Source organism: Blautia sp. NSJ-175 (assembly GCF_022867815.1).
Taxonomy (GTDB): domain Bacteria; phylum Bacillota; class Clostridia; order Lachnospirales; family Lachnospiraceae; genus Blautia; species Blautia celeris.
In genome coordinates, this window is record NZ_JALIFQ010000010.1 from 1 (window position 1) to 57,671 (window position 57,671).

Consider the following 57,671-nt stretch of genomic DNA (forward strand, 5'->3'; position numbering starts at 1 on the left):
ATATTTCTCCGGAAGGCAGGGCGGCTCCTGGCTCCGTTCCCCTCAGCTAACTTGCTCCCAGTTGCTAAATTCGTCAGCAATGGCTTCCTCATTAATCAACTGGGGCAAGTGGATCTTCGGCTCTCTCCACAAAACACTCGCCTCCCTGCCTTCCCCCCGCCCGCCCTCCCCGCCTGCTGTCTGATTATAGGAGTGCTGCGGTTGGCTTTCGGCTTGCCTGTAGATATGAGCACTGCGGTTGTCGGTCTCCTTATCCGCTCTTTTAATAGCTGCGGATGGAAATAGTTCACCCATAAGCTCACCCATAACAAAAAAAACGTTGACACTACGATTATTACTCGCAGTATCAACGGTTTTTTACTTTTCCCCTATACGAATTGTTTCTATAACAATATACAGCTCCAAAAAATCACTTCCGCTATCCCAACGCATCTCCCGATTCCAACACCTTCCCTCACCTAAAAACTCCTCACGGTGAGGACTTTTCCCTCACAACTATCCGGTCTTCACTGTCAGCCCGAACAGCCGGTGTGGTGTGAGGGCAGGGGAGGCGGGGATACAGGCTGGCGAGTGTCTAGCGGAGAGAGCCGAAGATCCACTTGCCCCAGTTACTTAATGAAGAGGCCCTTGCCGATGAATTTAGTAAATGGGAGCAAGTTAGCTGAGGGGAACGGAGCCAGGAGCCAGGCTGTATCCCCGCCTCCCCTGCTCTCACGCCGCACCGGCTGTTCGGGCGTCCGCAAAAGCCACTCCCTTGCTTATCCTCTCCCCAACTCCCTCTCAACAATCCCCATCAGCCTCCCCTTCTCATTAATCTCCGGCTCCTCCAGCACCTCTTCCAGCAGCCTATTAAGCATCCCCCCAATTTCCGGCCCCGGCTTCATCCCCGCCTCTATCAGATCCCTTCCATTGACAGCCAGCGTCTTCACCGAAACACATTCCTTTCTCTCCAGCACTCCCCGGTAAATCTCCTCCACCTTCCGTATCCGCTCCAGCTTTTCCTCCCTGCGGTACTCACTCTGCGCCATAGTATCCGCATACTGCACCTTCAGCAGCAGAGGAAACAGATCCTCCCCTACCTTATTCAGTGCCCTGCGGACAGCTTTTGCATTGGGTTCCGGACGGTAATCATGCCAGTAAACCAACTTTGTCACCTTTTGAATGGTATCATTGTCCAGCTTCAGCCTTCTCAGAACATTCCTTGCAGTCTTCTCACTTCCCGTACTATGCCCTTTAAAATGGTCCCTGCCGTTATCATCCGTAGTCCTGGAAGCCGGTTTTCCGGTGTCGTGAAGGAGCATGGTGAAACGCAGGATCTTATCCGCATCCACATATTCCAGGCTTTTCAGCGTGTGTTCCCCCACACTCAGACAGTGATGCGGCGTATTCTGCGGTGTTTCCATCATGGCATCAAACTCCGGAAGGACCACCTTTGTGATACCTGCTTCCCAGGCTGTTTTCAGCAGATGTGGATTTTTCGATACGAGAAGCTTTGTCAGCTCCGTGGCAATGCGCTCCGCACTGATCTTTGCCAGTGTGGGGGCAAGCTCCTGTGCGGCCTTTTTTGTACGCTCCTCTATGGAGAATCCAAGCTGCGCCGCAAATCGGACGGCACGCAGAATGCGCAGGGCATCCTCTGTAAAACGCTCATATGGGTCGCCTACACAGCGGATGATCCCCTGTTTCAGGTCCCGGATACCCCCGAAGGCATCCACAAGCCCCTCCCTGTCATTATAGGCCATGGCGTTGATGGTAAAATCCCGGCGGCGGAGGTCTTCCCGCAGTTCACCTGTGAAGACCACCTCTTTTGGATGGCGGCTGTCTTCATATTCCCCGTCAATACGGTATGTGGTCACTTCAAAGCCTTCCCTGCCAAGCATCACGGTCACAGTGCCGTGCACAAGCCCTGTGTCCACAGTGCGGCGAAACAGCGATTTAACCTCCATGGGTTTTGCTGATGTGGTAATGTCCCAATCCGCCGGAGATGAATGGAGGAGGCTGTCACGAACACAGCCTCCTACCGCATAAGCATCATATCCATGTTCCTGCAAGGTTTCTATTATCTCTTTTACTCTCTTAGGAACTTCTATTTTCATTCTAGTACGCACGCCCCCAGTAGACCATCTTCTTAGCCGGTTTGCCGCAGCAGACACATTTGTCTGATAAGTTTTCCTGCTCAAAAGGTATGCAGCGGGATGTTGCCTGGACGTCCTCTTTGATCTTGTCCTCACATTCCTGGCAGCCGCACCACATGGCCTTGATAAATCCCGGTTTCTCGTTGACAGTCTGTTTGAACTCTTCATAATCAGTTGCCACATATGTGTGTGCATCACGGTGTGTTCTGGCACGCTCCAGCATATCACTCTGCATGATTTCCAGAATTTCCGCTGTCTTCTCTGCCAGAGCATCAAGGGATACCACTGTCTTCTCTCTGGTGTCTCTGCGGACAATGACTGCCTGGTTGGCCTCAATGTCTTTTGGACCGCACTCGATGCGGACCGGAATGCCGCGCATCTCCTGCTCTGCGAATTTAAATCCCGGGCTCTTGTCTGTCTCATCCACTTTCACACGGATTCCGGCAGCCTTCAGTGCGTCGGAAAGCTCACGTGCCTTTTCCAGAACACCCTCTTTTCTCTGCTGGATGGGGATCACCACTGCCTGAACCGGAGCGATCCTCGGGGGAAGCACAAGGCCGCTGTTGTCGCCGTGCACCATAATGATGGCGCCGATCATACGAGTGGTCATGCCCCAGGATGTCTGGTGTACATATTTTAATGTGTTGTCCTTGTCTGTATACTGAATGTCAAATGCCCTGGCAAATCCGTCGCCAAAGTTGTGGCTGGTGCCTGACTGCAGTGCTTTTCCGTCGTGCATGAGGGACTCAATGGTATAAGTAGCCTCCGCGCCTGCGAATTTTTCCTTGTCTGTCTTGCGGCCTTTGATCACCGGGATCGCCAGCACCTGCTCACAGAAATCCGCATACAGGTTCAGCATCTGAACGGTTCTCTCCTCTGCTTCCTCTGCAGTGGCATGTGCGGTGTGGCCCTCCTGCCATAAGAACTCCCTGGAACGGAGGAAGGGACGTGTTGTCTTCTCCCAGCGTACCACGGAACACCACTGGTTGTATACTTTCGGCAGATCCCTGTGGGACTGGATGTCTCTTGCGTACAGGTCACAGAAAAGTGTCTCAGAGGTTGGGCGGACGCAGAGTCTCTCCTGGAGCGGTTCCAGACCGCCGTGTGTCACCCAGGCAACCTCCGGCGCGAATCCTTCCACATGGTCCTTTTCTTTCTGGAGCAGGCTTTCCGGGATGAACATGGGAAGATATACATTCTCCACACCTGTCTCTTTAAAACGTCTGTCCAGCTCGTGCTGGATATTCTCCCAGATCGCATAACCTGCCGGTTTGATCACCATACATCCTTTTACACTGGTATAGTCAACCAGCTCTGCTTTTTTTACTACATCGGTATACCACTGCGCAAAATCTTCCTCCATGGAAGTAATGGCCTCTACCATTTTCTTGTCTTTTGCCATAGTAATGTTTTGTCTCCTTCTACTGTTTATTTTTGTACAGACAGCTACACGTCAAAGCTGATGTTTCTGCCTGTGTGGTTATATTTATAATAACGGACTCCCGCTGCGTCAAGCATTCGTTTTGAAGCCTGGACAGACGGAGTATCCGCGTATTTATCACTGTCATAGACAATGGTCTTGATTCCTGCCTGGATAATGGCCTTGGCACATTCATTGCAGGGAAACAGAGATACATAGAGCTTTGCTCCCTCCAGTGAACCGCCCCTGTAGTTTAGGATGGCGTTCAGCTCACTGTGGGTCACATAGAGATATTTTGTGTCCAGCTCCTCCCCTTCCCTTGCCCAGGGAAACACATCGTCTGAGCATCCTTTCGGGAAGCCATTATAGCCCATAGACAGAATCTTGTTGTCCGGGCTTACTATACAGGCTCCCACCTGGGAACTCGGGTCCTTGGAACGCATTCCCGAAAGCTTTGCAACCCCCATAAAATACTCATCCCAGGAAATATAGTCATTTCTCTTACCTGTCATTTTCAAAACCTCCCGAAAAACACCTGTTATTTTGTCCCGAAAATACGGTCTCCGGCGTCACCAAGGCCCGGCACAATATAACCGTGGTCATTCAAATGTTCATCCAGGGCACCGATATAGATGTCCACATCCGGGTGTGCTTCGCTTAAAGCCTTCACACCTTCCGGCGCTGCGATCACACACATGAAGTGGATATTTTTCACGCCTTTTTCCTTCAACATAGTGATGGCTGCCTCAGCGGAGCCGCCGGTGGCAAGCATGGGATCTGTGACGAAAACTTCACGCTCTTCACAGTCAGCCGGCAGTTTGCAGTAGTATTCCACCGGTTTCAGGGTCTCCGGATCACGGTACAGACCAATATGGCCCACCTTAGCAGCGGGGATCATGGTGAGCATACCTTCCACCATGCCCAGTCCAGCGCGGAGAATGGGAACTACTGCCAGTTTCTTGCCTGCCAGTTCTTTGACTGTTGTCTTTGTGATCGGTGTATCTATCTCAATATCTCTTAACTTCAGGCCTCTGGTGGCTTCGTATGCCATGAACATGGCGATCTCACTTACCAGCTCCCGAAATTCCTTTGAACTTGTCTCTGTACGGCGGATGATGCCGATTTTGTGCTGAATGAGCGGATGCTCCATTACCTGTATTTTACCCATTTGTTTTCTCCTTTGTCTTCTATTCTTCGATCAGGTCGATTCTTCTCTGATGTCTCTCCTCACCGGAAAACTCTGTATTCAAAAAGGTATCCACAATCTTTACAGCCAGCCCCGGTCCTACCACGCGGCCGCCAAGAGCCAGTACATTGGCATTGTTGTGCTGTCTGGTGGCCTCAGCGCAGAAGCAGTCTGTGCACAGCGCCGCACGGATTCCTTTCATCTTATTTGCCGCTATGGAAATGCCGATGCCTGTGCCGCAGATCAAGATCCCCTTGTCACACTCTCCGCTCTGAATGGCCTTCCCGACTTTTCTCGCGTAGACGGGATAGTCCACTGACTTGTTGCTGTCACATCCGAAGTCCTTGTATGGAATCTTGTGTTCCTCCAGATATCCGATGATCTCCTGTTTCAGCTCAAATCCGCCATGGTCACAGCCTAATGCTAACATTTAAATTTCCTCCTGTATTTTCATTTTTTATCGCTCTGCAGTTTATGTGCCTGCACACGGAAACGGCTTGTCCGGCATATGTCTGCCCGCCGCCCGCAGGCCTGTTAAACATGTATCATATGATGCCCTGCCGCCTTGAGAAGCCGGTTCATAATGGCCTGTCCCATTCTGGGCGTATCAAAGGACTCTGAAAAAATATGATCTACCTGCTCCTCATCAAACTCTCTCAAAAGCCCGAACAGATGTCTCGCAATGGTCTCCTCATCCTGCCGTGTTCCGATACTCTTTATGACCTGGGCCTCATAGGCGCCCACAGTCTCATCCGTGCCGATGACGCCCACACGTTTTCCCTGAGCCTGCAGTTCACGGCTTTTTTCATTGATGGTTTTAATAACCTGCTCCGTGCTGCCTTCCACAATGGTCAGGCCGGCATTGGGGGCGTAGTGACGGTACTTCATTCCCGGGGCCTTTGGCTTTACCTTTTCATCCGTGATCAAAAGACCCTTGTCCATCCGCACCGGGCCGATCACCTCCTCAGCCATCTTCTGGCTGATATATCCGGGGCGCAGGATTACGGGGATCTCCTCTGTAAAGTCCACAATTGTGGACTCCAGCCCGATTCCCACATCTCCGCCGTCCAGGATCATATCCACTTTTCCGGTCAGATCTTCAGCCACATGGGCCGCCCTGGTGGGGCTTGGACGCCCGGATGTGTTAGCACTGGGTGCCGCAATATATCCTCCGCCGAGACGAATCAGCGACAGCGCTACCGGGTGGGAGGGCATCCGCACCGCTACGCTGTCAAGGCCGCCTGTAGTCTCATAAGGCACCGCATCGCTTTTTTTGAAAATCATGGTCAGAGGGCCGGGCCAGAACTTTTCAGCCATCTTTCTGGCTTTTTCCGGAATCTCACTGACAATCCGGTCCAGGCTCTCCATATCCGCAATATGGATGATCAGCGGATTGTCTGAGGGCCTGCCTTTTGCCGCATATATTTTCTCAGAAGATTCTGCATTCAGCCCGTCTCCGCCCAGCCCGTACACGGTCTCTGTGGGAAACGCAACCAGGCCGCCGTTTTTCAGGATTTCTCCCGCCTGCCTGATCACAGATTCATCGGGGTGTTCCCTGTCTACTGCCAATATTATGGTCTTCACGTTTTCTCTCTTCTTCCTGTCTGTTCTTTACATACATAACCATAATACCATTGTCTCTATGGTTTTTCCACAATTTTTTTACAGCCGGTGAGAAATTCAGGACTCCGCGTCTCCCAGATATGTAAGAATACCGTCCCGGACCGCTTCTGCCACCTTATCCTGGTATTCATCTGTCTCCAGAAGGCCCGCCTCTTTTGTATTGCTTAAAAATCCGCATTCCACAATATTTAAGATCCCCTCGCTGCGTTTCAGCAGATAATAGGTGGAATTGGCCTTCTCCACTCTCGGTCTGCTCACATCAAGCTGGCTGTTCATAGCATCCTGAATGCATTTTGCCAGTTTCCCGCCCTCTGCTGAGTGAGTGAAATAAAAAACCTGGGGGCCGCAGACCGCCTCGTCAGGATAACTGTTCTGATGGATGCTCACAGTGAGCAGGGGCTTCTTTTCCCTGATAAGCTCGCACCGCTTCTGCATATCCTGTACCTTCTTGTTTCTGCTGTCCGCGTCGTAAAGGCCGCCGTCCTCAGATCTGGTCATGATCACCTGATACCCTTCTTTTTCCAGAAGCTTCTGGAGCTTTTTCGATATTTTCAGGTTGATCTCCTTTTCCTCCAGTTTCTTTATGCCCACCACTCCGGGATCCATACCCCCGTGTCCGGCATCCACAACGATGACGCCTTTCTTTCCTTCCGCTTCCTTGCTCACCAGCCGCGCCCCTTCCCTGGAGAGCAGAAATGCAGAGGCAAGCAGAAGAACAGCCATTCCCAGTTCCACAACACGTCTTTTCTTCATCACAAAAAAATCCCTCAAAGCCTATTCGTTAAAGTATATGCTTTGAGGGACTTTCCTAATCTTTTAATTTCTGCCCGGCTGCAGTTTTTCAAAAAACTGTTCTGCCGGAACCGGCCGTCCGAAATAGAAGCCCTGTATGAGCCGCAGGCCCATGCTGCTCACTCTTCCGTATTCCTCTTCTGTCTCCACACCCTCCAGGCAGACCTGTTTCCCCACATCATTGCACAGTTCTGTGATGGAACGGATAAATGTGGCGTTGAACAGATCCGTGGTGATTCCCTTGACAAATCCTCTGTCTATCTTCACAATATCTGCAGGTATATACTTTAGCATAAAGAGGGAAGAATACCCCACGCCAAAGTCATCCATTGCCACCCGGACACCCATTTCCCGAAAGCTCTCCAGTGTCTCCCTGACTATGGCATCCTCCTTGACAAAATAGGACTCTGTCAGCTCCAGTGTAAGATTTGCGGGACTGAGTTTTATTTCGTCCAGGGTGTCCCTCACAAAGGACGTCAGATCCCCTTCCAGGAACTGCTGATAGGACAGATTCACACTCATGTTGAAATCAGGTTTCTGTTCACACCACTGTCTGCACTGGGCGGCGGCCTTGCGCAGGATCCACATGCCCATAGGAACGATCAAACCGTTCTGCTCCAAAAGAGGTATGAACTCACCGGGTGACACATCCCCGTATTTGCTGCAGTGCCAGCGGGCCAGCGCCTCGGCTCCGTAAAGCCTGCCTGTCTTTGCATCCACCTGAGGCTGGTAGCAGACAGAAAATCCGGCAAAGCCCCGCTCTATACTCTCTCTGAGCATCTGCACCATTTCCAGTTTTTTCTCCTTCTCCAGGGGAATCTCCGGAGAATAGATCGTCATCCGGTTCTTGCCCCTGACCTTGGAGCGCTCCAGTGCATAGTTCGCGCACTTTAAGAGGTCCAGGTAATTGTCCGCATTCTCAGGGCAGACCGCGTAGCCCCCTGATATGGTACAGTAATATTTCTTTCCGCTGTACTCCTGCTGGCGTGTATACTTATTCTGGATCTTTGAAAAGATCTCCTGCGCGTCCTCTTCGGTACCGTTGGTAAGGATAATTCCGAACTCATCCCCGTCAAGGCGGTAAAGCCTGGCATTATCAGGGAGCATAGCACTTATATTTCCTGCCGTTATCCGCAGGATCTCATCCCCGAACATCCGGTCATACAGGTCATTTACATTCTTAAAGGCATCCATATCCAGGATCATGATCCCGATTCGGGTGATCTGGCTGCCGTCCATAAGGTATTTCTTGATACTGCCCTCAAATTCAAACCGGTTATACAGGCCTGTCATATGGTCAATCTGCTTTTCTTTGCCCAGATTCGTGATCATGCCGGCAAACATATCCGGTTTCCCGTACTGGTCGCGGATCAGCTTGCCTCTGCACCTCAGCCAGATCCATTCTCCCTCCGTATTCTTAGCTCTGTATTCAATGTTGTGTTCCTCTATACGTCCGTCCGCGATCTCCTGATTACTCTCAAGGAAATGTGCCTCATCATGGGGGTGAATCAGGCCGATCCAGCAGGCTGCCGCGTTCTCCACCACCTCACCCGGCAGGCCAAATTCCTGCACCATGGCCGGAGGATAACGAAACACGCCGGTCTTCATATTGCCTATAAATATGTAGTCATCTGTACTCTCTGTCAGCGCGTCATACAGACGAGCCTGGTTATATTGAAATTCATCCTTTGATTCCGCTTCCGAATCGTTGTATTTTAATCTGTTCTTTGCCCGCATAATATGATAATTACGCTTCTGCATATACATCAATTCATCCGTTTTGGCTATGATATCGGAAACTGTAAAGCAGTCCTCAGGATAGACTTCCACTGCTCCATAAGAAAAAGACGGCTGGCACTCCAGTCCGTAATCTTCCCGCTCTCTCTCCAGTATTTCCAAAATCTTCTGTATGCGCTTATCCGCGCAGATCAGCTCTTCCCCGTAAAATGCCACGATGAACTCATCACTGCTCAGACGGAAAATCACATCCTCCGGACACAGACAACGTCTGGAAGCAGATGTGACAAACTGAAGCACCCTGTCACCTTCCCCGTCTCCATAACGATTGTTGATCCAGTTCAGACTGTCAATATCAAACATTGCCACTGTCAGCATTTTTTTCTCTTTTTTGGCTCTCTTGACGATCAGTTCCAGCCTGTCCTTGCCTTCCCTTCGGCTGGATACCCCTGTCAAAGAATCCATTGCTGCCAGCTGCCACAATTCCCTGTGCTCCATAACGCCCTCTCCTACACGAAACCCTTTATCCCTCTGCTATCTTATCATTGTAAATGGCAGCAGGGAGAGATACAAGTGTATTTTACCACATATTTGAAATAAATTCAAAAAACCCCGGGACTTTATCCTCCCGGGGCAATGAATCTCATTTTTCGTTTTCCAGTTCTTCCTCAAGAAGGGCTTCGTCTTCCTCACTCAGCAGCCTGGATATCTGCATGGCAAGTTTGGAGTCTTCGTCTTCCTCCTCCTCAAACTCTTCCAGCTCCGCAATATCATCCAGAGCATCTAAAAGGTCCAGCTCCTGGGTGTCTCCCAGGTGCAGCTCCTCCGCATCCTCCACCGGCTGGGGAAGTTCCACTTCCGGTTCTTCCTCAATGTCATTGAGTGAAGTGGGCATTGTGCTGATGATCTGGTGCACCTCTTTATAGGAAGCCATGAAACGCTTCTGCGCCTGGTTGATGAGCTGAACGATCTCATTCATCTCATCCTGGACAGCTATGTATTTTTTCTTGCCTTCCCGAAGCTTGTCATCGATCTCAGACTGTACAGCCTCCACCCGCTGTTTTGCCTCTGCCTCCGCCTCGGAGATCATGGTGTTGCATTTCTCCTCAGCATCTTTGATCATAGCATCTGACTTTAACTGAGCGTCAAAGACCAGTTTTCCGATGCTTTCATAATTGTCAATATACTTCTGGTATTTCTCGTGGATTTCCATCTCCAGTCGCTCCTGGTGCGCGTCCTTTAACTCAATGCGCTTCATAAGCTCTGCGATCTTGGCATCCTTTTCTGAGATGAGCTTTTTCAGTCTCAACTGTTCAGCAGCAGCTTCATCCTTCATTCGCTGCACCTGTTCTAATACGTCCTCCTTATCAAATCCCCCCATGATCGTGGTTTTAAATATTTCATGTTCTCCCATTACTCCACCTGTTCCTTTCTGCATCACATCCTGCTGTTTTTACTGCAGGTACTGGCTGATGGTATTCCACACGTCAGCCCTCTCAAATCCCAGTTTCCATTCTGCCACGCCTCCCAGCTCATACTTCTGTACAAGCTGCATCTTGGCATCCAGTGACTGCTCATCCTCCAGCCACATCTGATATAAACCATTGTCTGTTGACAGCTCCGCATAGTTCTGGGAAACATCCTTGTTCCAGTACATTTCCATGCCCATCTCTGTCACAATTTTACTTGCCTGGTCCATACCCATGATCTCACTCGTTACAGTGCCGGCATTGTCAGTAAACCAAAGCCTTGTATAGAAGGGAACTCCGTTGATCACCTTATTCTTCGGAACTTCCTTTAAGGTCTGCTGGATTCCCTCCTCCACAAAAGGCAGGGAGGCGACAGAACCTGCTTCCTCTGTTCCGTCTGTGTGTTCATCATATCCCATGATAATGACATAATCCGCCACGATTCCCTGTTCCTTCCTATTATAAAAGGAGGTAAACTGCGGAACCGGATTGTCTACAGACAACACCAGGTTATTTTTCCGGCAGGATATGGACAGTTCGCGTATAAACTGGATAAAATGGGGCGCCTCCTCCTGCGTCAGTGCCTCAAAATCCACATTAATGCCGTCCAGCCCTACCCTTACTGCCTCTTCTATGAGTTTCTGAATGAGATGTTCCCTGGATGTGCGGTTAGACAGCGTGTCCAGAGTGCTCACATCTTTATTGAAATTGTCGATCAGTCCCCAGACCTCCAGCCCCTTTTCATGGGCCAGGTTCACGTAATCCGCACTGGCAAGGGAGGAGATGGTTCCCTCTGCCCCGGTAACGGAAAACCAGGTAGGTGAGATCACATTGATTCCCGTAATGTTCTCCAGTGTCTGGGCAAGTCCTGCATTGGCATCCTCTGATGTAACCTGGTGCCATGCCAGATTGATCTTGTGGTCTCTTGTCAGGCTGGTAAACTCCTCTTTATAGCTGCCGTCATATTCTGCCTTCTTCTCCTCAGGGGCTGTGAGGTCCTCCTTGGACACATAGCCGTTGAAGCCGTCAGAAGTTGCTACCTGGGACCAGTTATCCAGCTCTTCTATAAGCGTCAGTTCCGTTCCCTTTGCCACATCCGTCAGAATATCACTCTTGATGCCCCCGCGGTAACGGATCACGGTATCGTTCTTTGCTTTTACGATCTTTTCACTGCCCCACTGATAGCGGATCACCGCTTTGTTTGGACTTTCGGTCACCGTACTGGTGATCTCCATATATTTCTGAATAAAATCAAGGGCCAGATAAATTTTATCATCTGTCTGGCGGATGATTTTATAACCTTCATCTTTATTTTCACCATTCACCGTATAAGACGTGCTCTCCGGTGCTATGGCAAGAATCTCCTTTGGTGTGGTGTAGAGCATCTGGCTGCTGTCCGCTTCCCAGTAAAAACGCCCTCCCAGCACATTTGACACTGTTTCATAATCCAGATAGACCCTTCCGTCCATCCATTTGCCCTTCGTATCACTCACTGTATTCTGGAGCACCAGGGCCACGTCATCCTCTTTCTCCAATCCATAGTAAGTGTTCAGATTCATTCTCGTATCGGAAGGTGTATGTCTCTTGATCGCGGCAGTCAGCACTCCCACAGCTGCAACCACAACGATCAGAAGGATGACTACCAGCACCATAACGGCATTGCTGTTCCTTCTTCTCCTCCGCCTTCTCTTCTTTTGACTCATAATTAAACTCCTTATTTTTTCTCGCATTTCTCCACCATTATAACATACTTTTTCCGTTCGTCATTACTTTCTTCGACAATTTATATTTTTTTAATAGTAGGAAATTCGGGAAAACTTAACAGCCGGATTGGGGAAAAGCCCTGAAACTCCCAGGGTTTTTCCCTGTTCCGGCCCCCTGTTATACATACCGGGAACGCAAATATTACAGGGTTACATCTATGGCTTACTCATTTTTCACGAAATCAAACTGCAGTCTTTCCACCTCCCCTCTTTCGTTCTGCACATAGTCGCGCATATAGACACCTTCCTCTGCGATACTGCATGCCTGTTCAATCTCTTCCGGCGTGCTGGGGCTTCCGTTTAGTAAAAGGGGAATCCCCTGACGCCGGTAAGTCTCCAGCTCACATCGGAGCGCTCTGGTTTCCTTGTCTTTCTTCATGTTTGCTGTGGACAAAAGTTCGTGATATATTATACCTCTGTCCTCTCCTTTCTTCTTGAAACGCGGTTCCAGTATTACAGATAAAGAAAGGCGCTGTAATCCCCATAATAAAAATAAATCCATGGTCTTAGTGTTCTGTCACATGGGATCATGCAAATCGTACAGAATGTACTCTCTGCCTGCGGTCAGACGCCGCCTGAAATGAAAACTTAGAATATTGTCATTGACGAAGGCCTACGGGATATCATCACTCCCCTCTGTAAAATATTTTACAGCACTCCTTCTTTGTCTGTGAAAATCATTATATCATACATGAATTTGTCTTAGCAAGCTGTTTTATGTAATTATTTTCCTTTTTTATCATATTTTTAATTTTTTCCACATATATGAAAAAAGTATGAAGCGCTTTACATACCGGCGTTTCATAGTATATAATATAAATGAGATACCAGCATCTTTGTTTTGCCAGACGGCAGAACCGACAGATAGACAGGATGTGATAAAATGAAGATAGAAAAAATCAACGACAACCAGATACGTTGCACGCTCACAAAGGCTGATTTGGAAGACCGTCAGATTCGTTTAAGTGAACTGGCTTATGGTACGGAAAAGGCCAAAGACCTGTTCCGTGATATGATGCAGCAGGCAAACTATGAATTCGGTTTTGAGGCCGACAATATACCGCTGATGATCGAGGCGATCCCGGTTTCTGCCGACAGCATTATCCTGATCATCACCAAGGTGGAAGACCCGGAGGAACTGGACACACGTTTTTCCAAATTCACACCTTTCGGCGGACCTGCAGGAGACAATGCTCAGCCTCCTTTAGAATTTGAGGGAGCCGATGATATCATCGATGTATTCCAGAAAATCTACGAGGCAAAAGCAAAAAATGCAGCCAAGAAAAAAGGAGTAAAAACCCCGGCACCATCTGAGACACCGGAAGTACCTGTCCGTCTCATACGGCAGTACCGTTTTCAGGACCTGGACGGCGTGATCCGTGCAGCCCGCGGCCTGAATAACTTCTTCCAGGGCGTAAACTCCCTGTACAAAGACAGTGCAACAGGGGAATATGAGCTGGTGATCCACCAGTCCGAAAATACTCCATCCGATTTCAATAAAGTCTGCAACATGCTCTCCGAGTACGGAAAAGGCAGTGCCTTCTCACAGGCAGGGGAAGCATATCTCCAGGAGCACAGCGAACGCATCATTGCGGATAAAGCACTACAGAAATTAGCAGCCCTATAACCGGATGCTGGTAAAAGTAAAAAGCCCCGGCGGACCTCCACTTCTTTGTGGAGACCGCCGGGGCTTTTCACTTTTCATTATTTATCTGCCAGGAAATCGTTGATCTGAGCAGTCAGAACATCTGCGTCAATTCCATGAACCATGGCAGCTTCTTCCAGGCTTTCACCCTGAGCGGAAGGACAGCCGATGCAGTGCATACCGGCTCTCATCAGAATCGGAACAATATTTTCATCCACACGGAGTAATTCGCCGATTGTCATATCTTTGGAAATTGTCATGATAGTTTCCTCCTTTTTTCGTACTGTGTATTATTATAAACTCTTTTTCTCCTATATTCAACTGTTTTTCTCCGGTTTTCTTTTTCTTCTCGAAATTCACGGATTGTTTAGAAATAAAGACTTGTATTCTAATACCAAATATATTAGAATATGCGTAAGAGCTGAATCTTATACCATCGAATTTTCCCAATGTACTGCTGCGGCAGGTCCTGGGCCAGATCAGGTATGATTCAGAAATTATAAAAGGAGGATTTTAAGTATGGCATACGTAATTACAGACGAATGTGTAAGCTGTGGAACCTGCGAAGGAGAATGCCCATCTGAAGCTATCTCCCAGGGCGATGACAAATACGTTATCGATCCGGACAAATGTGTTGACTGCGGAACTTGTGCAGAAGCATGTCCTACAGAAGCAATCGTAGAGGGTTAATAACTTTAAAAAAACACAAACCTGTATCACGCAGGTTTGTGTTTTTTATTATCTTTTTTTCTTAAACAACTTTTTATTCTTCTGCCGCTCCTGTTCCATGGCTGCTGCCACTTCCCTGCGGGATTTCTGACATATTCTGATTCTCTCATCCAGCCTTTTATAACGCTCTTCCCCGGAATGAAGGGTCCGCATCCGTTCCTTTACCAGCCTGTCCAGTATTTCCATAAATTCAGCCGGTACCCTGTTGTCCGCTTCTGTTGTCTCGGCCTTTCCTACAGACTGCGGCGGCCTGCCTGTCACGGCTCTGTTCTGAGCTGCCCGGTTCTTTTTGCCGGATGCTTTTCTTGCAGATGCCTTTCTGTTTTTTCTGGCAGCGGACATTTCCCTTTTCTGCTCTGCAGGCTCTGCGGTCCTCTGCCGTACCGGTTCACATGGCTTGTCCTGGTTATGGTTTGGTCTTTCCTGACTTTTCACAGGCTGCGGCTGTTTAGGTGCATTTTCTTGTGTCTTTTTACTGTGTACTGCCTCTTCCCGGTTTTCTTCATCCTTATATAAAAAGGGAATCAGGCTGCCAATCTCTTTTAATGCAAGTCCCTTTTTCTTCAGTTCTTTAATAGCCAGAAGTACCTGGATATCATATCGGGTGTAGTATCTGTGTCCCATTTCGTTTCTGTCAATCGGCAGGTGCAGCTCATCTTCCCAAAAGCGCAGGACATGGGACTGCACGTCCAAAAGCTTCGCCGTCTCAGAAACCGAATAGCTGGTTTCACTCATATACTGACCCCTTCCATTTTGCGTCTTTCTTTAAGAAACATTATAGCAGGGCATGGAAAAATTGCAAGAAAATGTGTTCGACAAAACCTGCCGGAATATCACTGGCAGACATAGGCGCCGTCCACAATCAGGTCGCTTCCGGTCGTATACGCGGAAGAATCCCCGGCAAGATATAAAACCGCCCCGATAAGTTCCTCAGGAGTCCCCATCCTGCCGTATGGCATCATCCCTTTCCAGGCGTCCTTCAGCTCCTGGGGGGTGTCTACGGACATAGGCGTGGAGATGTATCCCGGACTTAAACTGTTCACCCGGATGCCATAGGGAATCCATTCCAGGGCCAGGGACTTTGTCAGATGGATAACTCCCGCCTTCGATGCATTGTAGGAAGCCTGCCACTGAGGTATATTTACAATGGTCCCTGACATGGATGCCATGTTGATGATGCTGCCGTGTATCTTTTTCTGTACCATAAGGCGTGCAGCGCTCCGCGCCATAATGTACTCCCCGGTCAGATTCACGTCAACCACCTGCCTGAACTCCTCTATGCTGGCCTCAAAGGTGCTTTTGTGAATGCAGATGCCGGCATTGTTAAACAATACATGAATACCGCCGCTTCTCTTTTCAATCTCCTCCACTGCCCGGTCCACACTCTTCTCATCGGTTACATCAGCCTTGATGTCATAGGCTTTATTGCCGTCCTCCAAAATGAGTTTCACCGTTTCCGCTCCTCCCGAACGGCTTATAACGACAACCTCGGCTCCCGCGCTGGCCAGCCCTCTGGCCACTACCTGTCCGATTCCCCTGTTTCCGCCTGTTACAACAGCGGTCCTGCCTTCAAGTCCAAAAAGTTTGTCAAGATAACTTGCTGATTTTTCAGACACGGTTATATCCCTCCTTTAATTCTCTGTAGATTTCTTCAATATCTGCGATTCTGGGGTTTGCCTGATAATCAGGCAGTTCATGTCCCCTTTCTGCTATTTTTCTAAGTATATCATATGCAACACCGAATTGGCGGAAATTCAGCCACATTCCCATATCTTTCATCAGTTTTTCTATTTCTCCGCAGCACTCCGATGCAGCCCTGAAACCGATTTATATACTTCCGTATTTATGCCATGCTTCCAACATTGCCCTGTAATTCTCAATTGGTGTCTCAATCGCAACGGCATTGGAATTGCCAAAGATAAAACCCGGATACTCCCTGCACTCCAAAAGAATTCTCTTTGCCTCTTCATACACCTGGTCCGGCGTTGCAGTCAGCATTATTCCACAGTCCAGATTACCACAGAGTGTCACTCGATTTTCCATAAATTCCTGAACTCTCCTGATATCCATACCCGCAAGCGGATCAATTGCCTGAAGGCCATCCACACCTGAATTCCTAATATCCTCCAGCAGCAGATCAATGTTACCATCCGTATGTAAAATTGCCGGAACTCCTTGACTGTGCAAATAATCTGAAAATTTCCGCAAATATGGAAAATACCATCGCTGCTGCTGTTCACGATTGAAAAACGGTGCCCGATTGTCCGCTACATCAGATCCTGTATAAATTGCATCCGCACCTGCATCAATCAGACGTTTCGAGTTTTCCAAAAAGCTGTCATAAATCTTTTTGCACATCTCATCAATTACTTCCGGTTCATCAAACATCTGAAAACAGAATTCCTCGAATTCTTCACCAGAAGGCATTGCAATCACGCCGGCACAGGAACATACAACAGCAAAATCAGGTGCAAGCCTCCTAATATTCCTAACAAGTTGCACCCTATCCAAGTCCGGAAGTGTATAAAAACAATTCCAGGGATTGTCAGGGATTGACACTGCCGAAAATCCCAGTTCTTCACCACACTTCACCAGGATTTCTGCATCCTTTTGCAGCGCACGGCTTCTTTCTGTCTCCGTCAGACTCAAATACTCTTTTCCGGACACAAAATGTTCACCTCCCACCTGATCCCAAATATGAAAATGCAACTCCCATAGAGGTATTTCCTTCTGTGCTTCCCCATGCCTCAGCACTCTTAAAAAATTTTCTCTTCTGGACAACGTTTCTGCTCCTCCATTTCCTTTGTCGAAATTTTCTTATTTGCCTTCTAAACCTTCTGATTTTTCAGACACGGTCATATCCTTCACTCAGCTCTCTGTATATTTCTTCAATATCCGCGATTCTGGGGTTCGCCTGATAATCAGGCAATTCATGTCCCCTGTCTGCTATTCTTCTAAGCATCTCATATTCAACACCGAATTGGCGGAAATTCAGCCACATTCCGATATCTTTCATCAGTTTTTCTATTTCTTCGCAGCACTCCGATGCGGCCCTGGAATCAGAGACATCTTTCAGGGCAGGATTGAAAATGCGTCCCACCTCTGCAAATTTTTTCTCTGCTGCCAGACAGGTGAACCGTAAAAAGGACGGATATGTCAAGGCCAGGGATTCCCCATGCATGATCTGAGGGCAATGTCCGCTGATCGTCATACCCACACCGTGGGGAAGTGTCACGCCTGCGTTGGCAATAGCCAGACCTCCGCAGGTATCTGCCCAGGCCATCCCTTCCCTGGCTTCCATATCTTCACCATCCTTTACCGCCCTTCTCAGATATTGGGCAGCATATTTTATCCCTTCAAGTGCGATCATGTCCGTATACGGAGAAGCTTTTACATTGATATAGCTCTCAAAGCAGTGACAAAAAGCGTCAAAACCGGTGGATGCAGTTATATGGGCAGGCATGGATACTGCAAGCTCCGGGTCGATCAGCGCAACGCGGGGATAAATCAGGTTGTTAAAAATAGCACTCTTGGTACAGGTCTTTGTCTCCGTCATGACTGCAACCTGCGTGACCTGTGACCCTGTCCCCGCTGTTGTGGGAACTGCGATCACAGGCAGCGTTGCCTGCGGCTGCGGATTTTTAAAAAACAGATAATCCCACGCCGTGCCTTCGTTTGCGGCTGCCACGGCAATGGCTTTTGCCGTATCCATGGCAGAACCACCCCCAAGACCGATCACAACCTGGCAGCCTTCTTTTTCGGCAATAGCAGTTCCCTCCTCCACACATTTTGTAGTGGGATTCTGCGATACTTTGTCAAAATGAAAAACGGTAAGGCCGCTGTTTCGCAGGCTTTCTGTAATCCTGTCATATAACTTTTCCCTGGATGACTTTTTTTTGCCGGTAACCAAAAGGATTTTATTTCCAAGGCCTGCTGCCAGACCGGGAAGCTCTTTAATACAGCCGCTTCCGAAAATAATTTTTGTTGTCTGTTCATATTCAAACTTTTTCTTCATACGCACGCCCCCCGTCACATATAAATATTCTTTCTCTTGATTTTCAGGACAGTAGCAATGTTGTTTTTCCTGGCCTTTGCCGTGTCGATAAGAAGAACATCACCTTCTGCACTCCATGTAAGCGGCTGTCCGTCACCTAAAACGGTTATGCTTTCAATCTCCTCCTTATAGACCATTGGAAGTATATGATGCAGCGCCACCTGGTCTCCTATTCTTCCCAGCGCAGATGCATAGATATACTCATCTCTCATGGTATACCGGATGTCCCTCGGTGTATATTCCACTTCATCCATCTCACTAAAGGCACCGGAACCGGTCATTTTAGTAGGACCCTCCTCTGCTGTGCGCCACGGTGTGGTATCATAGACTGCCTCTCCGTTTTCCTCCAGCCATGCCCCCATTTCCAGCAGTATTTTCCTGGCTTCTTCCGGGATGGTTCCATCCGGCTTTGGCCCCACGTTCAAAAGCAGATATCCATTTTTGCTTACATTGTCCAGCAGATAATGGATCAGGGATTTGGCTGATTTATATTCTGCATCCTGCATATATCCCCAGGCTTCTCCCGCGTCCACTGTAGTGTCCGTGATCCAGTCATGGTATGTAGCTTCCGCGAACCTTCCCTGTTCCAGGTCAATCAGACCCGTGCCCACAGGCAGGTGGTTCCATTTGTAGGAGACAACTGTCTTCTGACCATTTTTCTCCGCCATATCCCTGTAGTAAGTGAGAAATTTTCTCTGATAATAATCATTGATAAAAGCCAAACCGAAATCAAACCATATGTAATCCGGGCTGTATGCATCTATGACTTCTTTCAGCTTAATAAACCATTTCTCATGAAACGCCGCGCTCGGAAGGTCCTGTGCGATCCACTGCCTGTCTATAGCGCCGTCCATGGTATCGGACCAGCGGATCGGTTCCGGCAGATATCTTTTATCAGATCCCCAGTCCATATTATGCGCCTCGCCGTACAGACCTGCGTATCTTGGGTCTGAGGTGTCATATTCCTTTACCCAGTGAGGATAGAATTTCCAATTTTCCGCATGGTGGAAAGCTGTCATGAAGTGCATACCCTGCTTCCGCACTGCTTTTTCCAGTTCTCCTACCACATCCCTCTTAGGCCCCATGGCTGCTGCATTCCATTCATTGACACGGCTGTCCCACATGCTGAATCCATCGTGGTGTTCCGCCACAGGACCTGCAAATCTCGCACCTGCTTTTTTAAATAATTCTGCCCATTCCGCAGCGTCAAATTTTTCCCCGGTAAACATGGGGATCAAATCTTTATATCCTGTCTTGGAAGGGTGCCCGAAATGCTTGCAGTGATAGGCAAACTGGTCGGTCCCCTCCTGATACATCTTATACGGATACCAGGAAACATTTGGACCAAATGCCGGCACACTGTAAACACCCCAGTGTGTATAAATCCCGAATTTTGCTTTTTTCATCCAGTCCGGTGTCCGGTAATCCGTCAGTTCTTTCCAATCCTTTACTTTTATCCCCATAATTTTCTTCTCCTTTTTATTTGTTAGCACCGCTTGTCAGCCCTTTCACTACATTTTCCTGCAGTACCAGATACATGGTAAGAGGCGGCAGAATGGCTATGAAGATAGCTGCCATCAATGCGCCGTAATCACTTTTCCTGGCTCCCACAAAATTAAGCAGACCCACCGAGATGGTTCTGAGTTCCGCCTTACCTATAAACACCATGGAGACCAGAAGGTCATTCCATGTGTACATAAATACAAATATACCAACTGTTGCGATCGCAGGCTTCACAAGGGGCAGAACAATCCTTGTAAATACCTTATATATACTGCATCCGTCAATGATTGCGGCTTCCTCCAGGGATGTGGGAAGGCTGTTCATGGAGCCTGTTATGATAAAGGTAGCCAGCGGCATATGGGACGCTGTAAAAAGCAGAATCAAGATCAGATAATTATCTCTGATATCAAAATTATTGATCGCCCAGGCCAAAGGTACAATGATACTCTGGATTGGCACCATCATTCCCATGACAAAATAAACTCTGACAGCACCCTGTCCCTTAAAACGAAGGCGGGAGATTGCAAAAGAAACCATACTTGCAGCCAGAGCCGTAAGTGCCAGTGTCACAATCGCCAGAAACATGCTGTTTAAAAACTGCCTTCCTATATTTCCTATTTCAATGGCTGTCTTATAATTTTCAAAATGAAATTCCGAAGGAAATTTGAATGGTGAAGTAAAAATTTCTGTATTTGTCTTAATAGATGAAATTATAACGAAATACAGCGGATAAATGAAAATAAAAAGAAAGAAAAAAGAAACCAGGTATAATATTATTTTTTTCGTTATTTTTCTAGTATGATCGTTCATTTTCTTCCTCCTTAATACTCCAGCCGTTCCCGTTTTGTAATGCGGAGACTTATGACAGTAAATATAACGCTCAAAATAAAGATATAAACACCGATAACAGATGCCTTTCCGAAGTCATTGTACCGGAAAGCCTCTTTGTATAAAAGTGTACTGGGCACATCGGTCAGACCGTTTGGACCTCCCTCTGTCATAACATAGACCAGATCAAACGTTTTCAATACTGCGGTTACGATCACAACGATGCTGGAAATGATCGATTCCCATATCATTGGAATGATAATATGGAACACTTTTTTTAATCCCACCGCTCCGTCCAGTTTTGCTGCCTCCACCACATCGTCAGGAATCCCTGAAATAGCAGCGTAACTGACAGTCATATGAAACCCGATGCCGCACCATGTATTCACCAGAATAATAGTTGTCATGGCCGTATTCTTATCTACCAGCCAGCTTTTCACCAGACTGTCAAGACCAATTCCCTGAAGCATGGTATTCAGAACTCCTGTGGGCATCAGAATAAAGTACCAAAGAAGACCAATAACGGTTGTGGAAAGTACCTGAGGTACAAAATACGCAAACTTAAAAAAACGATATCCCCTAAACCGCTCACTGAGCATAACCGCCAGCAGAAGCCCAATGGGAAGCTGCGTACACAATGTCAGCACCATGAACCACATAATATTTTTGATGGAATGCCAGAACATGGCATCTGTAATAACCGCCTTAAAATTACTGAATCCCACAAATACCATGGGGACATTTTTGATTCCATTCCACTTAAAAAAGGACATGACCAGGGAACCGCCGATAGGAACCATTAAAAGTACTGTATATAAAAGGAATCCCGGCATCAGAAAACATAACACTGCCTTTTTATTCCTTCTTATTCTCTCCATTGCTGTACCTCCTTTTCTGAAAAGGCCGCTGCAGAGCCAAACTGCAGCGGCCTGATGTTACTTCCGGTTACTGGCCTGAACCAGCCGCTTCCAACCGGCTTTGAATCTGTTCTGCCGCTTCATCTGCGGTCATTCCGGTAAGTGCGCCGATAAATGCTTCTCCCACAATATCCTCCAATACTGCCACTGTGTCGTAAGCCCAGGCATCACTGCCCCATACCTTAACATCATTTTCCTTTATCGTGAGCAGATCGGCAAGAAGAGGACTCATCTTGTCAGTTTCCAGTTCAACATCATTTCTGACTGGAATGTTGCCGCAGTCATAGGCATATCTCTGCTGGGTCTCCTTGCTGGCAAACATGCTGGCAAGCTCCCACACATATTTGAGTTTCTCCGGTTCATCCTTCAGGTGACCGCCCAATTCCAACTGTGACGGATATGCAATATCATTGTCCTTAAATTCTTCCCTGTCAGTGAAATACGGCATGCGGAATACACCTACATTGTCCTCCATGTCTTTAAGTTCTGCGATCCTCCAGCTTCCGTCAAATGACATGGCTGTCTGTCCGCTGACAAACATAGCTTTTTCTGTCTCATAATCAAGGCCCAGATAATCTTCCCCGAAGATTCCTCTGTCTGCCAGGTCCTGTATAAACGCAATCGTTTCCACTACATCTTCATCTGTCCATTTTGCTTTTCTTCCGCCCAGTTCCTTTGCCTTTTCCACTCCGCACATCTTGTAGAGAAGTCCTGTCTGGATATGTACTACCCGCCATGCATTGGTAGCACCTACAACCCATGGCGTGACCCCTGACTCTTTGAGTTTATCGCATACATCATAGAATTCATCCCAGGTCTCCGGTGCTTTTTCAATCCCTGCTTTCTGGAACAGTTCTTTGTTGTAATAGAAGACTTCCATCTGATTGTTAATGGGCAGTGCGTATGTCCCCTCTGTTCCGACAGACGACAGTTCCATCATATCAAGAAGTGTGGAATCCACATTGTCTTTGATATCCGGTGTCTCTGCAATTAAATCGGTCAGGTCCAGAAAAACTCCCGTGTCTGCATATTCCTTCATGATACTGATGCCGGGCCACTGGATAATGTCCGCCACATTGCCGGATGCAACATCTGTTTTGAACTGGTTCGTAAAGCTGTTGCTGTCATTCGTACTCTCATCCTGGATAGTGATATCCGGGTATTTTTCCTGAAATTCCTGAAGAACCTCCTCTTTCAGCTTAGTTCCGCTGTCAGCGCCTGACATTCTTGTAAGAAGACGGATTGTGATCTCCTCCCCGCTCCCTTCCTTTTCAGAATCTGTTTTTGCCTCATCTGTCTTTGTCTCTGTCTTACTTTCAGCATCCTGACCTCCGCTGCCCGCGTCCGTATTGCCGCCGCAGGCAGAGAGTCCTGCTGATGCCATAACTGCTGCCAAAAGCACTGCGATTTTCTTTCTCATTCCTTTACTCATAATTAATACCTCCATAATTTTTGCTGTACCCTTAGGACATTTTTTCCGGATCTAATTCCCATATTTTATAAACTTCTTCAGCACCAGGGATGCGGATCCGACTGCGGTGCCGTTCTCACCCATCTGAGAAATAACCAATTTCACCTGCCTTCCTGCAAATTTCATCTGCCTCTCGCGAAGCACTTCCTTTACTTTCTTTAAAAAAATATCACCTGCGTTGGTCAGACCCCCAAATAAAATGATCAGGTCTGGGTCCAGCAGATTAATATAATTTGCCAGTCCGATTCCAATATACTGCATGGCCCGTTCTGTTATCTGTATTGCCAGACGATCCCCCAGACGCGCCGCTTCAAATACTGTTTTCGCTTCAATACGATTGATATCTTCATTAACCAGTTCCATTATTTTCGTTGCATTGCCTTCCAATACAGCGATCTTGGCATCTCTGGCGATAGCATTTCCCGACGCGATAGCCTCCAGACAGCCAAGGTTGCCGCAGTTACATTTTGGCCCGTTTTTCTCCAGGATGATATGGCCAATCTCTCCGCTGCTTCCTGAACTTCCCCTGTAAAACTCCCCTTCCCGCATGATAGCAGAACCAATTCCGTGTCCCAGATTTACCACCAGAAAATTTCTGGAATCCACACCTGCCCCGAAATAATATTCTCCCATAGCCAGTGCCCGGTTTGCGTTCTCAATTGTAATGTCCATCTTAAACCGTTCACGGATGGGTGTTAACATGTCAACATTCTCCCATTTAAAATCAGGGGAAAACAGAACCTTTCCGCTTTTCTCATCCAGAATTCCCGGCATGCCGATTCCCATACCTAATATCTGCTTCCTGGACAGTCCGCTCTCGCGTATCACATTCTCTATCACCTGAATCAGCCTGGATATCCATACCTCAGGCACAGCTGTGCCTCCAGTCTCCATGATTTCACGGATAAATACCTCCCCGGCAAGATTCATCATCAGCACATTGGTTTTACTGCGCCCTACCCCTACTCCGATAATATATTTCGAGTCTGGTACCAGCTCCAATAACTCCGGGCGCTTTCCCCCGCTGGATTCACCTTTTCCCACATCCTGCACAAACTGTTTATGAGAAAATTCCTCTGTTATTTTCATGACTGTTGGAATACTAAGGCCGATAGTCCGCGCAATCTCCGCGCGGCTGATAGGCCCTTTTCTTCTTATCAGATCAAAAACCATACTCCGGTTCATCTGCGCCATTGCAAATTTATCATATTTCACTTTTATCTGCTCCTTACCAACTTACTTAATTTAACTAACTAACTGAATAAAAAAAATAATTTCGCTATATTTAGACAAATTATCTTTTTTTTCTTTCCGGTACGCTCAGATGTCTTCCATATTTCGGAGTTACTTAATTAACTTAACTAACTTTATATGTGAATTATAACGTACTGTCCTTTCATTGTCAACCCCTTTTTGTGCATTTTAACATTAATTATGGAGAGATGATTCGGGCGCCGAAAAGTCCCTGAAAAACTTCGCGGGGCGTCCGACTTCTCAGAACGCCCCGCCCTTTTCTATAAACAGCCTTGTCAGCATAGTGGCAGCGCCAATGGCTGTGGCATATTCTCCCAATGTACCAATTCTTATCACAACATTTTTTCCGGTATACTTCATTTTATATTTCTCAACGGTTTTCTGCATCTGCTCAAAAAATAAATCCTGGGATTTTGTCAGACCGCCGGCAAGAATGATCGTATCCGGGTCCAGCAGGTTAATACTGCTGGCTATGGCTATTCCCACATACTCCATTGCCTCCTCTATAACTTTCCGGCTTAATATATCCCCCGCCCTGGCTGCCTCAAACACCATCTCTGCTTCTATTCTTCCCTGTTCAGATACCATTCTGCTGACCAGACTCTGCTTTCCCTCTTTTATTTCCTGCTCCATCCGTTTCGCAATGGCATTGCCGGAAGCCAGCGCCTCCAGGCATCCTCGATTGCCGCAGTCGCAGAGCGGTCCGTCAGACTCCATGATCATATGCCCGAATTCACCGCAGGTTCCGCTTTTTCCATACAGTAACTCTCCGTTCTCAATAATAGCAGCTCCTATGCCGTACCCCAGATTGATGCATAATATATATTCTGCGTTCTTTGCTGCACCGTAGGTGTATTCTCCAATTGCCAGAGCACGGTTTGCATTTTCTAAAAGAATCCTGAAATCCGGAAGGCGGTTTTGAAAAATGCGCATCAGAGGCACATTTACCCAGTTAAAATCAGGCGAGAAGATAACATCCCCTTTTGCATAATCCAGAATGCCCGGCATACCGATGCCGATTCCCATAAAACGTTCTTTGGAAATACCGCTTTTTATGATCAGGGCCTCCACATGGGATGCTATTTTTTCCAGAAACTGTTCCGGCTTTTTGATATCCTCCTCTGTGGTAGGAAAACATTCCTTTGACATAATGACAGCCGCCATATCGATAATCACGATCTTCACGTAATGGCGGCCGATATCTATTCCTGTTATGTAATAAGCGTTTGAAACAAATTCCAGTAAATCAGGTCTTTTTCCTCCTGTAGACTCACCTTTTCCGATAGTTTTCACCAGATTCTGCCGTTCAAATTCCTCTGTGATCTTCATCACTGTAGGAATACTCAGCTCAGCCTTCCTTGCAATCTCCGCTTTGTTGATCGGGCCTTGTGTACGAATCATCTCCAGCACTATCTTCTTGTTCAACTGTGCCATCATAGCCTTGTTATATGACATTCTCTTCCCTCATTTTTCTCCCTGACGGACTCTCGTAATTCCTTGGTGTTTTTTTCCAGAGTTTCTTCTTTTATTTTAATCTAGGCCATTCATTTTTTCAACTGTTGATTTGCAGCTTCTGTGTAATAAGTCCAGGCAGGTCTGCGTATATACAGACATCCAGCCCATCCCAAAGCGATTTTCTGTTCTCTGCTTTTGCAGACGGCCGGCAGAAATTTCTGCCGGCCATCCAAAATACGTCTTTCCTGTTCTTCCATTGTCATGTTTCCCACTTAAATATGACGATACCAGCTATAGCCACTGCCATGCCGATCAGCTTTCTCCATTCAAAACCAACCTTCTCCACGCCGAAGATACCGAATACTTCAATCAGATACGCCACGGCAAGCTGTGCGATCACAATGAGCATTGCCGCACGGGCCGGGCCCAGGGAAGACATGCTCTGGATAACGGTTACGGTGATAAAAGCGCCTATGACTCCGCCCAGTAAGATGTATTTATGATCCACTCTTGCCAGGTCGGTTATCTTGTCTCTTCCTGTAAAGAGCCAGGCTGCAATACAGACCAGAAACGCTGAGATCTGCACCCATCCTGTGGATACCCACAAGCTCGTCTGTTTTGTCAGCGCTGTATTGAATACACCTTGTACGCTCATCAGCGCACCTGACAGAAGTGCAACTAAAAGACCCCACATAAAAAATCCCTCCACATCCTTTTTCTAACTAGAATGTCCCGATAGGCTGTTTTTATGCGAATCTTTATGGAAATGGCAAAACGGACCATCCATTTCGGACAGTCCGCTCACTCTTTTATAAGAATGCAGCAGGTCTGCGCATTTCCTGTGCTGACCGTAAAAAATCATCAGTCAGGCAAAAAGCTTTTCTCCAGCTTTTCAATCATTTCATCCACATCCGCCTCTGTGATAACAAGCGGAGGTACAAGACGAAGAACATCACTTCCTGCAGAAATGACAAGAAGGCCGTTCTCTATGGCTTTTGTCACGATCTCTCCCACCGGGCGGCCGGAGACAACAAGACCCTGCATCAGGCCTTTTCCCCTTCTGGCTGTGAGGAAATCATATTTTTCTGTCAGGGCATCCAGCTTTTTCTCCAGATATGCAGACACTTCTTTTACATGCTCTGTGATTTTTTCACTCTCAAACAGGTCAAAAACTTTGCTGACTGCCGCGCAGGCAAAAGGATTTCCGCCGTATGTGGTTCCGTGGTCACCGGGTACCAGGGAATTCTCTGCTGTCTTTTTATTCAGCACAAAGGCCCCGACAGGAACACCACAGCCCAGAGCTTTTGCGGTTGTCATCACATCCGGCTCCACGCCGTAATCCTGGAAGGCAAACATACATCCGGTCCTGCCCATGCCGCACTGGATCTCATCCAGGATAAGCAGGATATCATGTTCGTCACACAGGGCACGCACACCTTTTAAGAACTCCGGTTCTGCCGGGTAGATGCCGCCCTCACCCTGGACAGTCTCCATAATGACGGCACAGGTCTTCTCCGTGATCTGGCTTTTCACACTCTCCAGATCATTGAAGTCGGCAAATTTAATACCGCCGATCAGAGGCTTGAATGGCTCCTGATAGTGAGTATTTCCCGTTACGGACAGAGCGCCTAAGCTTCTGCCGTGGAAGGAATGCCTCATGGCAATGATCTCGTGGTCTGTTTTCTTGTCCTTCAGCCAGGCATATTTCCTGGCCACCTTGATCGCACCCTCAATGGCTTCTGTGCCGCTGTTGGTGAAAAACGCCTTGTCAAGGCCGGAGGCTTTTGTAAGCTTCTCAGCCGCTTCCACCATGGGCACATTGTAGAACAGATTTGACGTGTGGATCACTTTATCGATCTGGTCTTTCAGTGCCCGGTTATATGCCTGGTTGTTGTAGCCCAGAGCAAAAACAGCAATGCCCGCTGCAAAATCCAGATATTCTTTTCCGTCCACATCGTAAAGACGGACGCCGTCTCCCTTTTCAAGAACCACCGGAAAACGGTTGTAGGTGTGGAGAACTACATTCTCCGCCCGTTCCATATATGCATTACTCCTGGTCATCATGATAATATTTCCCCTCGCCTTTCCTCAGGATCGCTGTACCGATCCCTTTATTTGTGAAAATTTCCAAAAGCAGGCAGTGCGGAATCCTGCCGTCCAGAATATGGACTCTGGAAACTCCCTCCTCTATGGCATCAATGCAGTTCTGCAGCTTTGGAATCATACCGCCTCCCACATTGCCGTTTTCAATCAGGTTCTTCGCGTCTTTTACAAAAAGTTCGGAGATGAGGCTGGAAGGGTCCTCCGGATCTCTGTACACGCCCTCAATATCTGTGAGGAATGCCAGCTTCTCCGCTTTCATGGAGCATGCTATGGCACATGCCGCGTCATCCGCATTGATATTGTAAGTGGCAAAATCATCTCCCAGGCCGATCGGACACACGATGGGAAGGAAATCCTTTTCCAGCAGATCATAGAGAATCTTTGGATTTACGGTTTTTACATCGCCCACATAGCCGATATCCTGACCGTCGGAGAGTTTTTTGCTGACATTCAGGAGGCTGCCGTCTTTTCCGCTGATTCCCACTGCTTTTACACCCAGGGACTGCACCAGGGTCACAAGCTCCTTGTTCACTTTTCCAAGGACCATCTCCGCGATTTCCATGGTCTCATCGTCTGTCACGCGAAGGCCGTTTACAAACTTTGCCTCTTTTCCGACCTTACCCACCCAGCGGCTGATCTCCTTGCCGCCGCCGTGGACAATGATGGGTTTAAAGCCAACCAGCTTTAAAAGTACCACATCCTTGATCACGTCGCGTTTGAGCTGTTCATCCACCATGGCGCTTCCGCCGTATTTTACAACAATGACTTTCCTGTTAAAACGCTGTATGTACGGGAGCGCCTCGATCAGCACCTCCGCTTTATCAAGATATTTCTGATTCACCATTTCTCTATATCCTCCGTCAAATATTTGTGTAACTGTTCCGTCTTTGAGACATTATGTATTATGAGCGGTAATCCGCATTGATCTTTACATAGTCATATGTCAGGTCACATCCCCATGCGGTAGCTTCGGCATCCCCCATCTTGATATCCGCAATGGCAGTCACTTCTTTTTCTGACAGGATCTTTGTGGCCTCCTCCTCGCTGTATCCGGTTGCCACGCCGTCCTCTATGATCTTCAGGCTGCCCGCTGCGCTCTCAAAGTATAAATCCACTTTTTCAGGGTCAAACTGCGCTCCGGAATATCCCATGGCGCACAGGATACGTCCCCAGTTGGCGTCGTGCCCGAAAATAGCGGCTTTCGTAAGGTTTGAGGTGATGATGGATTTGCTCAGGGTCACTGCCTGTTCTTTGCTTTCGGCGTGGATCACCTTTACCTCGAACAGTGCGGTGGCGCCCTCTCCGTCTGCTGCGATGTGTTTTGCCAGCCAGGTATTTACATAGCCAAGAGCCTCTGTAAATTTTGCATAATCTTCATTTTTTTCTGTGATCTCCGCATTCTGTGCCTGTGCGTTTGCCAGAAGGAGAACCGTGTCATTGGTGGAGGTGTCGCCATCCACGGAAACCATGTTGTAGGTATCCTTTACGCTGTCGCTGAGTGCTTCCTGGAGCAGTTCTTTGCTGATATTCACATCCGTGGTCACAAATCCCAGCATGGTGCACATATTGGGATGGATCATGCCGGAGCCTTTGCACATTCCGCCGATGGTCACTTTCTTTCCGTCTATCTCCGTCTCCACCGCGATTTCCTTCTTCACGGTGTCTGTAGTCATGATGGATTCCGCGGCCAGGGTGCCTGCTGCTGCCGTTTCCGAGAGCAGGGGCACCATTTTCTTCACGCCTGCTTCCAGAATATCCATGGGAAGCTGTTTTCCGATCACGCCTGTGGAAGCCACCAGCACAGAATCTTCCGGGATTCCCAGAATCTCGGCCGCCGCCTGAGCTGTCTTTTTGCAGTATCCAAAGCCCTCTTCCCCTGTACAGGCATTGGCGATCCCACTGTTGCAGACAACCGCCTGCGCTGCCGGCGCATGATAGACAATCTGCTGGTCCCATTTGACAGGAGCTGCTTTTACAACATTTGTGGTGAAAGTACCGGCCGCTTTGCAGGGTACTGTACTGTATATCATAGCCATGTCCTTGGCATTTCCTTTTTTGATTCCCGCCGCGATTCCCGCTGCCTGAAATCCCTGTGCTGCGGTCACGCCGCCGTTAATAACTTTCATCTGCTTCGTCCTCCTATCACTTACGGGAACATGGGCACCAGCTTCAGGCCCTCTGTCTCCTCAAATCCAAACATCAGATTCATATTCTGCACCGCCTGGCCTGCCGCACCTTTTACCAGGTTATCAATAGCGCCCATCATGATCACGCGGTTTGTTCTCTTGTCGATCTTAAAATTCACATCCACAAAATTGCTGCCCTCCACCCATTTCGTCTGCGGGCATACATCCTGATCCAGGATGCGGATGAAATACTCACTGCCGTAATATTTTTCATAGGCTGCACGGATGGTGTCATAGTCTGCGTCCTTTGTCAGGGAGGCATAGGCAGTCACCAGGATTCCCCTGTTCATGGGCACCAGATGGGGGGTAAAATTCAGACAGAACGCCCTGCCTGCCGCGTACCCAAGCTGTTCTTCTATTTCCGGTGTATGACGGTGGGTTGCCACACCGTATGCCTTGATATTTTCATTGACTTCACAGTAGAGATTGTCAATCTTTGCTCCCCTGCCCGCTCCTGAGGTTCCTGACTTTGCGTCAATGATCAGTGTCTCCGGCCGGATCAGACCTTCTTTTACCAGAGGATAACAGGTTAAAATGCTGCATGTGGTATAACAGCCCGGGTTTGCCACCAGGCGGGCCTTTTTCACGTCCTCCCGGTTGAGTTCACAGAGGCCGTAGACGGCTTCTTCTATAAAGGACGGGGATTTATGCTGGATTTTGTACCACTCCTCGTATACTTTCACATCCTTTAAACGGAAGTCTGCGCTCAGATCCACAATCTTTACTTTGGAGAGGATCTCTTCATTCACCAGAGACGCGCATAAGCCCTGGGGTGTTGCTGTGAAGATCACATCCACTTCGTCGGCCAGGGCCTCCATATTGTCATCCATACATTTGTCATCCACCAGCTTGAACATATTCTGGTAGACCTCGTAGTATTTTTTATCTATGTAGCTTCTGGAACCGTACCATTTGATTTCCACTTCTTTATGATTTAAAAGTAATCTGACAAGTTCGCCGCCGGCGTAGCCGGTCGCCCCGATGATTCCTGCTTTTATCATGTTCTTCAACAACCTTTCTTAAGTAATCTTTATCTTCTTTCATTTCCGCAGCGCTTTGGCCGCTTGTGTATACCTTTATCATACTCCAGTTGTTTTGCATAGTAAAGCTTTATCCTGTCTGCAGCATGATGCATAAAAGTTTCCCTCGATTGCATAATCATACATCTTTTCTGTATAATATGCAAGCCTTTTTTTGAGAAATTTTCCAGTTTTTTTCTGACACATACATTTGTTACTCCATATATTAATTAAGGAAACTTTGATATCAGGTAAAATGATACATAAAATTTTTTTACATTTTTTTCATTTTACTATTGCATAAATATTAAAGTTGTTGTATAGTAAATCATGTCGAAAGCAAATACAAAATTTTAGAACGGGGCACACGGGCTGCGGGAATGCAGATTCGGATATGCTCCGGTACATAGAAAAAGGAAAATACAGGAGGAATTTATCATGAAAGAAAAGGTTATCTTAGCATATTCAGGCGGACTGGACACAACAGCACTGATTCCGTGGCTGAAAGAAAATTTTGATTATGAAGTTATCTGCTGCTGTGTAGACTGCGGACAGGGAAATGAGCTGGACGGATTGGACGAACGTGCCAAATTATCAGGCGCATCCAAATTATATATTGAAAACATCATCGACGAATTCTGTGACGATTACATTGTTCCCTGCGTTCAGGCAGGTGCTGTCTATGAGCACAAATATCTGCTTGGTACCTCCATGGCCCGTCCCGGAATCGCCAAAAAACTGGTTGAGATCGCAAGGAAAGAAGGCGCCACTGCTGTCTGCCACGGTGCTACCGGAAAAGGAAATGATCAGATTCGTTTTGAGCTTGGGATCAAAGCTCTGGCTCCTGATCTGAAGATCATTGCTCCATGGCGTATGACCGATGTATGGACCATGCAGTCACGTGAGGATGAGATAGAGTTCTGTAAAGCACACGGCATCAACCTTCCTTTTGACGCAAGTCACAGCTACAGCCGTGACCGTAACTTATGGCACATCAGCCATGAGGGACTGGAACTGGAAGACCCGGCACAGGAGCCCAACTATGATGACCTGCTGGTTCTCGGCGTAACACCGGAGAAAGCTCCGGATGAAGGGGAATATGTGACCATGACCTTTGAAAAAGGTATTCCCACAAGCCTGAACGGAAAATCCATGAAGGTTTCCGAAATCATTACAGAGCTGAATGCCATGGGCGGAAAGCATGGTATCGGTATCATTGATATCGTGGAAAACCGTGTTGTAGGCATGAAATCCCGCGGCGTATATGAGACACCGGGCGGAACCATCCTGATGGAGGCTCATGACCAGTTGGAAGAACTGATCCTGGACCGCGATACCATGGAGACAAAGAAAAAACTGGGCAGCCAGTTTGCCCAGATTGTATATGAAGGAAAATGGTTCACACCGCTGCGCGAAGCGATCCAGGCATTTGTGGAAAGCACACAGCAGTATGTGACAGGTGAAGTGAAATTCAAACTGTACAAAGGCAATATCATCAAAGCCGGTACCACTTCTCCGTACAGCCTGTACAGCGAGTCACTGGCATCCTTCACAACCGGAGACCTGTATGACCACCACGATGCAGATGGATTTATCACTCTGTTCGGTCTGCCGCTGAAGGTTCGCGCCATGAAAATGGCAGAGGCTGCAAAGAGCCAGAATAAATAAGCCTGTATTGTAACGATTCAGCCAGCTGAATCGTTACGGGTATTCGCCCATTAAAAATCGCTTCGCGATGGGGCGAATACCTGCCGCCATTACTCTTTTGCACGGTCAGCGCAGTAAATGCGCAGACCTGACTGAACAGTTACCCTATATTTTCTTTTACTTATATTTTTATGCGGAAGGCAGCCGGGAGATATCCCGGCTGTCTTTTTGTATGGCAAAATCCGGTCAGGTGGGTAATCTATAGATGCAGTCTGCCAGACGGGAACCCCCGCCTGACGCTGCCAAGAAATTTATAGAAATGGTATACTAGAAATGCAGTTTTTTCATAACCAGGCCCCCATTTCGGAGTTTTTTTCTGGTTTTCAAAAGAAATCTTTCTCTATCTGCTTTCTATTATGAAGAATATTCTTTATCTTGTCAACGCAAAGGCTCCGACAAGATAAGCAAAAATTCATCTTTTTATACCAAAAAGACCCGGCGTTCAGACCGGGTCTCTGTTATTAATCTTCGTCCACGTATCTCTGAATATTGGACGCATTGACATATTTCTTTGTCTCCTCACCATTGATGACAATGAGGGTCGGTGCCTGCATAACACCGAATTTCCGTGCCAGCTCCGGGTTCTTCTCCGCATCCACCAGCTCGTAGTCCTCGCCTTCCAGCATTTGCTTGGCGATCTTGCAGTTGGGGCAGGTCTCTGTGGTAAAGAGATATTTTGCCGTTATCTGTCCTGTCTTGGTCTCCTCTATCCTCACATCCTCTGCTGTCATGGTCACCGTTTTAGTGCTACCCTTAAAATCTGAGTGGGCAATATCATAAACGGTGCGGTTCTTGTACTCCTGGCTCTTTCCGTCATTCCAGTTCTGCACCGGACGGTAATAGCCTGTAATACGGCTGTAAACCTCAGCCTTCTTACCGCATTTCGGACAGATAAAATGTTCGCCGGAGAGATAACCGTGGTCTTTGCAGACAGAATATGTAGGTGACAGTGTATAGTATGGCAGACGGTAATTCTGCGCTATTTTTCTTACAAGAGCAGCAGCGGCTTTCCAGTCAGGCAGCTTTTCTCCCAGGAACGCATGGAATACGGTACCGGAGGTATACAGAGTCTGCAGTTCGTCCTGAATATCCAGGGCATCGAAAATATCCGCTGTGTAGTCCACCGGAAGATGGGAGCTGTTGGTGTAATACGGTGTGTCCCCTTCGTTTCCTGCTGTTTTGATATCCGGCCAGCGTTTTCTGTCGTGCTTTGCCAGACGGTAGGAGGTGGATTCTGCCGGAGTTGCTTCCAGGTTGTATAAATCACCGTACTCTTCCTGATAATCTTTCAGGCGCTCTCTCATGTGGTTCAGCACACGTTTGGAGAATTCCTGAGTTCTCTCATCAGACATGTCGCATTTCAGCCATCTGGCATTTAAGCCGGCCTCATTCATGCCCAGAAGACCGATGGTGGAAAAATGATTCTCAAAGCTTCCCAGATATCTTCTGGTATACGGGTAGAGTCCCTCGTCCAGAAGTTTTGTGATCACATCCCTCTTGATTTTCAGGGAACGGGCTGAAATATCCATCATATGGTCCAGTCTGCGGAAGAAATCTTCCTCATCCTCTGCCAGATATGCGATCCTCGGCATATTGATGGTCACAACGCCCACGGAACCGGTACTCTCCCCTGAACCGAAGAAACCGCCTGTTTTCTTTCTCAGCTCTCTCAAATCAAGGCGGAGACGGCAGCACATACTCCGGACATCACTCGGCTCCATATCACTGTTGATATAGTTTGAAAAATACGGGGTGCCGTATTTGGAAGTCATCTCAAACAACAGCTTATTGTTCTCTGTATCTGACCAGTCAAAATCCCTGGTGATGGAGTAAGTGGGAATGGGATACTGGAAACCGCGTCCATTGGCATCTCCCTCGATCATGGTCTCAATGAAAGCTTTATTCACCATATCCATCTCTTTTTTACAGTCTTTGTATTTAAACGGCATCTCTTCCCCGCCTACAATGGCCGGAAGCTCTGCCAGATCATTCGGTACGGTCCAGTCCAGAGTGATATTGGAGAAGGGTGCCTGGGTACCCCAGCGGCTCGGTGTATTGACGCCGTAGATAAAGGACTCCACACATTTTTTCACCTCAGGATAGCTTAAGTTGTCAGTTTTGACAAAAGGTGCCAGGTACGTGTCAAAGGAGGAAAATGCCTGGGCGCCTGCCCATTCATTCTGCATAATTCCCAGGAAATTCACCATCTGGTTGCAGAGCACACTCAGATGCTTGGCCGGGGAGGAGGTGATTTTTCCTTCAATGCCCCCAAGACCTTCCTTGATAAGCTGTTTTAAGGACCAGCCTGCGCAGTATCCTGTCAGCATGGACAGGTCATGGATATGGATATCCGCGTTTCTGTGTGCCTCAGCGATCTCCGTATCGTAGATCTCAGACAGCCAGTAATTGGCCGTTACGGCACCGGAATTGCTCAGAATCAGTCCCCCCACGGAGTAGGTCACTGTGGAGTTCTCCTTGACTCTCCAGTCCTCCACCTTTACATAGCTGTTTACAATCTCCTTGTAGTCCAGAATGGTGGACTTCATATTGCGGATTTTTTCTCTCTGTTTTCTGTACAGGATATAGGACTTCGCCACATCAGAGTAACCTGCCTGAATCAGAACATTCTCCACACTGTCCTGGATATCCTCAACAGAAACCTTTCCCTTTACAATTTTCTTCTGGAAATCTGAAGTCACACGGAGTGCCAGCAGATCCAGCATGTCACTGCTGTATTCATTCTCCGTGGCATCGAATGCCTTCTTGACTGCTTCGGCAATCTTATCCAGCTTAAATTCTGCGATTTCCCCATCACGTTTTACTACCTGAAACATTCCTTTTCCTCCTTATATGTAAAGAAGCAGGACCATCTTGCCGCCCCGCCTCGCATTCACAGAGAATAGCCTCTGTATAAACGCTGTAGGTCTATTGTAGCAAAGGTTATACTTTTCGTCAACCGTAAAAACTACCATATATTGTAAACATTCTTTGAATTTTCCAATATATGGCAGTTTTATTAATCAAATTATTAATTCCTGCGTTGCTCTTCTGCGGCCTTTGACCGGTCGGGATCACGGCCTACAGACGTCCGAAAATATCCTTTGGAACCCTTGCTTTTACTGCGATTCCGCCGTCTGTATACTCCTCCTCCATGAGCTGTCCGTACTTGCGGATCTGCTGCAGAATCCCTGCATCTTTATAAGGAATCACGCGCTCCAGATAGATCTGATCTTCCGTCACGATTTTTTCCAGCACTTCTTTCAGCCGCTCCAGGCCCTCCCCTGTTTTGGCAGAAATGCGCAGCACATGGTCAGCATTAAAATCACTGAGGATCTGTTCCCCGGAAAGTTTATCCTGCTTGTTGAAAAGTGTCACCACCTTTTTATTGGTCACTTCCAGTTCCCGGAGGGTATCATATACCACACGCATCTGGTCTTCCATCTGAGGATTGGAAGCATCCACCACATGCAGAATGATATCCGCGTATTTTGCTTCCTCCAGGGTACTTTTAAATGCCTCGATCAGGTGATGGGGCAGTTTCCGAATAAAGCCAACGGTATCCGTCAGATAGACCCTGGTTCCCCCGGAAAGCTCCAGCATTCTTGTTGTCGGGTCCAGTGTGGCAAACAGTTTGTCCTCAGAAAGGACCCCCGCATCTGTCAGTGTATTCAAAAGGGTAGACTTACCCGCATTGGTATACCCTACAATAGCGGCTGTCATGACACGGTCCCTTTTCCGGCCCTCGCGCAAAAGCTCCCTGTGGCGCTTCACCTGCTCAAGCTCCCGCTTTAACTGGGAAATGCGCTCCTTGATCAGACGCCTGTCCATCTCCAGCTTCTTCTCACCGGGACCTCTGGTTCCGATACCGCCGCCCAGACGGGAAAGGGAATTACGCAGCCCCACAAGCCGCACTGCCCGGTAGCGAAGCTGTGCCAGCTCCACCTGGATCTTTCCTTCGCTGGTGGAGGCGTGATCCGCAAAAATATCAAGTATCAGAAGAGTCCTGTCCATCACCTTACAGTCCAGCTCCTGCTGCAGGTTGTTCATCTGCACCGGCGACAGCTCATCATCGCAGATAATGCCTGTGGCATCCAGCGCCGTGAGCAGCATTTTCAGCTCCTCCATCTTGCCCTTTCCCACATAGGTACCGGGATGGATCCGCTCTCTTTTCTGGATCACCGTTCCCACCACCAGTGCACCTGCTGTTTTTGTAAGCTCCGCAAGTTCTTCCACGGATTCCTCCGTATCGTCGCCGTCCCCTTCCTGAACGCCTACCAGGATGACACGCTCCTCTGCTTCGTTTAAATCGTATAACTGCATAAAAATCTCCTATAATATGTCTCTGTCAACTTGTCTTCCTGCTGTCCGCAGAGATAATCTGTAAAACTGTCTTATCATCATAACGCTTTTTCTATATGCTGACAAGGGGACATTTTTCACAAAAACATCTCGCAGTACCATGATGGTTTTCTTTTCGGTAATATGATAAGAATTGAAATGTTCCCCCAATACAGAACCAGGCGGATTTGTCAGCAGCGTGAATGCAGCTTCACACATGCCGGCAAATCCGCCTGAATTTCCATAAAGACATCTATACACATTCTTTTCTCTCATATATTTTTGAAGAGATCATATAGGATGCCAGCAGAAATACAATACAAAATACTCCAAATCCTGCCACTGCCATGTTCTGGTTCCGATACAGAAAGTCTGTCATAGAGTTGTAAAATGCGGAATTTGTAAACATAGAGCTGAAAAATCCCACTACCACAACGGTTCCTGAAAGTAAGTACTGAACTTTTACCACTCCTACTTTATATACGACGGGAATGAAAATTCCCATTAACAGAATGTAAACAGACAATGCCTGCATGATCTGCCATACATGCAAAACGTTTCGATTCATGATAAGACAGACTGCCTCATATCCCGCTGTGCAGAGCAGAAAAAACAAGGTCATGATCAAATACCTCACAGCCACCAGTATTTTCTTTGAACAGGGCGCACATAAAAGTATAACTTCACCTCCGGGATATTTTTCCTCTTCCGTACAAATATTTCCAAACAATATCAATCCCAAAATGTTGACTATCATCAGAAGCGGCACAGCCCCCACATCTATCTGAGCATCAAGTCTCCAGTTCAGGAAAACCGGCATACCGATAATCATCACAAGCATGATCAAAAGATTCTTTTTAACGAGTCTGACATCTTTCATAAACAGTGCTCTTACCATACTCTTCACTCCCCTTTCCCATACATGCCATCAGTATCTCCTCCATATCCGGCCTCTCAAACACCACATCCGGAATCAGACGCTTCATTTCCTCTGTCCTGCTGGTGACAGCGGTAAATCCGTATTGGGTTTTCCTAAGACTGATGCACAGTTCTTCTGCCTCCCCGGTCAAATCCCTGCTGTCACCCTTTGCGATCCTGTATTCCTCCATCAGGGCATCCTTCTCCTTCTGGAATACAATCCTGCCCTTGTCAATGAGAATAACAATATCTGCCACCTTCTCAATATCAGTCGCAATATGAGTAGAAAAAAATACACCTCTGCCCTCCCGCTCCATATACTCCCTGAGACTTTCCAGGATCTGTGCCCTGGTGAGCAGGTCAAGGCCGCTGGAGGGTTCATCCATGATCAAAAACTCCGCATGGTGTGACATGGCAAGCGCCAGGGAAAACTTCACTTTCATTCCTCTTGACAATTCCTGTATCTTCTGTTTCTCGTTCAGGGAGAATTTACGTATCCAGTCCTTATACACGGAATCGTCCCAGTTCTTATACAGGGAAGCAAAAAGAGATGCCGTCTCCTTCAAGGTAAACATTCCGTAAAAGCCTCCGTTATCCGTAACCACACCGATCCGGTTCTTGATCTCCTGTTCGCTCTCCTTCCCTCCATACATATCCATTCCAAGAATATTCACCTGGCCGCCGTCTCTATGTATCAGATTTAAGATGCCTCGGATGGTGGTTGTCTTGCCGGCACCGTTGTTTCCCACAAATCCCGCAATACACCCCTCCGGTACGGTAAAGCTGACATCCTGAAGTTCAAACCTGCTATAGTTTTTCCTTAGATTCCTTACTTCCAGCACATTATCCATTTCCAATCTCCTCGCTTAAAATGTCCAGCATCTCCATGATCTCCTCTTTGCTGATATCCAGCATAGATGCCAGTTTCAAGGCTTCCGTAAGCTTTTCCTCAATCATTCTGCGTTTGGATTCCCTGAAAAGTTCTGTGTTACCGGCCTTTACAAAAGTTCCCAGTCCAACCTGACTGACCACAAACCCCTCTTTTTCCAGCTCCTCATAGACTCTTCGGATGGTCAGCACACTGACCTTCAGATCATTGGCAAAACTGCGGATAGATGGAAGCAGCTCCCCCTCCTGCAGCTCACCGCTCAGGATATTCTCCTTTATCTGCTCCATGATCTGCTGGTACAGCGGTTCGTTGGCCGTGTTTGATATTGTTATCTTCATGACTCACCCCTTTAGTGTGTATCTCTATACATCACACTATACACTTACATATCTCTTGTGTCAATAGCTGAATGAAAAAAGCTGCCGCATGATTCCTGTTGAGTTACTGTTCACTGCGTGCCCAGTAACACGCTTCGCGATGCACAGATATGGAGCATTCTGCTCCATATCGCGCTGGCTGCCTCGGGATTTTCATGCCTGCGGCCTGAAAACACCTCGCGGGACAGTGGCGTGTTAACAGTAACCCTTTTGATACAAAGCGATTCTCCCATCCTCCTTTATCACTTTCAACTGCTTTCCTCCAAAGGGGACGGTAAGGCAGAATTCTTTTATGGAATCCGGAATATGTGGTTCAAACCTGTATCCATTATGCTCTCCCGGGTCCGGATGGATCCCCGCCAGTTCCTCGATCAAAATACTGACAGGCGCTGTGGCCCAGGGATGGCATAAGCTGGTATTCCACTTCTGTTCCTTTCCCCATGCCTCAAAACAGGCGGAAGCCCCCTCCCGCAGCATGTTGACCCAGCCGTGTTCCCCTTCATTGACCAGAAGCCTGTATACGCTCTCATAACGTCCTGCATCCGCAAGAGCTTTGAGAACAAAATAACTTGGCATGACACCGCAGCAGAACCCTTTTTCCTCCAGAAAATCCGCTACACGGTCCGCTGCCTCCCCGGGTACCAGCCCGAAATACAGCGCGTACAGATTGGAGTGGAGAGAACAGTGTCCGCTCTGCTTACTGTCTGCAAACAGTTTTCTGTCCGGTCGATAAAAAGCATCTATATAGGCAGCCCGTATTTTTTCAAAGGAACAGGATGCGGGTATTCCCAGAATCCGCTCTATCTCTGTCAACGCCCTGAATGCCCCTGCATACAGAGCATTGATGACATTGTGGCAGCCTTTTGCCACCACCGGGCGGCTCAGGGTAAAATCATACCCGTCACGCAGATTTTCAGGCCAGTCCACCAGATTCCACTTCTCTGACACCCGGTCTAAAAGCCCGCTTTTGTCCTCATACACAGAAAAATAATTTACAACACCTCTGGCAGTATCATAATATTTTCTCAGAAATCCCTTGTCCCCGGTGAATGCATAGTCTGTCAGCAGAAGCTGTGACCACAGCAGGGAAAAATCAGCGATTTCCTGCATAAATGCCCCCGGAGCCACTGCCATAAGGCCGGGACAGATGTCTTTTGTAAGGGCAAACTGGTCAATACATTTTCTCAGCATCTCTGTCTTTCCCGTCAGCCACACCTGGGAACGTGACGTGACCACCGCGTCCCCCAGATACTGCCCCTTCTCTCTTGTGGGGCAGTCAAGATATGCCTCCTGAGTGCCGTATTTTACCGTATTTCTGCACAGGGAAAATATACCCGCCAGTTTTTCCTCCGTGGTCCTCAGTGTACACAGGGAATCCTCCATGGGATAATGACGGATCAGGGCGCGGATTTCCAGAATCTTTACGCTGCTTCCAAAACGGATTTCCGCGTATCGGAATCCTTTGTAGTCATACGGCTCCAGCTCGCAGATTCCGCCGTCCAGTGTCCATATCTCCCGGTATGTGCAGCCACAGCGCATGTCACAGCGGACACTGCCGTCCTTGCGCAGCTCCTCCCCGCAGAGAATCTCCACTTCCGCTCCGGGCGGACCTGAGGCTTTGATCCGCAGACTGCCTGTAATCTCACGGCCTATATCCACATACCAGCAGCCTTCCTCTTTTTTTACTGTTTCCGGTGCCCTCTCGTATACGGCCAGCATTTTTGTGGGCTGTCTGACACAAGTATAGTCTGCCCACTCTGCCTTTATCATAGGCTCCCACCGGCTGTCATCAAACCCGGCAAGATTCCAGTCCGCATCCCAGCGCCGGCTGTCAAAGTTCTCCAAGAACTGCGTCTCATAGCCTGTTGTCTCCCCTATATAGGCCTCGGATATTTTGTATTTCCAGGAAAGGGGGAGGCATTCCTCCGAACTTCTGCAGATTAGCTGTGCGGTAAGGGCAAAGCGTCCGTCCCCGCTGTTCCACACACGGTTGATAAGTCCCTGATAATAGAGATGTACTGCCAGCACATTTTTTCCGGGATGCAGAAATTCTGTAATATCTATCTCATTGTAATAATATTTCTCCGGCCACGCCGGGGCAGGGCCCTGTCCTGCAAATCTGCCGTTGACCCACAGCTTGTAGTAATCATCTGCGGATATGCGCAGCAGATACTTCTCTCCGTTCCCCTCTGTCTCCACATCTGAGCGGGCAAGAACATGGAGATTCTGCACCGGAAACACCTGCATGGTGCGCTTTTGGTGTTCTTTGTGATAAGGCTTTTCCGGTTTTATGCCGTCAAACAGAGGGATAGTCAGCCAAACCGGTTCAAATTTTGTCATATGTCTCACTCCTGTTGATAAGCTGAAAATTTCCTAAAATTCATTGTTTCTGCTCTATCATAAGGCATTCAGGTTTTTAAGTACATGTAACTTTTTTGGATTATATGTACTATTTCTCTCTTTCTTATCTCCGAAGGTATGAAAAAAGAATCCAGCAGAAGACATCTATAGTCCAAATTGAAAAACAAAATGCCGGCAGATGGATGACACTTCCGCCGACATTTTTGTATCTGTATTCCTAATTATTCCCACTGTTCCCTTATGAAATCATATTTGAATTTTGACTGCTGTTATGTAGCAATACCTTTATATTTCACTTACAGATCTCCGGCAAACTTTCTTGCCATTCTCCCTTTGCGGCAGACCAATCTGCTGTATATTCTATACCTTCTATTGCCGCGGCAAATGGTTTGGCAAGAAATACATTTATTGTTTCCAGAACGGTGCCATAATCATCCGTATTGGTATTGATCTTACGGACAAAAGCTTTCCACTTCTTCTGCATTGCCGCATCATCGCCAAATCCCATAACCTGTTCAAACTGTTTTATACTGAACGTATGTCCACGGTTTACAAAAGTTCTGTGCAATGCTTCTGACAACACTCTGCCTTCAAAATCAAACTTATTTACAATATAATATATATCGTAATAGTCTTTCATTCTGCTGGAAAACTCCATTAAACTAAGGATTGCATCAATTTTTTCAGCGATAGTTGTCTCTAGTGAATATGTATTGATCATAGGTGCATTATAGTCAGGAAGCTGCGTCGGTATCTTGCGCTTTTCCTGTTTTGGTACGATTATGTCTCCCACACCGAAATCAATCCCAAATGGCGTGCGAGTGTTTTTAATATAAGCCACGACTGAAGCTCCGATACCCGCATATTTTTTTGCGAGAGCGATTGGTGAAACATCTTTGATTTCAAAAGTCACAAAATCATGCTCAGTAGGGGAAGCAATGATTTCTTCCAGCACCACTTTCAACTGTTCCGGTGTATTTGGAATTTTCTGAAGCAGAAAATCTACATCTACGGTAACACGACTGTCAAAACCGGTAAGCGAATAGATGAAAAGTCCGCCCTTTAATACAAGATTTTCCGCGTATTTCGATTTCTCTAAACGGCGCAGAAACTCCTCTTGGCAAAAGAGCTGCAGACAAAGTTGGTAACTTCTCCCGCTTTCTTTGGCAATCTTTTTAAGGCGTGCAAGTACAGACGCAGCTACATCAGCCATTCAACAGCACCTCCATTACATTCATTACTTTTGTGTAAAGACGCATTGTTTTCGCATATTTGGAAAGATTGGCAAGATTCTTTTTCTCATCTGCCGCATAAGCATTGACTGCCTTATTAAAGAGTTCATTATCAAGCTTTGTGCGATATTTAAAGCAATCACAAAGTGTACGTTCTCGGTCATAGACAGGCAAAGAAATACCGCTGAAGTTTTCCATCGTCTTGCCAAGATTTAAAAACTCTCTTTGAATGTAATAGGTTTTCATGGATATCTCCTGCACACGCTTAACTGTCCTGACTGCCGTTCGCGGCACCGCAATCGACCACTCGCGCGGGGCAAAGTCACTATATCCATAATGAAAAAGGGCTGATTCGACACAAATAATTCCCTGAGGGAGCAGTTCTTTAATCAGCTGTTCTTCTGTTATCATGGTATTATCAGGAAGTTGATAATATCCATGCCGGATTCGTTCTATTATTCCTTCTCTGCAAAGTGCGGCGACCTCATAATTTTTCATACCGGCTGCAAGAAAATCAGAAGTTCTTACAATACCGCCCTTTTCCTTTATTATATTTCGTACAATTTCCTTTTTATTCAAACAGGCACCAACTTTCGGCATACAATTTTTAAATTTTGTATGCGTTTATTGTAGCATAAAATCAAAAAAATCACAATGCCCAATGTTTCATATCGTCAACGCCGGACTCTTTTTTACAAAACTGCCTTTTTAAAAGAAATATACGCACTCAGACAGTAAACCAGATAGATGCTGAAAAACACCCCCGCCGTCACTCCCAGGATACCTATTCCCTCTCCAAATCCTACCAGCGTCATTCCCTGGTACGCATCCCAGTTGACGCTGCCTGTGATCGCCATATACACTGCGGCTCCTCCCACAGCGGCGGGAAGTACGGGGAAGGAGTAATAGACGGCAAAATATCTCTGCAGAATCTTCCTCTGTTCTGACTTATCCATGCCACATTCCTGAAGTATACGGAACTGCTGCCGCTCCTGCTCCAGATCACTCAGTATCTGCACAGTCATGATAGTTGCCGCCGCAGCCAGCAGGATAAATGCCAGATAAAACAGAGGGAAGGAAAGACTCATGACAATAGAGGCCCCGCTCTCCCGGATTTCCGCCTTGCCGGTCACATGCATCTGATTTTCCCACGCTATGGCTGCGATTCCCTTGTATACTTCCATGGAGAGCTCTTTTGGCGCCACTCCCACATAGAGTTCCTCTATCACCTGCATGTTTTTGACCACCCGGTCCGGCACAATCAGCAGATAGTAGCTCCCATTCCCGAAAAATTCCTGCTGGAAAAACGCACCTGTGAATGCCCCGCCAAAGGAGAGTGCCGCGTCCTTTTCCCTGTCTGTGCCGGCCGGAATGCTCCGGCCGCTTCCTGTCAGCGCCCGGGTACCGGCATACCGCTCCAGCTTTTCTTTTGCAAAGCCGCTGCAGTGCATATAATACTTGTCTTCCTCCAGATTTACCTTCTCCATACCCAGCATATCTCTTAATTCTTTGTACACGGACATTGCCATATAACAGTCATTTTCCATGGCGTCCATGTGGGAAAATGCCATGAATTTCCCCATATTTTCCGTGGAAAAATACGCGCCGAAATCACGCCTGCCGGAGGTGTATACCTGATAATCGGCAGTGGCAGCTTCCGGTATTTCCTTCTGTACATACTCTTTAAAAGGCTGCAGATCCTTCTGCCCGTACAGGGACCCTACAGCAAAGTCAAATGCCGTCTCATTCACCCGGCCATCCACGCGCCTGTTAAAAAACAACCCCAGGCTCACTGCCAGAAATACCAGGAGAAACAAAATGCTGACACTGGCAAAGGTCAGACTGAGATTCCGAATCTTTCCTGAATATATGCGCCCCAGAACCAGATTCCTGCCCCTGTATTTCCATTTCACTTTATTAAGCTTCTGTTCCAGAACCACAGGAAAACTCATAAAGAGACCGAACACGGAAAGCACGATCATGGACAGCCCGAATAAGGCTGCCGCACCCCCGGCGTCGTTGTTGATCTCACAGTACAGAAGTGCCCCAAAAGAACAGCATCCCAGCAGCAAAGCGAGCAGGGAGAGCAGAAAAAGTATCCTCTTCTGTTTCTTATTCTTTAAAGGCGCCTTCTCATTCTCCGCGTCCATAGAGAGCAGTTCCCGGATGCTGACTGCCATTACTTTCTTTTTTACCTTTCTGCCTGACAGCCAAAAGATACAGACCAGGTACACACTGGTCAGACAAAACGCTCCCCATGAAAATTCCAGCCCCATGTGGAAAGGCCGCAGAAATAAGTGCATCACCATGGCCTTTAAGATCTGGTAAAAATAAGTACCTCCCACCAGTCCTGCAAGCCATGCCGCGGCTCCTATGGTTATGCTCTCCCGGGCAAACATTCCGGCAATCTCCCGGTTCTCAATGCCCAGCATCATATAAGTCCCGAACTCACGGCTTCTTTTCCTGAATATAAACTCCGTAATATAGCTCACCAGCCTGCCCAGGATCAGTACAATGATAACACTGATAAAAATAATGATAAAAGGCATCATGGACCACTCACCCAGAATGGCTTTTATCTCCTCTGAAAACACCAGCAGGTGAAAGGAATACATCAATGTCGCAGACAGGATCAATGTCAGAAGATACACCGCATAATCCCGCATCTGGCGCAGCGCATTCCTCCTTGAAAGTTTTCTCAGCATGACACGTCACCTCCCAGAAAGGACTGTACCTGCAGGATCTCCTCATAGAACTCCTGCTGTTCCTTTTTGCCGCGGACGATCTCATTAAAAATTCTTCCGTCCTTCAAAAAAAGGACACGTTTTCCAAAGCTGGCACAGTAAGAATCATGGGTCACCATGAGTATCGTCACCTGCAGTTCCCGGTTCAGTTCCCCCAGAAGCCCCATAAGCTGCCGGGAACTGCGGGAATCCAGCGCCCCGGTAGGCTCATCTGCCAGAAGGATTCTCGGCTTTTTGATCAGCGCCCTCGCGCAGGCACATCTCTGCTTCTGCCCTCCTGATACCTGGTAAGGAAATCTGGAGGCAATTTCCCCGATTCCAAGCCGCTCCATCATCTCCACACTTTTGGCGTGCACCTTTTCTGCCGGCAGTCCCAGCAAAACCAGGGGAAGGGCAATGTTCTCCTCAATGGTCAGACGATCCAGAAGGTTAAAATCCTGTACCACAAACCCCAGATTTTCCCTGCGGAACTTTGCCTGTGCTCCCTGTTCCACTGCAGTGATATCCATAATCCCGGAAGGCCCCTGCTTCCCTGTGTTCAGATAAATATGCCCTGCACTCACACAGTCCACAGTGGAAATGCAGTTGAGCAGTGTTGTCTTGCCTGAGCCGGAAGCCCCCATTATACTGGTGAACTCCCCTTCCTCCACCCGGAAACTCAGACCATCCAGTGCCTTTTTCAGATTATCCTTTGTACCGTAATATTTTTCTATCTGTTCCGCTCTCAGAACTTCCGCCATATTCCATTCCCTGCCTTTCTTCTTCCATTGGCAACTGCACAAGTGTTCCTTTTACTCCTCTATTATAGAAAACAGGAGGGCAGGTTACCTGTGATTTTACCGAATGTTATCTTACATATTCGTAAGATGAGGCAAAGGATGCATTGGCCGGCCCTCATACCTTATGAACAGACATCACAGATGCCTGTTCCGCTATGGGAATCTCAAATACGACCCTTGTATAATCCCCCCATACAGATTCCGCCCGGACAGCCATCCCCAGCTTTTTACAGAGCTCCCTGCAGATATACAGTCCCATCCCTGTGGATTCCCTGTTCTTTCTCCCATTGCTGCCCGTGAACCCTTTGTTGAAGATTCTTCCCATCTCGCTTTCACGGATTCCGCATCCGTTGTCCTCCACGATTAAGAGCACGGTATTTTCTTTCCGCCGTGCCCGGACTTTTATACAGGGGGATTCCTCCATGTATTTCAGGCTGTTGGACAGTACCTGACGCAGCATAAAAGTCAGCCACTTGCTGTCCGTACAGGCTTCTGTCTCCAGACCTTCCGTCTCAATTTTTACGCCTCTCTGCCTGAACGTCTCCTGGTCGGCAGCAACTGCCCGGGCCACGCAGGATTCCATTGTTATCCTTCGTATGATGTAATCCTGCTCCGGATTTTCCATGCGGCTCATATAAAGGACCTGCTCAATCTCCCTGTCTATGTTTTCCAGGCTTTTTAAGATGCGGCGGTTCTCTCTGCTTTTCTCGTTTTCACATACAAGCTGTGCCGCTGTGAGAGGCAGCTTGACCTGATGGACCCAGTTTTCCACGTATTCCCGGTATGCCCTCTGCTTCTGCTCTGCCTCAGACACCTGCTCCTCCATGGCCTTCATGGAAATTCTCATGGCTTCCCAGTATTTCTTTCCCTCAAAGGTATCCGGTACTTTTAAGATTTCTGTGACCAGCCATGGTTTTTCCATTTCCCTGACCGTATCCATAAGCTCTGTAAAATATTTCTTCTCCCTGTAAAAAGAAAACCCGGTCCAGGCAGCAAAAATCCCGAACCAGGTAATGAGAAGCAGGGCTGCTTCCCTTGACTGTACCCCAAGCGCTGTTAAAAACACAAAAAGAGCCCAGGCTGCACCAAGCTGCAAAAGCACTACGCCTGTCCTGTCCCCCAAAAACTCTCTGAACTTCATACCTTATACCCCATCCCCCTTTTTGTCTGTATCAGGCCGGGCAGACCTATGGAGGCCAGCTTCTCCCGGAGTCTGCGCACATTTACGCTGAGTGTATTGTCATCAATATAAATCTGGTTTTCCCAGAGATAATCCACCAGTTCCTCCCGGCTCACAATATTTCCGGCATGCTCAAAGAGCCGGTGTAATATCTTCTGCTCATTTCTGCCAAGCTCCAGGCTTTTTTCTCCGTAAGTCAGCCGGGCAGCCCCCAGGTCAAGAGTGATGCCCCGATACTGAAGCACCGCAGGCTTTGACGGGCCTTTTACTCTGCGCAGCACAGTCTGAATCCGCGCCAGCAGAATGGGTGCCTTATAGGGCTTTGTGATGAAGTCATCCCCGCCGCTTTGCAGTGCTTCCAGCTCGTCCATGGAGGTGCTGCGGCCTGTGAGGAAGATAACAGGCAGGGAGCAGGCATTTCTGATTTCCCTGCACAGAGCAAATCCATCCTGCCCCGGCAGATTGATATCCATCAGGATCAGGTCAGGAGCTGTTTCTCTTATGATCTCCACTGCATTTCCTCTTCCGTCCCAGCCATCGCATACATATCCTTGGTTCTTCAAAAGAGAGGACAGCCCGCAGGCAATCTCTTCCTCGTCCTCCACGATCAAAATCTTTTCCACGTTCCATCCTCCTTCGTTTTACCCTTACATAATTTTCGTACTTTCCAGTTTTTCCATAAATGCATGGTTCAGACGAATCACCGGCTTTCTGAGTACCAGCCCCAAAAGCAGGGATGCTGCCAGGAAAAGTCCCAGTCTGCCCATCTCCGTCCAATAGGTATTTCCGTATAATCCGCCGATACATTCCCGCATGGCAGCCATGCTGTGCGTAAAGGGCAAAAACAGATATACTTTCTTAAAGAACGCAGGCGCCACCTCTATGGGGAAGGTTCCGCCGGAGCCTGCCACCTGGATGACGAGGAGCACCACACATATGGCTTTGCCGATATCCCCAAAAGAAACCGTAAGGGTATAGATCAGGTTCACAAATGCCACACTTGCCATCCATCCGGCCAGCACGAACAAAAACGGATGCTCACACTGGATTCCAAGATAATACAGGTCTCCCAGACAGATCAGTCCGCTCTGCAGAAGTCCCATGAGGAAAAACAGAATATACCTGCCCAGATACATCTGGTATTCCTTCACATTTTTCAGGCTGTCCGTGGTCTTTTTGGAGACGTTTACCTTCATCATGGCTACCAGCACGATTCCGCCCACCCAGATTGCCAGGGAGGAATAGAAAGGCGCCATGGAGGAGCCGTAATTCTCCACGGAATACACAGCCGTGCGGTTGAGTTTCACAGGCGCTGCCAACACCGAACTTAAAGATGCCGGGTCGCTGCCGATCAGATTTTTCAGCACATCCGAATCCTGGCTGTCCACAGCGTCCCCCAGTGTTTTTGACACGCTCTCAATCTTATCCGCAGCCTCTGTCAGAAGGGAAGCTGAGGTGTCCAGCGCTTTTCTCACTTCTGCCAGGTCCGAGGAGGCACTGTCTGAGATATTGCCAAGACCGGAAAGGCTGTCATCCAGTTTTTCCATCACATTTGCCACAGATGTACCTGTATCACCCAGGGTTCCGAAAAGTTCCCCGAGCTCTGCCTGCAGGTTTTCCTCATAGTCACTCTGTTCAGACGATATCTGCTGTACGCTGTCATCCGCCATCTGCTGAAGCTGGCCATGGTATGTGCCTATATCCGCAGCCGTATCTGTGATCTTTCCTGCCGTCTCATCCAGTTTATCTTTTAATGCCTGTTGTCCTGCGGTCAGTTCCTCCATATTGCTGATCAGGGGATTCAGAAGCTCTCCTCCCACGGGAAGGGCATCCCGGACAGCGGCCAGGCTGTCCCTGAAATCCGTATATTTGTCAATCACACTCTGGGTCACATCAGACAGTCCCAAAAGGCTGGATGCTGCATTCTGGGAATTATCCTCCATGGAGGCAAAGGTTTCATCGATCACCTGGGAGACAGCCTGGTAATAGGAACCGCTGTCCTCAAGTACCTGGCTGATAACCTCTGTGGTTCCGGAAAGACTGCTGCTCAGGCCCTCCATGCCCTCCCCGGTATCCTTAAGTACATCCAGCCCGGCCTCTGTACTCTCTCCGGACTGCTTCAGCAGGGAGGATGTGGTATCCAAAATCCCCTGCATGGAATCCATCATATCCGAAAATGCTGTCATGGTGGAAGCCAGCCCTCTCAAATCATCCGCGCTGTTCTTTGTATTTCCTGCAAGATTTCCGATCATGGTCCTTGTGCCGTCCTGATTCAAATAGGAGGACAGGGAATTCATCACATCCAGTCCAATCTGGCTGATCGTCTTTGTAAAGATTTCGTCAATCTGCGTCCGTATGGAGTCCGCCCCTTTATCCGTGACCTTGGGTGCAATGGCATTCTCCTTCTGGTTGGAATAATAGATCAGACTGGAGTGTGTCACATCATCGGAAAAGACTGTCATCATATCTTTGCTGAATGCTTTCGGTATGACGATCGCCGCATAGTATTTTCCGGACCTCACACCTTCCACTGCTTTCTTTTTGTCAGTGAAGACCCAGTCCATCTGCTCATTTGCCCTGAGGCTTGAGATGACTGTATCTCCCATATTGATCTTGACAGGAACAATGCTGCTCTCATATCCCTCATCCGCGTTTGCCACAGCCACCCGGATCCCCCCTGTATTGCTGTAGGGGTCCCAGCTTGCAGCTATGTTAAACCACGCATAGAGGGCAGGCACAACCGTGAGTCCCAGAATGACGATCAGCGCAATGACATTGTTTTTAATATGGCTTACATCTGCCCGGAAAATTTTCCATATATTTTTCATTTGCTGCTGCCCTCCTTCTTACTTTCCAGTACCTGATGCAGTTCCTCCCTGCTCATCTTACTGAGCCGCATCTGCCGGTTCAGGCTCTCATGAATATATTCCAGACAGATGAGATAAAGCGCAATGCCTATTATGGAGGCGATCCAGAGTACCAGGAAGACCATCTTGGAATCAATGCTGAACATAAGCACCAGGAAAATGAGAGGGATCACAAGGATAGCCAAAAATCCCCGTCTGATTCTCTTCTCATAGCCAATCTCAAATTCTGCCGCTTTTTCATACAGCTGCGCCTTAAACTCCTCCTGCCCTGCAAGCATACGCACCACAGAAGACAGGCGTATCCTCTCATTTGGTATCCCGTTTTCTTCACAGAGCATCAGGTCCGTCTGTGCCAGTTTCTTGTCAAAAAGCAGATTTAAATTCAGCAGCAGAGGCCGCACAGCAACGCCGATCAAAAGTGCTATGGGAATGTAAACGGTCAGGCACAGCATATCTTCCAGATAATGGTACCGATAAATACCTGCCACTGCTTCCCGCATGGCATTTATGCCGTAAGTAAAGGGCAGCAGGGGATGAAGCGCCTGGAAAAATCCCGGGGTCATCTCTATGGGATATGTCCCTGCAGAGCCGGGTATCTGTACAATGACCAGGATCACACAGATCGCTTTTCCGATATGTTTGAAGGTAATAGACAGTGCATAGATAATATTTACATACACAAAAGAAGCAAATACCCCGGCAAATAAAAATGCTGCCGGTTCTGCGCACTGTATTTTGAGAAGATATAAATCTCCCAGGCATATGATCAGGGATTGTACGATTCCGAAAGCCACAAAGAGCAGCCATCTCCCGAAATATCCCTGTACAGCCGAAAATTTCCCCACTTTTTCTTTATCTGCCTCCAGCTTGAAAATGGCGATCAGAACAATACCTCCCACCCAGATTGCCAGGTTCGTATAAAAGGGCGCTAAAGCAGAGCCATAGTTTTCAATACTATAGACTTCCTTTGTCTCCACCTCCACCGGCGAGGACATGAAATCTGCCACAGATTCCCCGTCAATGCCGGAAAGATCCATAAGTACTTCCATGGATTTGGAATTTTCCAGTGCCTTTAAATCTGTCTGAGCGTTTTCCAGTATGTTCTGCACACTGTCAAGGGAGTCTCCCGTGCTCATCAGGACTGCCTGTATGTCATCCAGGCTTGCAGCAAGCTCGTCCAGAACAGATTTTACCTGTTCCGCAGACGGCTCCACCCCGTCCAGAAGGCCGGAAAGCCTGCCCGACAGTCCGGAAAAAGCATCCAGGTTTCCGCTAATCCCCGGCAGAACCTGCCGGTCAAAGGTATCCCTGGAACTAAGAAACTGCTCCCCTGCCTCCTGAAGGATGGAATCCACCTGGGTCAGGGCACCGGATGCTGTCTCCACAGAACTGCCGATACTGTCATTCCCCTGTCTGAGACTTGAAACGACCTGTCTCTGTCCCTCCAGCTCAGCCTCCAGGGAGGCGATCACAGACGCCATGGCATCTGTTGGGTATGCTTCCTGAAAGGATACAAGGTTATCAAGGACACTTTCTCCCAGGGAAACCGCCTGATCCGCTCTGGTGATCATCCCGTCCACCTGGCCGTTTATTTCTAGGATCTTTCCGTTGATCTCACCGATCGCGGATTTTGACGCAGCGTTTATATCCGCCAGCGCAGTCTGCCCCTCCGAGAGAGCGGATGACATCCCTGCGGAAAATTCAGACGCTGCTGTCCTTGCGTGTTCCAGGATTTCACTGCTCTTGTCAATGGCACGGCTGCTCTCCCCGGCTGCCTCTTTCAGCGCGTCCAGCGTTCCTTTGGTGTCCTCTATGGTCTCATTGGAACTGTCCGCAGTGATCCCAAATTTTTCCAGTCCATTCTGGTATTCCCTGATATTTTCCGATACGCGGCTGATCTTTTCAAGCAGACTGTCCTGGGAACCGGAAAGTTTCTCCGACAGGGAGCCTGTGGATTTTTCTATTATGTCAGCCACTGCTTTCGACGCGGTGGCAGTGAAGGTGCTGTTGATCTCCTTCTCCACAGTCTCTGCCCCGGTATCTGTTATTTTAGGGGCAATGGCATTTTTCTTCTCGTTGATGTAATATGTAAATTCCGGCCTGTGGAAGTCTCCGCTTACAATGCTCAGCATATCCCGGCTGAAGGTTTCCGGAATGACAATGGCTGCATAATATTCTCCTGATCTTACGCCCTCCACTGCCTTCTTCTCATCTGTAAAAACCCAGCCCAGCGCATCGTTCTCTTTCAGATTGCTGACAATCTCACCGCCTGCATCCAGTCTCCCTGTCAGCTCATTCTCTGCGCCTTTATCACTGTTTGCCACTGCCACCTTGATATCCCCTGTACTTGCATAAGGGTCAAAATTGGCTGCAATGTTGAACCACGCGTACAGTGACGGAATGATGCAGATCCCTACTGCCACGATCACTGCTACGGGGTTGCGCAGCAGCCTTCTGCAGTCTCTGATGAATATCTGCCATACCTTCTTCATAACCTGCCTCCTGTGTTCATTTTTCTGCCGGTGCCCGCAGCGCTGTATCCGGCGCCTCTGTATGCAGCAGCAGATTTTATCTGTATAAAAAGATAAAAGAACAGAGTATTATGCCATACTCTGTTCTGATATATCGGAAATCCGGCGTTTCTTTACCTTGTCTCCAGAAAATAATTTTCTTTCACTGCTCTCTCATCTGTAGGATAAGCCTCCAGATATGCGGTTATTTTTTCTTTTGCAGACGCATAGTCCATCTTCTTTTCATAGGCCACGATTTCATTGAACAGAAGTGCCTGTTTCTCGTCCTGGTCCCCCGTGTCCAGTCCCTTCTGAATATTGGAGAGGGCACTGTCATAGTCTCCGTCCAGGATATCGCAGTAAGCCATACCGTTGTAAGCTTTTGCCTGCAGTGACTGCTCACTCAGGCTCTCTTTATAATTTGCCCGGGCATTGGCCGTATCGCCCTGTTCCGCGTATACCTTGCCCAGATAAATGGCTGCCTCTTTATATCCGTCATTGTAGGCTGTGGTCAGCTCTTTTTTTGCCTTATCATACTCCTCCAGATAGTAGTAGACACGGCCTCTGTCATAGTGGTCCCGCTCATCACCGGCCTCTATATCCAGGGCCATCTCCAGATAAGACTCTCCGTCAGCCTTCATGTCACACTCTTCGTATACACGGTAGATTTCCAGATAGTCATTATACTCTTTGGAATCTGCAGCCACTTTTCCAAAGTCGGATGCCGCCTTATCATACTGATCCAGATGGAGATAGGCCGTTCCCCTGAGGAAATATCCCTCTTTACTGTTCTTCACATCCAGCATCTGGTCGCAGGTGGCTGCACTTCCCTCAAAGTCACCTCTTTGGTACTGCACCACAGCCAGATATGCCAAAATGTCGGCTCTCATGGCCTTCTCCGAATCAGCGGCCAGGTCCCTGGCTTTTTCCAGAGCCTGCTGTGCCTCTTCGTATTTTCCCATTTTCAGATAGGCAATGCCCTCTCCCCTGAGAGCCTCCACCTCATATTTCTCCTCGGCGATGGCCAGCTCAAAGTTTTCGATGGCACTCTGATATTTTTTCCCCTCTAAATCTTCCGCGCCCAGTTCATAATAGCTGGGTGTCTCTTTTCCGCATCCTGCCATAAGACAGAGGATGCATCCTGTCAGAACAATAAATTTTCCCTTCACAAATAAATTCCCCGTTCGTTTACTGTACGATCAGATTCTCAGACCTCATGACAGCAATCACTTTATCTACATTTTCTTCACAGATCTCATTGGAAGCTGCTTCCACCATTACGCGGATCACAGGCTCTGTACCGCTCTCGCGCACCAGAATCCTTCCGTCATCGCCCAGGGCTTTTTCCACCTCTACAATGGCTTTCACCACTTCCGGATTCTCTCTGGCTTCCTTCTTATCATATACCCGCACATTTTTCAGTACCTGCGGATAAATCTTCACTTCTTTGGTCAGCATGCTGAGAGGCTGTTTTTTCTCAATGATGACTTCCATCAGCTTCAGGGAAGTCAGAATGCCGTCACCTGTAGTGGCGTGTTTGGAGAAGATAATGTGGCCGGACTGCTCGCCTCCGATAGAGTGGCCGTTTGCCATCATATTCTCGCAGACGTATTTGTCGCCCACGGCTGTCTTCTCGTATGCAATGCCTTCTCTCTCGCAGGCTTTGTAAAGACCCAGGTTGGACATGATGGTGGTGACAATGGTGTTGTTGTTTAACTTGCCCTGCTCCTGCATGTATTTTCCGCATACATACATGATCAGGTCACCGTTCACTTCATCGCCGTTCTCATCCACTGCGATACAGCGGTCAGCATCTCCGTCATAGGCAAAGCCCACATCCAGATGATTTTCCCTGACAAAATTTTTCAGTTCCTCAATATGTGTGGAACCGCAGTTTGTATTGATATTGGTTCCGTCCGGGTCATTGTGGATCACATAGGTCTTGGCACCCAGCGCATCAAATACACTCTTTGCAATGGCAGATGCGCTGCCGTTTGCGCAGTCAAGGCCCACTCTTTTATTCTTAAAGGCACGTGTCGGAATGGAGATGAGATATCCGATATAGCGGTTTCTTCCTGCGGAGAAGTCCACTGTGCGGCCGATATCCTCTCTCTTTGCCAGAGGCAGCTCCGGTACCTTTCCGTCAATATACGCTTCGATCTGCTCCTCAACGGATGCTTCCATCTTCTGTCCGTTGCCGTTGATGATCTTAATTCCATTGTCATAGAATGGATTGTGGCTGGCTGAGATCATGATACCACAGTCAAAGTTCTCTGTGCGCACAACGTAGGAAACGCTGGGTGTGGTGGTCACATGCAGAAGATATACATCTGCGCCGGACGCTGTCAGACCTGCAACCAGTGAATATTCAAACATATAGCTGCTTCTTCTGGTGTCCTTGCCGATCACGATCTGCGCCTTATGCTCCTGTCCGAAATACCATCCCAGGAAACGTCCCACTTTAAATGCATGCTCTACTGTCAGGTTTACGTTAGCTTCCCCGCGGAAACCGTCTGTTCCAAAATATTTTCCCATAACTGACTCCTTATACAAATGTCCAATTTCTTTATCTTTTCGTTACCGTATTATAAAATATCACATTTTTTGTGATTTGTCACTGTTATTGTGGAATCCGGATGCCTGCGGCACTGCCTGTCTATGCGTATAAATCCTTTTTGTATACGCCCTGCTCTACCAGATCTGCGAAAGCTTCCATTACTTTTTCCTTGTCTTCCTGATATGTAACGCCAAACCAGGTGTCATGTGTCTTGAGCACAGCCACATCTGCCTTGTTCTCTTTGATGAGCTTATCCACGATAGTGGGAAGAAGATATTCCTTCTTCAAATCCTCCGGACCGCATTCCTTTAAGAATTCCACAAAACCCTCTTCCAGTGTTCTTAAAAATGCAGGTGTCAACCCCCACATATTCATGGATACCAGGTTCTTGGGGTCCAGCATACAAAGGCCGCCGTCCTCTGTCTCCACGGCCGGACCCTCTTCTGTCTTCTTAATATTGTAGGTCTCCGCGATTCCCACCAGATTCTTATTCTCATCCAGAGAGCAAATGCCCCTGGTCACAGAACCGTTGTCGCTCAGTGTGTTCTCCAGAATAAATCCGGCCATGCAGATATCCAGCTTACCTGTATCCTCATGCTCTTCCACCAGATAGTCATGGATCTTTACATAAGCTTCCTTGCCGTAGTAATCGTCTGCGTTGATGACGATAAACGGCTCTTTGAGCACTTCTCTGGCTGCCAGGATGGCCTGTCCGGTTCCCCATGGCTTTGTGCGCTCCTTCGGGCAGGTAAATCCTTCGGGCAGGTCCTGCAGATCCTGAAATACATATTCCACCTCTGCCACCTTCTCGATCCTGTTTCCGATCACTTCACGGAATTCTTCCTCTATGTCTTTCCTGATGATGAATACGATTTTGTTGAATCCTGCCTCCAGGGCATCGTGAATGGAATAATCCATGATGATCTCACCGCTCGGCCCCACTTTTGCAAGCTGCTTGATTCCTTTTCCAAAGCGGCTGCCGATTCCGGCTGCCATGATTACCAGTGCTGTTTTTTTCATGATTTTTCTCCCGTTCCTCGTTTATAAATTCTATATGTTACCAGTCTGTCCGCCTGGAGATCAGGCGTCAGAATACCAATTACCACTCTTACCATAAAATACTTACTTCCATAATATATTACAATTTACCGGGAAATGCAATGTCATTTTCCTTATGGTAACAGGAAGCAACTCTGATTATGCTTCCTATTGTATCATAGATGTGTTGTCATATACAACCTGGAATTATCGTGCAGGCAGCAGCATATCTCTTTTTTCTTCATAATAAAATATGCCGGGCAAAAAGTATCATCCCATACTTTTTGCCCGGCAGTTCCACTTTAATTCTTTGCTACATCAGCAGTTTTTCATAAAATCAATTTCCTGTCTCAGTTGTGCTTCCGTCATATGGATTGCCGCCGGCTGCGGATAAGCTTTGTACATAAAGCCTCCTTTTTCCGTACTCAGAGCCTGTACCATATCCCTGATATAGCTGCCCATCTCCTCCTTTGTCATCTGCACACTATGCTGGATATCCACAGGGCACAGGAAACATATCTTACCGTTCCATTTGCCCAGCAGTTCCAAGCCCATATTCATCTGCTGGTCCATCTGAATCACGTCCACACCAAATTCAACAAAGATGTCCAGAAGGTATGTAATATGCCCGCAGGAGTGAAGGAAATATTTCATTCCTTTTTTATGGATGTAATCCACAAAACTCTTCATCCTGTCATAATAATACTCTTCCCACATTCCGTATGACATCATAGGCCCTCTCTGCAGCCCCCAGTCCTCCCATGCCATAACAGCATCCATACCGGCCTCAGCATAACCGTCCACCATCTGTTTTCCCACTTCATAGAGACAGTCGATCAATCGGTTTATATTTTCTTCCTCTTCATAATAATCCACCATGCAGTT

At 47.8% G+C, this 57,671-nt stretch carries 49 protein-coding genes (1 of these 49 running past the window's edge); 3 read left to right on the forward strand and 46 right to left on the reverse strand.

All coding sequences use genetic code 11. The features are described 5' to 3' along the window. Positions 1-758: 758 nt before the first annotated feature. The 11 genes from MUB35_RS16170 to MUB35_RS16220 all read right to left on the reverse strand — a co-directional run bounded on the left by MUB35_RS16170 (position 759) and on the right by MUB35_RS16220 (position 12,627). Positions 759-2,096 (reverse strand): CCA tRNA nucleotidyltransferase, encoded by a 1,338-nt coding sequence (locus tag MUB35_RS16170; RefSeq protein ID WP_244806504.1) that lies wholly within the window; start codon positions 2,094-2,096, stop codon positions 759-761. A 1-nt stretch (position 2,097) separates the two neighbouring features. Further along, positions 2,098-3,537 (reverse strand): proline--tRNA ligase, encoded by a 1,440-nt coding sequence (gene proS / locus MUB35_RS16175; RefSeq protein ID WP_033140986.1) that lies wholly within the window; start codon positions 3,535-3,537, stop codon positions 2,098-2,100. Between the two features lie 44 nt (positions 3,538-3,581). Further along, on the reverse strand, positions 3,582-4,067 hold the full coding sequence (locus tag MUB35_RS16180) for a deoxycytidylate deaminase (protein WP_033140987.1): 486 nt from the start codon (positions 4,065-4,067) through the stop codon (positions 3,582-3,584). A 26-nt stretch (positions 4,068-4,093) separates the two neighbouring features. After that, positions 4,094-4,723, reverse strand: a complete 630-nt coding sequence (gene upp, locus MUB35_RS16185) for a uracil phosphoribosyltransferase (protein WP_033140988.1) — start codon at positions 4,721-4,723, stop codon at positions 4,094-4,096. Positions 4,724-4,742: 19 nt separating this feature from the next. Continuing rightward, positions 4,743-5,171: a ribose 5-phosphate isomerase B gene (gene rpiB, locus MUB35_RS16190; protein WP_033140989.1), complete on the reverse strand. Its 429-nt coding sequence runs from the start codon at positions 5,169-5,171 to the stop codon at positions 4,743-4,745. Between the two features lie 104 nt (positions 5,172-5,275). Next, entirely contained in the window at positions 5,276-6,325 is a 1,050-nt protein-coding gene (locus tag MUB35_RS16195; protein WP_033140990.1) for an L-threonylcarbamoyladenylate synthase, read from the reverse strand. A gap of 96 nt (positions 6,326-6,421) precedes the next feature. Continuing rightward, entirely contained in the window at positions 6,422-7,117 is a 696-nt protein-coding gene (locus MUB35_RS16200; protein WP_033141014.1) for an N-acetylmuramoyl-L-alanine amidase, read from the reverse strand. Positions 7,118-7,180: 63 nt separating this feature from the next. After that, positions 7,181-9,391, reverse strand: a complete 2,211-nt coding sequence (locus MUB35_RS16205) for a bifunctional diguanylate cyclase/phosphodiesterase (protein ID WP_033140991.1) — start codon at positions 9,389-9,391, stop codon at positions 7,181-7,183. Between the two features lie 145 nt (positions 9,392-9,536). Then, the gene (locus MUB35_RS16210) at positions 9,537-10,331 is read right to left on the reverse strand and encodes a hypothetical protein (RefSeq protein ID WP_225305365.1); all 795 of its coding nucleotides are present in this window, start codon (positions 10,329-10,331) and stop codon (positions 9,537-9,539) included. A gap of 15 nt (positions 10,332-10,346) precedes the next feature. Beyond that, positions 10,347-12,065, reverse strand: coding sequence for a glycosyl hydrolase family 18 protein (locus MUB35_RS16215; RefSeq protein WP_033140992.1), 1,719 nt, complete (start codon positions 12,063-12,065; stop codon positions 10,347-10,349). 223 nt (positions 12,066-12,288) lie between these two features. Then, positions 12,289-12,627, reverse strand: coding sequence for a hypothetical protein (locus tag MUB35_RS16220; protein WP_225305366.1), 339 nt, complete (start codon positions 12,625-12,627; stop codon positions 12,289-12,291). 381 nt (positions 12,628-13,008) lie between these two features. Here MUB35_RS16220 and MUB35_RS16225 point away from each other — a divergent pair, with 381 nt between their 5' ends. After that, positions 13,009-13,752, forward strand: coding sequence for an adaptor protein MecA (locus tag MUB35_RS16225; protein ID WP_054351883.1), 744 nt, complete (start codon positions 13,009-13,011; stop codon positions 13,750-13,752). A gap of 77 nt (positions 13,753-13,829) precedes the next feature. Here the strand turns inward: MUB35_RS16225 and MUB35_RS16230 are convergent, their stop codons facing one another. After that, positions 13,830-14,030: a DUF1858 domain-containing protein gene (locus MUB35_RS16230; RefSeq protein ID WP_033140994.1), complete on the reverse strand. Its 201-nt coding sequence runs from the start codon at positions 14,028-14,030 to the stop codon at positions 13,830-13,832. 259 nt (positions 14,031-14,289) lie between these two features. On the opposite strand from MUB35_RS16230, the gene MUB35_RS16235 reads away from it, so the two are divergent. Beyond that, positions 14,290-14,460, forward strand: a complete 171-nt coding sequence (locus MUB35_RS16235) for a DUF362 domain-containing protein (RefSeq protein ID WP_033140995.1) — start codon at positions 14,290-14,292, stop codon at positions 14,458-14,460. Between the two features lie 48 nt (positions 14,461-14,508). Here MUB35_RS16235 and MUB35_RS16240 read toward each other — a convergent pair whose 3' ends face one another. From MUB35_RS16240 to argC, 16 genes are all read right to left on the reverse strand, one after another. Next, complete coding sequence (locus MUB35_RS16240; protein WP_103731494.1) at positions 14,509-15,234, reverse strand: helix-turn-helix domain-containing protein; 726 nt, start codon at positions 15,232-15,234, stop codon at positions 14,509-14,511. A 98-nt stretch (positions 15,235-15,332) separates the two neighbouring features. Further along, on the reverse strand, positions 15,333-16,115 hold the full coding sequence (locus tag MUB35_RS16245) for an SDR family oxidoreductase (protein ID WP_244806505.1): 783 nt from the start codon (positions 16,113-16,115) through the stop codon (positions 15,333-15,335). Beyond that, positions 16,108-16,278 (reverse strand): hypothetical protein, encoded by a 171-nt coding sequence (locus MUB35_RS16250; RefSeq protein WP_197064098.1) that lies wholly within the window; start codon positions 16,276-16,278, stop codon positions 16,108-16,110. The genes MUB35_RS16245 and MUB35_RS16250 overlap by 8 nt, the downstream gene beginning before the upstream one ends. Positions 16,279-16,326: 48 nt before the next feature. Continuing rightward, positions 16,327-17,166 (reverse strand): uroporphyrinogen decarboxylase family protein, encoded by an 840-nt coding sequence (locus MUB35_RS16255; RefSeq protein WP_156120841.1) that lies wholly within the window; start codon positions 17,164-17,166, stop codon positions 16,327-16,329. Between the two features lie 178 nt (positions 17,167-17,344). Then, on the reverse strand, positions 17,345-18,514 hold the full coding sequence (locus MUB35_RS16260) for an iron-containing alcohol dehydrogenase (RefSeq protein WP_033140998.1): 1,170 nt from the start codon (positions 18,512-18,514) through the stop codon (positions 17,345-17,347). Between the two features lie 14 nt (positions 18,515-18,528). Further along, positions 18,529-20,016 carry an alpha-L-fucosidase gene (locus tag MUB35_RS16265; protein ID WP_033140999.1) on the reverse strand — a complete coding sequence of 496 codons (1,488 nt, stop codon included), beginning with the start codon at positions 20,014-20,016 and terminating at the stop codon, positions 18,529-18,531. A gap of 16 nt (positions 20,017-20,032) precedes the next feature. Next, complete coding sequence (locus MUB35_RS16270) at positions 20,033-20,866, reverse strand: carbohydrate ABC transporter permease (protein ID WP_052099383.1); 834 nt, start codon at positions 20,864-20,866, stop codon at positions 20,033-20,035. 11 nt (positions 20,867-20,877) lie between these two features. After that, positions 20,878-21,762 (reverse strand): carbohydrate ABC transporter permease, encoded by an 885-nt coding sequence (locus tag MUB35_RS16275; RefSeq protein WP_033141000.1) that lies wholly within the window; start codon positions 21,760-21,762, stop codon positions 20,878-20,880. A gap of 67 nt (positions 21,763-21,829) precedes the next feature. Continuing rightward, positions 21,830-23,233, reverse strand: a complete 1,404-nt coding sequence (locus tag MUB35_RS16280) for an ABC transporter substrate-binding protein (RefSeq protein ID WP_052099386.1) — start codon at positions 23,231-23,233, stop codon at positions 21,830-21,832. A gap of 51 nt (positions 23,234-23,284) precedes the next feature. Continuing rightward, a complete protein-coding gene (locus MUB35_RS16285) occupies positions 23,285-24,487 on the reverse strand; it encodes an ROK family transcriptional regulator (protein WP_052099388.1) in 1,203 nt (400 codons plus the stop codon). A 279-nt stretch (positions 24,488-24,766) separates the two neighbouring features. Beyond that, positions 24,767-25,981, reverse strand: coding sequence for an ROK family transcriptional regulator (locus MUB35_RS16290; RefSeq protein WP_033141001.1), 1,215 nt, complete (start codon positions 25,979-25,981; stop codon positions 24,767-24,769). A 259-nt stretch (positions 25,982-26,240) separates the two neighbouring features. Beyond that, the gene (locus MUB35_RS16295; RefSeq protein ID WP_033141002.1) at positions 26,241-26,675 is read right to left on the reverse strand and encodes a DMT family transporter; all 435 of its coding nucleotides are present in this window, start codon (positions 26,673-26,675) and stop codon (positions 26,241-26,243) included. Between the two features lie 167 nt (positions 26,676-26,842). Next, positions 26,843-28,045: an aspartate aminotransferase family protein gene (locus tag MUB35_RS16300; protein WP_244806506.1), complete on the reverse strand. Its 1,203-nt coding sequence runs from the start codon at positions 28,043-28,045 to the stop codon at positions 26,843-26,845. Beyond that, positions 28,029-28,928, reverse strand: coding sequence for an acetylglutamate kinase (argB, locus tag MUB35_RS16305; protein WP_033141004.1), 900 nt, complete (start codon positions 28,926-28,928; stop codon positions 28,029-28,031). The genes MUB35_RS16300 and argB overlap by 17 nt, the downstream gene beginning before the upstream one ends. Before the next feature lie 58 nt (positions 28,929-28,986). Next, complete coding sequence (argJ, locus tag MUB35_RS16310; protein WP_033141005.1) at positions 28,987-30,210, reverse strand: bifunctional glutamate N-acetyltransferase/amino-acid acetyltransferase ArgJ; 1,224 nt, start codon at positions 30,208-30,210, stop codon at positions 28,987-28,989. A gap of 20 nt (positions 30,211-30,230) precedes the next feature. Further along, a complete protein-coding gene (argC, locus tag MUB35_RS16315) occupies positions 30,231-31,271 on the reverse strand; it encodes an N-acetyl-gamma-glutamyl-phosphate reductase (protein ID WP_187370709.1) in 1,041 nt (346 codons plus the stop codon). 456 nt (positions 31,272-31,727) lie between these two features. Between argC and MUB35_RS16320 the strand changes: the two genes are divergently transcribed. Next, a complete protein-coding gene (locus tag MUB35_RS16320) occupies positions 31,728-32,957 on the forward strand; it encodes an argininosuccinate synthase (protein WP_033141008.1) in 1,230 nt (409 codons plus the stop codon). Between the two features lie 500 nt (positions 32,958-33,457). On the opposite strand, the gene MUB35_RS16325 is transcribed toward MUB35_RS16320, so the two are convergent. The 18 genes from MUB35_RS16325 to MUB35_RS16410 form a co-directional block, all read right to left on the reverse strand. Then, complete coding sequence (locus tag MUB35_RS16325; protein ID WP_244806507.1) at positions 33,458-35,830, reverse strand: ribonucleoside triphosphate reductase; 2,373 nt, start codon at positions 35,828-35,830, stop codon at positions 33,458-33,460. A gap of 244 nt (positions 35,831-36,074) precedes the next feature. Further along, a complete protein-coding gene (gene hflX / locus MUB35_RS16330) occupies positions 36,075-37,316 on the reverse strand; it encodes a GTPase HflX (RefSeq protein WP_033141010.1) in 1,242 nt (413 codons plus the stop codon). A gap of 271 nt (positions 37,317-37,587) precedes the next feature. Further along, entirely contained in the window at positions 37,588-38,232 is a 645-nt protein-coding gene (locus MUB35_RS16335; protein ID WP_033141012.1) for an ABC-2 transporter permease, read from the reverse strand. Then, the gene (locus MUB35_RS16340; RefSeq protein ID WP_052099390.1) at positions 38,192-39,103 is read right to left on the reverse strand and encodes an ABC transporter ATP-binding protein; all 912 of its coding nucleotides are present in this window, start codon (positions 39,101-39,103) and stop codon (positions 38,192-38,194) included. Before MUB35_RS16340 ends, MUB35_RS16335 begins: the two co-directional genes overlap by 41 nt. Continuing rightward, entirely contained in the window at positions 39,096-39,479 is a 384-nt protein-coding gene (locus MUB35_RS16345; RefSeq protein ID WP_033141013.1) for a GntR family transcriptional regulator, read from the reverse strand. Before MUB35_RS16345 ends, MUB35_RS16340 begins: the two co-directional genes overlap by 8 nt. A gap of 234 nt (positions 39,480-39,713) precedes the next feature. Then, positions 39,714-41,858, reverse strand: a complete 2,145-nt coding sequence (locus tag MUB35_RS16350; protein ID WP_244806508.1) for a family 78 glycoside hydrolase catalytic domain — start codon at positions 41,856-41,858, stop codon at positions 39,714-39,716. A gap of 313 nt (positions 41,859-42,171) precedes the next feature. Next, the gene (locus MUB35_RS16355) at positions 42,172-43,092 is read right to left on the reverse strand and encodes a nucleotidyl transferase AbiEii/AbiGii toxin family protein (protein WP_244806509.1); all 921 of its coding nucleotides are present in this window, start codon (positions 43,090-43,092) and stop codon (positions 42,172-42,174) included. Further along, positions 43,085-43,690 carry a type IV toxin-antitoxin system AbiEi family antitoxin domain-containing protein gene (locus tag MUB35_RS16360; protein WP_033144258.1) on the reverse strand — a complete coding sequence of 202 codons (606 nt, stop codon included), beginning with the start codon at positions 43,688-43,690 and terminating at the stop codon, positions 43,085-43,087. Before MUB35_RS16360 ends, MUB35_RS16355 begins: the two co-directional genes overlap by 8 nt. 113 nt (positions 43,691-43,803) lie before the next feature. Continuing rightward, the gene (locus MUB35_RS16365) at positions 43,804-45,816 is read right to left on the reverse strand and encodes an FtsX-like permease family protein (protein WP_244806510.1); all 2,013 of its coding nucleotides are present in this window, start codon (positions 45,814-45,816) and stop codon (positions 43,804-43,806) included. Further along, a complete protein-coding gene (locus tag MUB35_RS16370) occupies positions 45,810-46,595 on the reverse strand; it encodes an ABC transporter ATP-binding protein (RefSeq protein WP_033141253.1) in 786 nt (261 codons plus the stop codon). The genes MUB35_RS16365 and MUB35_RS16370 overlap by 7 nt, the downstream gene beginning before the upstream one ends. A gap of 154 nt (positions 46,596-46,749) precedes the next feature. Next, complete coding sequence (locus MUB35_RS16375) at positions 46,750-47,775, reverse strand: sensor histidine kinase (protein WP_033141254.1); 1,026 nt, start codon at positions 47,773-47,775, stop codon at positions 46,750-46,752. Beyond that, positions 47,772-48,437 (reverse strand): response regulator transcription factor, encoded by a 666-nt coding sequence (locus MUB35_RS16380; RefSeq protein ID WP_033141255.1) that lies wholly within the window; start codon positions 48,435-48,437, stop codon positions 47,772-47,774. The genes MUB35_RS16375 and MUB35_RS16380 overlap by 4 nt, the downstream gene beginning before the upstream one ends. Positions 48,438-48,461: 24 nt before the next feature. Continuing rightward, a complete protein-coding gene (locus MUB35_RS16385) occupies positions 48,462-50,642 on the reverse strand; it encodes a YhgE/Pip domain-containing protein (protein WP_033141256.1) in 2,181 nt (726 codons plus the stop codon). Further along, positions 50,639-53,173, reverse strand: coding sequence for a YhgE/Pip domain-containing protein (locus MUB35_RS16390; protein WP_033141257.1), 2,535 nt, complete (start codon positions 53,171-53,173; stop codon positions 50,639-50,641). The genes MUB35_RS16385 and MUB35_RS16390 overlap by 4 nt, the downstream gene beginning before the upstream one ends. A 152-nt stretch (positions 53,174-53,325) precedes the next feature. Then, positions 53,326-54,360, reverse strand: a complete 1,035-nt coding sequence (locus MUB35_RS16395; RefSeq protein WP_033141258.1) for a tetratricopeptide repeat protein — start codon at positions 54,358-54,360, stop codon at positions 53,326-53,328. A 19-nt stretch (positions 54,361-54,379) separates the two neighbouring features. Next, the gene (glmM, locus tag MUB35_RS16400) at positions 54,380-55,726 is read right to left on the reverse strand and encodes a phosphoglucosamine mutase (protein ID WP_033141259.1); all 1,347 of its coding nucleotides are present in this window, start codon (positions 55,724-55,726) and stop codon (positions 54,380-54,382) included. A 121-nt stretch (positions 55,727-55,847) separates the two neighbouring features. Then, entirely contained in the window at positions 55,848-56,768 is a 921-nt protein-coding gene (locus tag MUB35_RS16405) for a nucleotidyltransferase family protein (RefSeq protein WP_033141260.1), read from the reverse strand. Between the two features lie 336 nt (positions 56,769-57,104). After that, on the reverse strand, positions 57,105-57,671 hold the 3' portion of the coding sequence (locus MUB35_RS16410; RefSeq protein WP_033141261.1) for a uroporphyrinogen decarboxylase family protein. Its footprint extends 423 nt past the window's final position; only the last 567 of its 990 coding nucleotides appear in the window; its start codon lies beyond the right edge, outside the window; its stop codon occupies positions 57,105-57,107.

Excerpts from the sequence above, each read along its gene's own strand:
- MUB35_RS16295 (WP_033141002.1), bottom strand. The coding sequence starts at position 26,675 with ATGTGGGGTCTTTTAGTTGCACTTCTGTCAGGTGCGCTGATGAGCGTA.
- MUB35_RS16250 (WP_197064098.1), bottom strand. The coding sequence starts at position 16,278 with ATGAAAGATATGGGAATGTGGCTGAATTTCCGCCAATTCGGTGTTGCA.
- MUB35_RS16230 (WP_033140994.1), bottom strand. The coding sequence starts at position 14,030 with ATGACAATTTCCAAAGATATGACAATCGGCGAATTACTCCGTGTGGAT.
- hflX (WP_033141010.1), bottom strand. The coding sequence starts at position 37,316 with ATGCAGTTATACGATTTAAACGAAGCAGAGGAGCGTGTCATCCTGGTA.
- MUB35_RS16240 (WP_103731494.1), bottom strand. The coding sequence starts at position 15,234 with ATGAGTGAAACCAGCTATTCGGTTTCTGAGACGGCGAAGCTTTTGGAC.
- MUB35_RS16350 (WP_244806508.1), bottom strand. The coding sequence starts at position 41,858 with ATGACAAAATTTGAACCGGTTTGGCTGACTATCCCTCTGTTTGACGGC.
- argB (WP_033141004.1), bottom strand. The coding sequence starts at position 28,928 with ATGGTGAATCAGAAATATCTTGATAAAGCGGAGGTGCTGATCGAGGCG.
- glmM (WP_033141259.1), bottom strand. The coding sequence starts at position 55,726 with ATGGGAAAATATTTTGGAACAGACGGTTTCCGCGGGGAAGCTAACGTA.
- MUB35_RS16290 (WP_033141001.1), bottom strand. The coding sequence starts at position 25,981 with ATGTCATATAACAAGGCTATGATGGCACAGTTGAACAAGAAGATAGTG.
- MUB35_RS16170 (WP_244806504.1), bottom strand. The coding sequence starts at position 2,096 with ATGAAAATAGAAGTTCCTAAGAGAGTAAAAGAGATAATAGAAACCTTG.
- upp (WP_033140988.1), bottom strand. The coding sequence starts at position 4,723 with ATGGGTAAAATACAGGTAATGGAGCATCCGCTCATTCAGCACAAAATC.
- MUB35_RS16325 (WP_244806507.1), bottom strand. The coding sequence starts at position 35,830 with ATGTTTCAGGTAGTAAAACGTGATGGGGAAATCGCAGAATTTAAGCTG.
- MUB35_RS16375 (WP_033141254.1), bottom strand. The coding sequence starts at position 47,775 with ATGAAGTTCAGAGAGTTTTTGGGGGACAGGACAGGCGTAGTGCTTTTG.
- MUB35_RS16365 (WP_244806510.1), bottom strand. The coding sequence starts at position 45,816 with ATGCTGAGAAAACTTTCAAGGAGGAATGCGCTGCGCCAGATGCGGGAT.
- MUB35_RS16215 (WP_033140992.1), bottom strand. The coding sequence starts at position 12,065 with ATGAGTCAAAAGAAGAGAAGGCGGAGGAGAAGAAGGAACAGCAATGCC.
- MUB35_RS16345 (WP_033141013.1), bottom strand. The coding sequence starts at position 39,479 with ATGAAGATAACAATATCAAACACGGCCAACGAACCGCTGTACCAGCAG.
- argC (WP_187370709.1), bottom strand. The coding sequence starts at position 31,271 with ATGATAAAAGCAGGAATCATCGGGGCGACCGGCTACGCCGGCGGCGAA.
- MUB35_RS16220 (WP_225305366.1), bottom strand. The coding sequence starts at position 12,627 with ATGGATTTATTTTTATTATGGGGATTACAGCGCCTTTCTTTATCTGTA.
- MUB35_RS16300 (WP_244806506.1), bottom strand. The coding sequence starts at position 28,045 with ATGATGACCAGGAGTAATGCATATATGGAACGGGCGGAGAATGTAGTT.
- MUB35_RS16205 (WP_033140991.1), bottom strand. The coding sequence starts at position 9,391 with ATGGAGCACAGGGAATTGTGGCAGCTGGCAGCAATGGATTCTTTGACA.
- proS (WP_033140986.1), bottom strand. The coding sequence starts at position 3,537 with ATGGCAAAAGACAAGAAAATGGTAGAGGCCATTACTTCCATGGAGGAA.
- MUB35_RS16265 (WP_033140999.1), bottom strand. The coding sequence starts at position 20,016 with ATGGGGATAAAAGTAAAGGATTGGAAAGAACTGACGGATTACCGGACA.
- MUB35_RS16390 (WP_033141257.1), bottom strand. The coding sequence starts at position 53,173 with ATGAAGAAGGTATGGCAGATATTCATCAGAGACTGCAGAAGGCTGCTG.
- MUB35_RS16355 (WP_244806509.1), bottom strand. The coding sequence starts at position 43,092 with ATGGCTGATGTAGCTGCGTCTGTACTTGCACGCCTTAAAAAGATTGCC.
- MUB35_RS16370 (WP_033141253.1), bottom strand. The coding sequence starts at position 46,595 with ATGGCGGAAGTTCTGAGAGCGGAACAGATAGAAAAATATTACGGTACA.
- MUB35_RS16275 (WP_033141000.1), bottom strand. The coding sequence starts at position 21,762 with ATGGAGAGAATAAGAAGGAATAAAAAGGCAGTGTTATGTTTTCTGATG.
- MUB35_RS16335 (WP_033141012.1), bottom strand. The coding sequence starts at position 38,232 with ATGGTAAGAGCACTGTTTATGAAAGATGTCAGACTCGTTAAAAAGAAT.
- MUB35_RS16405 (WP_033141260.1), bottom strand. The coding sequence starts at position 56,768 with ATGAAAAAAACAGCACTGGTAATCATGGCAGCCGGAATCGGCAGCCGC.
- MUB35_RS16235 (WP_033140995.1), top strand. The coding sequence starts at position 14,290 with ATGGCATACGTAATTACAGACGAATGTGTAAGCTGTGGAACCTGCGAA.
- MUB35_RS16260 (WP_033140998.1), bottom strand. The coding sequence starts at position 18,514 with ATGAAGAAAAAGTTTGAATATGAACAGACAACAAAAATTATTTTCGGA.
- MUB35_RS16210 (WP_225305365.1), bottom strand. The coding sequence starts at position 10,331 with ATGCAGAAAGGAACAGGTGGAGTAATGGGAGAACATGAAATATTTAAA.
- MUB35_RS16270 (WP_052099383.1), bottom strand. The coding sequence starts at position 20,866 with ATGAACGATCATACTAGAAAAATAACGAAAAAAATAATATTATACCTG.
- MUB35_RS16180 (WP_033140987.1), bottom strand. The coding sequence starts at position 4,067 with ATGACAGGTAAGAGAAATGACTATATTTCCTGGGATGAGTATTTTATG.
- MUB35_RS16340 (WP_052099390.1), bottom strand. The coding sequence starts at position 39,103 with ATGGATAATGTGCTGGAAGTAAGGAATCTAAGGAAAAACTATAGCAGG.
- MUB35_RS16320 (WP_033141008.1), top strand. The coding sequence starts at position 31,728 with ATGAAAGAAAAGGTTATCTTAGCATATTCAGGCGGACTGGACACAACA.
- MUB35_RS16225 (WP_054351883.1), top strand. The coding sequence starts at position 13,009 with ATGAAGATAGAAAAAATCAACGACAACCAGATACGTTGCACGCTCACA.
- MUB35_RS16200 (WP_033141014.1), bottom strand. The coding sequence starts at position 7,117 with ATGAAGAAAAGACGTGTTGTGGAACTGGGAATGGCTGTTCTTCTGCTT.
- rpiB (WP_033140989.1), bottom strand. The coding sequence starts at position 5,171 with ATGTTAGCATTAGGCTGTGACCATGGCGGATTTGAGCTGAAACAGGAG.
- MUB35_RS16280 (WP_052099386.1), bottom strand. The coding sequence starts at position 23,233 with ATGAGTAAAGGAATGAGAAAGAAAATCGCAGTGCTTTTGGCAGCAGTT.
- argJ (WP_033141005.1), bottom strand. The coding sequence starts at position 30,210 with ATGAAAGTTATTAACGGCGGCGTGACCGCAGCACAGGGATTTCAGGCA.
- MUB35_RS16385 (WP_033141256.1), bottom strand. The coding sequence starts at position 50,642 with ATGAAAAATATATGGAAAATTTTCCGGGCAGATGTAAGCCATATTAAA.